55 protein-coding genes (1 of these 55 running past the window's edge) are annotated in these 55,703 nt (G+C 71.5%); 32 read left to right on the forward strand and 23 right to left on the reverse strand.

From position 1 onward, the window contains the following. Positions 1-113: 113 nt before the first annotated feature. Together ACFQE5_RS12555 and ACFQE5_RS12560 are read left to right on the forward strand one after the other, a co-directional pair. On the forward strand, positions 114-1,334 hold the full coding sequence (locus ACFQE5_RS12555; RefSeq protein WP_379585070.1) for an alpha-hydroxy acid oxidase: 1,221 nt from the start codon (positions 114-116) through the stop codon (positions 1,332-1,334). Between the two features lie 44 nt (positions 1,335-1,378). Further along, positions 1,379-1,675 carry an antitoxin gene (locus tag ACFQE5_RS12560; RefSeq protein WP_379585071.1) on the forward strand — a complete coding sequence of 99 codons (297 nt, stop codon included), beginning with the start codon at positions 1,379-1,381 and terminating at the stop codon, positions 1,673-1,675. A 55-nt stretch (positions 1,676-1,730) separates the two neighbouring features. Here the strand turns inward: ACFQE5_RS12560 and ACFQE5_RS12565 are convergent, their stop codons facing one another. Genes ACFQE5_RS12565 through ACFQE5_RS12580 form a run of 4 tightly spaced genes read right to left on the reverse strand, consistent with a single transcriptional unit; the run spans position 1,731 to position 4,427 of the window. Then, positions 1,731-2,099, reverse strand: coding sequence for an HAD-IA family hydrolase (locus ACFQE5_RS12565; RefSeq protein ID WP_379585072.1), 369 nt, complete (start codon positions 2,097-2,099; stop codon positions 1,731-1,733). Further along, entirely contained in the window at positions 2,099-2,905 is an 807-nt protein-coding gene (locus tag ACFQE5_RS12570; RefSeq protein WP_379585221.1) for an ABC transporter permease, read from the reverse strand. Before ACFQE5_RS12570 ends, ACFQE5_RS12565 begins: the two co-directional genes overlap by 1 nt. Positions 2,906-2,907: 2 nt before the next feature. Then, on the reverse strand, positions 2,908-3,966 hold the full coding sequence (locus ACFQE5_RS12575; RefSeq protein WP_379585073.1) for an ABC transporter ATP-binding protein: 1,059 nt from the start codon (positions 3,964-3,966) through the stop codon (positions 2,908-2,910). Next, positions 3,963-4,427 carry a MarR family winged helix-turn-helix transcriptional regulator gene (locus tag ACFQE5_RS12580; protein WP_379585074.1) on the reverse strand — a complete coding sequence of 155 codons (465 nt, stop codon included), beginning with the start codon at positions 4,425-4,427 and terminating at the stop codon, positions 3,963-3,965. Before ACFQE5_RS12580 ends, ACFQE5_RS12575 begins: the two co-directional genes overlap by 4 nt. Before the next feature lie 101 nt (positions 4,428-4,528). On the opposite strand from ACFQE5_RS12580, the gene ACFQE5_RS12585 reads away from it, so the two are divergent. Beyond that, positions 4,529-5,017: an Rv3235 family protein gene (locus tag ACFQE5_RS12585; protein ID WP_379585075.1), complete on the forward strand. Its 489-nt coding sequence runs from the start codon at positions 4,529-4,531 to the stop codon at positions 5,015-5,017. Between the two features lie 150 nt (positions 5,018-5,167). On the opposite strand, the gene sodN is transcribed toward ACFQE5_RS12585, so the two are convergent. Then, complete coding sequence (sodN, locus tag ACFQE5_RS12590) at positions 5,168-5,578, reverse strand: superoxide dismutase, Ni (protein ID WP_449301271.1); 411 nt, start codon at positions 5,576-5,578, stop codon at positions 5,168-5,170. A 95-nt stretch (positions 5,579-5,673) separates the two neighbouring features. On the opposite strand from sodN, the gene ACFQE5_RS12595 reads away from it, so the two are divergent. The 14 genes from ACFQE5_RS12595 (at position 5,674) to ACFQE5_RS12660 (ending at position 17,881) form a co-directional block, all read left to right on the forward strand. Continuing rightward, positions 5,674-5,991 carry a S26 family signal peptidase gene (locus tag ACFQE5_RS12595; protein ID WP_379585076.1) on the forward strand — a complete coding sequence of 106 codons (318 nt, stop codon included), beginning with the start codon at positions 5,674-5,676 and terminating at the stop codon, positions 5,989-5,991. Between the two features lie 296 nt (positions 5,992-6,287). Next, positions 6,288-7,496, forward strand: coding sequence for an NAD(P)-dependent malic enzyme (locus ACFQE5_RS12600; protein WP_379585077.1), 1,209 nt, complete (start codon positions 6,288-6,290; stop codon positions 7,494-7,496). A 216-nt stretch (positions 7,497-7,712) separates the two neighbouring features. Next, positions 7,713-10,295, forward strand: coding sequence for a putative bifunctional diguanylate cyclase/phosphodiesterase (locus tag ACFQE5_RS12605; RefSeq protein WP_379585078.1), 2,583 nt, complete (start codon positions 7,713-7,715; stop codon positions 10,293-10,295). Between the two features lie 111 nt (positions 10,296-10,406). Next, entirely contained in the window at positions 10,407-11,498 is a 1,092-nt protein-coding gene (locus ACFQE5_RS12610; protein WP_379585079.1) for an ABC transporter ATP-binding protein, read from the forward strand. Positions 11,499-11,511: 13 nt separating this feature from the next. Further along, positions 11,512-12,168, forward strand: a complete 657-nt coding sequence (locus ACFQE5_RS12615; RefSeq protein ID WP_379585080.1) for an ABC transporter permease — start codon at positions 11,512-11,514, stop codon at positions 12,166-12,168. Beyond that, a complete protein-coding gene (locus ACFQE5_RS12620; protein ID WP_379585081.1) occupies positions 12,165-12,884 on the forward strand; it encodes an ABC transporter permease in 720 nt (239 codons plus the stop codon). Before ACFQE5_RS12615 ends, ACFQE5_RS12620 begins: the two co-directional genes overlap by 4 nt. Positions 12,885-12,906: 22 nt before the next feature. After that, positions 12,907-13,830, forward strand: coding sequence for an ABC transporter substrate-binding protein (locus ACFQE5_RS12625; protein ID WP_379585082.1), 924 nt, complete (start codon positions 12,907-12,909; stop codon positions 13,828-13,830). A gap of 53 nt (positions 13,831-13,883) precedes the next feature. Next, positions 13,884-14,513, forward strand: coding sequence for a hypothetical protein (locus tag ACFQE5_RS12630; RefSeq protein WP_379585083.1), 630 nt, complete (start codon positions 13,884-13,886; stop codon positions 14,511-14,513). 21 nt (positions 14,514-14,534) lie between these two features. Beyond that, positions 14,535-14,975 (forward strand): hypothetical protein, encoded by a 441-nt coding sequence (locus ACFQE5_RS12635; RefSeq protein WP_379585084.1) that lies wholly within the window; start codon positions 14,535-14,537, stop codon positions 14,973-14,975. 145 nt (positions 14,976-15,120) lie between these two features. Continuing rightward, a complete protein-coding gene (locus ACFQE5_RS12640) occupies positions 15,121-15,921 on the forward strand; it encodes an MOSC domain-containing protein (protein WP_379585085.1) in 801 nt (266 codons plus the stop codon). Positions 15,922-16,043: 122 nt separating this feature from the next. Beyond that, positions 16,044-16,496 carry a helix-turn-helix transcriptional regulator gene (locus ACFQE5_RS12645; protein ID WP_379585086.1) on the forward strand — a complete coding sequence of 151 codons (453 nt, stop codon included), beginning with the start codon at positions 16,044-16,046 and terminating at the stop codon, positions 16,494-16,496. Further along, positions 16,408-16,986 (forward strand): SIS domain-containing protein, encoded by a 579-nt coding sequence (locus ACFQE5_RS12650; RefSeq protein WP_379585087.1) that lies wholly within the window; start codon positions 16,408-16,410, stop codon positions 16,984-16,986. The genes ACFQE5_RS12645 and ACFQE5_RS12650 overlap by 89 nt, the downstream gene beginning before the upstream one ends. Continuing rightward, a complete protein-coding gene (locus ACFQE5_RS12655; RefSeq protein ID WP_379585088.1) occupies positions 16,983-17,219 on the forward strand; it encodes a HypC/HybG/HupF family hydrogenase formation chaperone in 237 nt (78 codons plus the stop codon). Before ACFQE5_RS12650 ends, ACFQE5_RS12655 begins: the two co-directional genes overlap by 4 nt. Then, positions 17,216-17,881: a D-sedoheptulose-7-phosphate isomerase gene (locus ACFQE5_RS12660; RefSeq protein ID WP_379585089.1), complete on the forward strand. Its 666-nt coding sequence runs from the start codon at positions 17,216-17,218 to the stop codon at positions 17,879-17,881. Before ACFQE5_RS12655 ends, ACFQE5_RS12660 begins: the two co-directional genes overlap by 4 nt. A gap of 40 nt (positions 17,882-17,921) precedes the next feature. Here ACFQE5_RS12660 and ACFQE5_RS12665 read toward each other — a convergent pair whose 3' ends face one another. Then, positions 17,922-18,845 carry an SDR family oxidoreductase gene (locus ACFQE5_RS12665; RefSeq protein ID WP_379585090.1) on the reverse strand — a complete coding sequence of 308 codons (924 nt, stop codon included), beginning with the start codon at positions 18,843-18,845 and terminating at the stop codon, positions 17,922-17,924. A 150-nt stretch (positions 18,846-18,995) separates the two neighbouring features. On the opposite strand from ACFQE5_RS12665, the gene ACFQE5_RS12670 reads away from it, so the two are divergent. Both ACFQE5_RS12670 and ACFQE5_RS12675 read left to right on the forward strand, forming a co-directional pair. After that, a complete protein-coding gene (locus ACFQE5_RS12670; protein WP_379585091.1) occupies positions 18,996-19,421 on the forward strand; it encodes a hypothetical protein in 426 nt (141 codons plus the stop codon). After that, positions 19,418-20,971 carry a multicopper oxidase family protein gene (locus tag ACFQE5_RS12675; RefSeq protein ID WP_379585092.1) on the forward strand — a complete coding sequence of 518 codons (1,554 nt, stop codon included), beginning with the start codon at positions 19,418-19,420 and terminating at the stop codon, positions 20,969-20,971. The genes ACFQE5_RS12670 and ACFQE5_RS12675 overlap by 4 nt, the downstream gene beginning before the upstream one ends. Before the next feature lie 66 nt (positions 20,972-21,037). On the opposite strand, the gene hypE is transcribed toward ACFQE5_RS12675, so the two are convergent. The 10 genes from hypE to ACFQE5_RS12725 all read right to left on the reverse strand — a co-directional run bounded on the left by hypE (position 21,038) and on the right by ACFQE5_RS12725 (position 30,199). After that, positions 21,038-22,138 (reverse strand): hydrogenase expression/formation protein HypE, encoded by a 1,101-nt coding sequence (hypE, locus tag ACFQE5_RS12680; RefSeq protein ID WP_379585093.1) that lies wholly within the window; start codon positions 22,136-22,138, stop codon positions 21,038-21,040. Continuing rightward, positions 22,135-23,262 (reverse strand): hydrogenase formation protein HypD, encoded by a 1,128-nt coding sequence (hypD, locus tag ACFQE5_RS12685; RefSeq protein ID WP_379585094.1) that lies wholly within the window; start codon positions 23,260-23,262, stop codon positions 22,135-22,137. Before hypD ends, hypE begins: the two co-directional genes overlap by 4 nt. A 14-nt stretch (positions 23,263-23,276) precedes the next feature. Then, positions 23,277-23,558 (reverse strand): HypC/HybG/HupF family hydrogenase formation chaperone, encoded by a 282-nt coding sequence (locus tag ACFQE5_RS12690; RefSeq protein WP_379585095.1) that lies wholly within the window; start codon positions 23,556-23,558, stop codon positions 23,277-23,279. Positions 23,559-23,680: 122 nt separating this feature from the next. Next, on the reverse strand, positions 23,681-24,190 hold the full coding sequence (locus ACFQE5_RS12695) for a hydrogenase maturation protease (RefSeq protein WP_379585096.1): 510 nt from the start codon (positions 24,188-24,190) through the stop codon (positions 23,681-23,683). Further along, positions 24,187-25,545, reverse strand: coding sequence for a hypothetical protein (locus ACFQE5_RS12700; RefSeq protein ID WP_379585097.1), 1,359 nt, complete (start codon positions 25,543-25,545; stop codon positions 24,187-24,189). Before ACFQE5_RS12700 ends, ACFQE5_RS12695 begins: the two co-directional genes overlap by 4 nt. Next, complete coding sequence (locus ACFQE5_RS12705; RefSeq protein WP_379585098.1) at positions 25,542-26,168, reverse strand: DUF6084 family protein; 627 nt, start codon at positions 26,166-26,168, stop codon at positions 25,542-25,544. The genes ACFQE5_RS12700 and ACFQE5_RS12705 overlap by 4 nt, the downstream gene beginning before the upstream one ends. Position 26,169: 1 nt before the next feature. After that, entirely contained in the window at positions 26,170-26,784 is a 615-nt protein-coding gene (locus ACFQE5_RS12710; RefSeq protein WP_379585099.1) for a DUF5947 family protein, read from the reverse strand. Between the two features lie 18 nt (positions 26,785-26,802). Beyond that, positions 26,803-27,306, reverse strand: coding sequence for a hypothetical protein (locus ACFQE5_RS12715; protein ID WP_379585100.1), 504 nt, complete (start codon positions 27,304-27,306; stop codon positions 26,803-26,805). Beyond that, positions 27,306-29,114, reverse strand: coding sequence for a nickel-dependent hydrogenase large subunit (locus ACFQE5_RS12720; protein ID WP_379585101.1), 1,809 nt, complete (start codon positions 29,112-29,114; stop codon positions 27,306-27,308). Before ACFQE5_RS12720 ends, ACFQE5_RS12715 begins: the two co-directional genes overlap by 1 nt. A 14-nt stretch (positions 29,115-29,128) precedes the next feature. Further along, complete coding sequence (locus ACFQE5_RS12725) at positions 29,129-30,199, reverse strand: NADH-quinone oxidoreductase subunit B family protein (protein ID WP_379585102.1); 1,071 nt, start codon at positions 30,197-30,199, stop codon at positions 29,129-29,131. A 236-nt stretch (positions 30,200-30,435) separates the two neighbouring features. On the opposite strand from ACFQE5_RS12725, the gene ACFQE5_RS12730 reads away from it, so the two are divergent. From ACFQE5_RS12730 to ACFQE5_RS12740, 3 genes are all read left to right on the forward strand, one after another. Continuing rightward, a complete protein-coding gene (locus ACFQE5_RS12730; RefSeq protein ID WP_379585103.1) occupies positions 30,436-31,083 on the forward strand; it encodes a DUF5134 domain-containing protein in 648 nt (215 codons plus the stop codon). 94 nt (positions 31,084-31,177) lie between these two features. Next, the gene (locus tag ACFQE5_RS12735) at positions 31,178-31,438 is read left to right on the forward strand and encodes a hypothetical protein (RefSeq protein WP_379585104.1); all 261 of its coding nucleotides are present in this window, start codon (positions 31,178-31,180) and stop codon (positions 31,436-31,438) included. Continuing rightward, positions 31,435-31,704 (forward strand): hypothetical protein, encoded by a 270-nt coding sequence (locus tag ACFQE5_RS12740; protein ID WP_379585105.1) that lies wholly within the window; start codon positions 31,435-31,437, stop codon positions 31,702-31,704. Before ACFQE5_RS12735 ends, ACFQE5_RS12740 begins: the two co-directional genes overlap by 4 nt. Before the next feature lie 41 nt (positions 31,705-31,745). Here ACFQE5_RS12740 and ACFQE5_RS12745 read toward each other — a convergent pair whose 3' ends face one another. Beyond that, a complete protein-coding gene (locus ACFQE5_RS12745; protein ID WP_379585106.1) occupies positions 31,746-32,243 on the reverse strand; it encodes a VOC family protein in 498 nt (165 codons plus the stop codon). A 49-nt stretch (positions 32,244-32,292) separates the two neighbouring features. Between ACFQE5_RS12745 and ACFQE5_RS12750 the strand changes: the two genes are divergently transcribed. From ACFQE5_RS12750 to ACFQE5_RS12765, 4 genes are all read left to right on the forward strand, one after another. Beyond that, entirely contained in the window at positions 32,293-32,991 is a 699-nt protein-coding gene (locus ACFQE5_RS12750; RefSeq protein ID WP_379585107.1) for a TetR/AcrR family transcriptional regulator, read from the forward strand. 102 nt (positions 32,992-33,093) lie between these two features. After that, positions 33,094-35,826, forward strand: coding sequence for an FtsK/SpoIIIE domain-containing protein (locus ACFQE5_RS12755; RefSeq protein ID WP_379585108.1), 2,733 nt, complete (start codon positions 33,094-33,096; stop codon positions 35,824-35,826). Beyond that, positions 35,823-36,197 (forward strand): hypothetical protein, encoded by a 375-nt coding sequence (locus ACFQE5_RS12760; protein WP_379585109.1) that lies wholly within the window; start codon positions 35,823-35,825, stop codon positions 36,195-36,197. Before ACFQE5_RS12755 ends, ACFQE5_RS12760 begins: the two co-directional genes overlap by 4 nt. Before the next feature lie 152 nt (positions 36,198-36,349). Continuing rightward, entirely contained in the window at positions 36,350-37,177 is an 828-nt protein-coding gene (locus ACFQE5_RS12765; protein ID WP_379585110.1) for a hypothetical protein, read from the forward strand. A gap of 88 nt (positions 37,178-37,265) precedes the next feature. Here ACFQE5_RS12765 and ACFQE5_RS12770 read toward each other — a convergent pair whose 3' ends face one another. The 6 genes from ACFQE5_RS12770 to ACFQE5_RS12795 all read right to left on the reverse strand — a co-directional run bounded on the left by ACFQE5_RS12770 (position 37,266) and on the right by ACFQE5_RS12795 (position 47,058). Further along, the gene (locus tag ACFQE5_RS12770; protein WP_379585111.1) at positions 37,266-37,466 is read right to left on the reverse strand and encodes a DUF6104 family protein; all 201 of its coding nucleotides are present in this window, start codon (positions 37,464-37,466) and stop codon (positions 37,266-37,268) included. A gap of 11 nt (positions 37,467-37,477) precedes the next feature. Next, the gene (locus tag ACFQE5_RS12775; RefSeq protein WP_379585112.1) at positions 37,478-41,239 is read right to left on the reverse strand and encodes a multifunctional oxoglutarate decarboxylase/oxoglutarate dehydrogenase thiamine pyrophosphate-binding subunit/dihydrolipoyllysine-residue succinyltransferase subunit; all 3,762 of its coding nucleotides are present in this window, start codon (positions 41,237-41,239) and stop codon (positions 37,478-37,480) included. A gap of 102 nt (positions 41,240-41,341) precedes the next feature. Beyond that, a complete protein-coding gene (locus tag ACFQE5_RS12780) occupies positions 41,342-42,373 on the reverse strand; it encodes an LLM class F420-dependent oxidoreductase (protein ID WP_379585113.1) in 1,032 nt (343 codons plus the stop codon). 42 nt (positions 42,374-42,415) lie between these two features. Further along, the gene (locus ACFQE5_RS12785; protein ID WP_379585114.1) at positions 42,416-43,240 is read right to left on the reverse strand and encodes a DUF427 domain-containing protein; all 825 of its coding nucleotides are present in this window, start codon (positions 43,238-43,240) and stop codon (positions 42,416-42,418) included. Further along, the gene (locus ACFQE5_RS12790) at positions 43,240-45,369 is read right to left on the reverse strand and encodes a molybdopterin-containing oxidoreductase family protein (protein WP_379585115.1); all 2,130 of its coding nucleotides are present in this window, start codon (positions 45,367-45,369) and stop codon (positions 43,240-43,242) included. Before ACFQE5_RS12790 ends, ACFQE5_RS12785 begins: the two co-directional genes overlap by 1 nt. Positions 45,370-45,501: 132 nt before the next feature. Continuing rightward, positions 45,502-47,058, reverse strand: a complete 1,557-nt coding sequence (locus ACFQE5_RS12795; RefSeq protein WP_379585116.1) for a long-chain-fatty-acid--CoA ligase — start codon at positions 47,056-47,058, stop codon at positions 45,502-45,504. 193 nt (positions 47,059-47,251) lie between these two features. Here ACFQE5_RS12795 and ACFQE5_RS12800 point away from each other — a divergent pair, with 193 nt between their 5' ends. The 6 genes from ACFQE5_RS12800 to glmS form a co-directional block, all read left to right on the forward strand. Next, on the forward strand, positions 47,252-48,184 hold the full coding sequence (locus tag ACFQE5_RS12800) for an alpha/beta hydrolase (protein ID WP_379585117.1): 933 nt from the start codon (positions 47,252-47,254) through the stop codon (positions 48,182-48,184). A 75-nt stretch (positions 48,185-48,259) separates the two neighbouring features. Continuing rightward, positions 48,260-49,171, forward strand: coding sequence for an ATP-binding cassette domain-containing protein (locus tag ACFQE5_RS12805; protein WP_379585118.1), 912 nt, complete (start codon positions 48,260-48,262; stop codon positions 49,169-49,171). Next, positions 49,168-50,010: a hypothetical protein gene (locus ACFQE5_RS12810; protein WP_379585119.1), complete on the forward strand. Its 843-nt coding sequence runs from the start codon at positions 49,168-49,170 to the stop codon at positions 50,008-50,010. The genes ACFQE5_RS12805 and ACFQE5_RS12810 overlap by 4 nt, the downstream gene beginning before the upstream one ends. A gap of 40 nt (positions 50,011-50,050) precedes the next feature. Next, complete coding sequence (locus ACFQE5_RS12815) at positions 50,051-53,869, forward strand: ABC transporter ATP-binding protein (protein WP_379585120.1); 3,819 nt, start codon at positions 50,051-50,053, stop codon at positions 53,867-53,869. Between the two features lie 222 nt (positions 53,870-54,091). Continuing rightward, entirely contained in the window at positions 54,092-54,361 is a 270-nt protein-coding gene (locus ACFQE5_RS12820; RefSeq protein WP_449301272.1) for a hypothetical protein, read from the forward strand. An 11-nt stretch (positions 54,362-54,372) separates the two neighbouring features. After that, a protein-coding gene (glmS, locus tag ACFQE5_RS12825) for a glutamine--fructose-6-phosphate transaminase (isomerizing) (protein ID WP_379585122.1) crosses the window boundary here: on the forward strand, positions 54,373-55,703 show its 5' portion. 505 nt of this gene lie beyond the right edge of the window; the window shows 1,331 of its 1,836 coding nt (coding positions 1-1,331); the start codon lies at positions 54,373-54,375; its stop codon lies beyond the right edge, outside the window.

Below are 55,703 nucleotides of genomic sequence, written 5' to 3' on the forward strand. Positions count from 1 at the left end.
CAGCGAACGCCACCGCCGCTGGGGCCAGCCCCAGCACCGCGCCGCTGCATGATTACACCGATGTCATGCACCAACCCGGCGAACCTTCGTGGTCACGGCACTAGGGTGGGTTCATGGTGCAGCGCCGGATTCCCCGTCCCGCGGACCTGCGACCGCTGCTGCGGCCCGCCCCGATCCTGCGGAACGGGACCGAACGAAGGCTCGCCCGCGCCGCGTCCATCGGCGACCTGCGGGCGATCGCCCGCCGCCGCACCCCACGCGCCGTCTTCGACTACGCCGACGGGGCCGCCGACGGCGAGCTGAGCCTGGAACGGGCCCGGCGGGCGTTCGCCAGGGTCGAGTTCCAGCCGACGGTGTTGCGCGACGTGTCGCTGATCGACACGGGCCGCACCATCCTCGGCGCGCGGGCCGCGCTGCCGTTCGCCTTCGCGCCGACGGGGTTCACCCGGATGATGCATCACGAGGGCGAGCGGGCGGTGGCGGCCGTCGCCGAGCAGGCCGGAATCCCCTTCACGCTGTCCACGATGGGTACCACCACGATCGAGGCCGTCGCCGCGTCCGCGCCCGGTGCCCGCCGGTGGTTCCAGCTCTACCTCTGGCGGGATCGGGCGCCGGCCAAGGACCTCGTGCAGCGCGCCGCCGAGGCCGGCTACGACACGCTGCTGCTCACCGTCGACACCCCCGTCGCCGGGGCCCGGTTGCGCGATGTGCGCAACGGGTTGAGCGTGCCGCCCGCGCTGAGCCTGCGGACGTTCGTCGATGGTGCGCTCCACCCGCGCTGGTGGTTCGACCTGCTCACCACCGAACCGCTGACCTTCGCCAGCCTGAGCTCCACCGACGGCAGCGTCGCGGGTCTGGTCAACCGGGTCTTCGACCCCGCGTTGACCATGGACGACATCGCCTGGCTGCGCGGGATGTGGCACGGCAAGTTGGTGATCAAGGGCATCCAGAGCGTGGCCGACGCGCGCCGGGTGGTCGATGTGGGCGTCGACGGGGTGCTGCTGTCCAACCATGGCGGGCGCCAGCTCGATCGGGCGCCGGTGCCGCTGGAGCTGGTCGCACCGGTGGTCGCGGAGGTCGGCGACCGGGCCGAGGTGCTCGTCGACACCGGGGTCACGCACGGCGGCGACATCGTGGCGGCCATCGCGCTCGGCGCCAGGGCCGCCCTGGTCGGACGCGCCTACCTCTACGGGCTGATGGCGGGCGGGCAGCGCGGGGTGGCGAAGGCCGTCGAGATCCTGGCCGCGCAGATCGTGCGAACGCTGCAGCTCATCGGTGTCACCAGGGTCGACGAACTCCGGCCACATCATGTGCGTATTCGGCCGAACGGATGACGCTCGCGCTGCGCGCCCGCGGGCGGGGCCTCATTGTGGTCGGCATGGGTTTCTTGGACAAGGCCAAGCAGCTGCTGGGTATGCACGACGACAAGGTCGACGCGGGCCTGGACAAGGCGGCCGAGGTCGCAAAGGGCCGATACCCCGGCCACGAGGAAAAGATCGATTCGGCGGTCGACAAGATGAAGGGGGCGACGGGCCAGGGCGACACGACCGCGGCCCCGCCGCCGGCCGAGGCGGTCCCGGGAGCACCGCCGACGCCGCCGGCCGGCTCGCAGGAGCACCTGCCGCCCCAGCCTCCGCGGAGCGAGCAGCCTCCGCCGGGTGACCGGCCCGGCTGAGCGTCGGGTCACCTCGCCAGCGGGACCTGCGGCGCGCAGCTGCGGGTTCCGCTCGTCAGAGCCCGAGCAAGATCTCCAGTTCGGCGACGGTGGTGTGCGGGTCCTCGTGGCGGACGATCACCGCACCGGCGGCCCGCGCCCCGGCGAGGTTCGCGGGCAGGTCGTCGACCACCACGCAGTCCGGCACCGGCAGGCCCAGCAGGTCTGCGGTGGCCCGGAACGCTGCGGGATCCGGTTTGCGTGCGCCACCGGTAGGCCCGAGCACGACGACGTCGAACAGGGCGGCGCAGTCGGCCGGCACGCCGGTGGCCTCGGACAGCAGCGCGGTGCGCACCCCGGCGGCGCGGGCCCGCCGGACGATGGCGAGCACGGCCTCGCCGTCGGTGAGCACCCCGCCGTAGTCCATGATCAGTCCGCGGAGCATCAGTCGAGCGCGCGCCGTAGAAAGCCGCGGATGCCCAGCAGCGCCAGCACGAGGACCGATGTTGCGGCGACGACGACGCACAGCCACAGCGGCAGGTGCGGAACCTGTGGCACCAGGGCCGCGCGCACCCCCTCGCTCACGTACGTCAGCGGGTTGAGTGCCGAGATCACCTGGAACCAGCGCAGATCGGCGAGGGAGTTCCAGGGGTACTGCACGGACCCGGTGAACATGAGCGGGGTGAAGATCACCGCGAACAGGACGTTGATCCGCCGCGGGGGTACGGCGGTGCCGATGACCATGCCCATCGTCGCGCCCAGCAGCGCTCCCAGCACGACCATCACCAGCGCTGGGCCGATCCCGGACGCCGGCCAGTGCGCGTCGACCATCAACAGCCCGATCGGCACCATGAGCACGCTGGCCACGATCCCGCGCAGCGCCGCATAGACGATCTTCTCGACGGCCACGAGCGGGATCGGCATCGGGGCGAGCAGCCGGTCCTCGATCTCGCGGGACCAGGAGAACTCGAAGACCAGCGGGAACGCCACGGCCTGCAGCGCGGCGAACATCGCGTTCATGGCCAGCAGGCCGGGCAGCATGATCGAGCCGTAGTCGGGCGAGACGAACCCGCCGCGGCCGAGCACGACGACGAACACCAACAGGAAGAAGAACGGCTGGATGAGCACCTGCGCGAGGAACGCGGGCAGCTCCTTGCCGGTGACGTACACGTCCCGGCCCAGGACCGCGCGAAACGTGCGCCAGGGGCCGGTGGGGGCGATGCGCGCGGGCACCTGCCCGTTGCCGGTCATGGTCACCGCAGATCCCTCCCGGTCAACGAGATGAAGACGTCCTCGAGACTCGGCTCGCCCAGGGAAAGGTCGCTGACCTGGGCATCGAGCGAGCTCAGCTGCGCGACGACCGGGCCGACGAGGGCGGCGGGCTCGGTGTCGACATAGAGCCGCAGCCGGATGTCGGTGCCGGGAGCGGTGGGCGCGGGCGGCGCGGCGATCCGGCCGGGGCCGTCCACCCGCTGCGGCCCGCCCGGCAACGGCGCGGACACCGTGGCCGCGGCAAGCTGTTCGACGCGTTCGACCCCCGGCAGCTCGAACAGCCGGGCGACGAGGTCGTCCCCGGGCCTGCTTCCCGGTGCGACGGTGACCTCGACGGTGCCGCAGCCGGGCAGCGACCGGATCAGCCCGGCCGGTGTGTCGAGCGCGAGCAGCCTGCCGTGGTCGACGATGCCGACCCGGTCGGAGAGCTTCTGGGCCTCGTCCATGTCGTGGGTGGTGAGCACGATCGTGACGCCCTCGTCGCGCAGCTTCCGCACCTGGTCGTGCACGAACAGCCGGGCCTGCGGGTCCAGCCCGGTCGACGGCTCGTCGAGGAAGAGCACCTCGGGCCGGTGCATGAGCCCTCGGGCGATCATCACTCGCTGGCTCTGTCCGCCGGAAAGATCATCGGCCATTGCCTTGGCCTTGTCCCGCAGGCCCATCCGATCCAGCAGCGCGTCGGCTCGGCGGTTGCGCTCGGCCCGTCCGACGCCGTGGTAGGCGGCATGGAAGACCAGGTTGTCGCGTACCGAGAGCGAACGGTCGAGGTTCACCCGCTGCGGGACGACCGCGAGCCGCGACCGCACAGCGACGGCGTCGGCGACCACGTCCAGACCCGCGATCCGCGCGCTCCCGCCGGTCGGGAGTACTCGGGTGGTGAGCACCCCGACGGTCGTGGTCTTCCCGGCGCCGTTGGGGCCGAGCAGCCCGAACACCTCGCCGCGCTCGACGGCGAAACTCAGCCCGTCCACCGCGTTGGCCGGGCTCTTCGGATAGCGCTTCACCAACTCGCGAACCTCGACGGCCGGTTCTCTCGTCACGACTCCCCCTCGTCCTTGATCGCATCGAGCACCCCGAGCAGGTACTGCCGGATGATCTCGGCCTGATCGGGTGGCGGATGCGGCAGCTTCTCCCGGAAGGCGGTCACCACCTGGGCGAACGCGGCTACCAGCCGGTCCCGGCCGGCCTCGGTGAGCGACAGCCGGACGACCCGCCGGTCGTGGCGGTCGCGCTCGCGGCGCAGCTGCCCGGCCTCCTCCAGGGCATCGATCACCGGGGTCAGCGTGGCGGGGGTGACCCCGAGGCGGCCGGCGAGCTCCCGATGGGAGAGGCCCTCGCAATGGCCCAGCACGCCGAGCACGCCGATCGACGTCGAGGTGAGCCCCTGGGCGGCGACGGCGCGCTGGTAGTGGCAACCGACCGCGCGGCCGGTCCACACCAGCAGCTTGCCCAGCGGCATCCGGTCCGGTCGGCTCTCGAAGAAGGCCTCGGCGGTGGTCACAGCACTAACCGTATGGCGCTTAACCATATGGCAGCAAATAGTATGGGGTGTTTCGGAGGCAATTCGCCCCCGCGTCCGGTTCGCCCCCGCACGCTCGTCCCATGACGACCGCCGCGCTCGCCGCCCCCGGTCCGCGAGGTTCCGAGCAGCGCCGCCCCCGGCTGCGCCGGCTCCAGTACGAACCGGATCCCGCGCCGGACGGCGCGCAGCTGGCGCTGGCCACGGTGCGGCCCGCGCCGTCGGTCCCGCTGCCGCGGCCGCAACCCACCCTGGAGGACGGAGCCGCCCGGCGCCGGGCGAGGCAGGTCCTGCAGTTCGTGCTCGAGGTCCTCGATGGGCGCCGCCCTGCGCCGCATCTCGAGCCGTACGTCGCGCCGGCGGTGCTGCGCTACGTGACGGCCGCCGTTGACCGGCCCGATCTGCGCCACGACCGGGCGGGGCGGCTGTGCTCGCTGCGGCTCGACCTGCCCCGCACGGGGGTCGCCGAGACCGCCGCGGTGTGCCGGTTCGGCGGCCGGATCCGCGCCCTGGCCGCGCGCTTCGAGCTCGACGACGGGGGATGGCGCTGCACGGCGCTGCGGCTCGGCTGACCGCGGTGCGCCGCGGTGCCGGCCCTCGCCCGGAGGCCTGGCTCAGCGCGGCGAACTCGCCGCCCGTCCCAGATACCTGCGCCAACGACAAGCGGCGCCGACCGACGGGGTGTGCTCCCGTAGCCGGCGCCGCCTTCGAGGCTCGGGGGGTCAGGCCGCCTGCTTGGTCTCCCAGAAGATCTTGTCGATCTGGGCGATGTAGTCCAGCAGCTCCTGGCCGGTCTTCGGGTCGTTCGACGACTTGGTGCCGGCCGCTCCCGCGGCCTTGGTGGCCTTGTTGAACAGCTCGTGCAGTTGGGGGTACTTCTCGAAGTGCGGGGGCTTGAAGTAGTCGGTCCACAGCACCCACAGGTGGTGCTTGACCAGTTCGGAGCGCTGCTCCTTGATCTCGATCGCCCGCGCCCGGAACGTCGGGTCGTCGTTGGCCTGGTACTTCTCCTGGATCGCCTTCACCGACTCGGCCTCGATCCGGGCCTGCGCCGGGTCGTACACGCCGCAGGGGAGGTCGCAGTGCGCGGTGGCCTCCAGCCGCGGGCGGAGAATGCGGGACAGAATCCGCATGGGTCCTCCCTGGATAGTGATCGTTCTGGCTGGGCCAACACTACCCTCGGGCTCGGTGCGGAGCAGACCAGAGACGGCGGGAGGGTGGCCCCGGGATGGGTCGATGGCGGCGGGTCGCGGTGCGCGGCCCGTCGATGGCCCCGACGCTGAGCGACGGTGACGTGGTGCTCGTCCGGTTCGGTTCTGTCGTCACCCCCGGCGATGTGGTTCTCGTCCGCTGGGCGGGCCGGCCGGACCAGCTGTCGGTGAAGCGCGCCGAGCGTCGCGAGGTGGACGGATGGTGGGTGCTCGGCGACAACCCCGACGGCTCCACCGACTCCCGTCAGCTCGGCGCCGCCGAGGTGCTCGCCGTGGTCCGGCGACGGCTCTGGCCGCGACCCGGGCGGCTGCGGGCCAGGCCCATCTCGCGGTGATCGACGTTCGGGAGCGGCGAGCCGCGACAGCCGCGGTTCCCGCTGCCGAGATGATGATCATGGGTGGGAAAGCACCGCGTGACGGAGCCTACGGACGAAAACGGCCAACCGCGGCTATCATCTGGCGTTATCCGACCGCCGAACCCCCGAGGCACGCGCTGCGCCATCCCGCGGCGGGCCTGAGGGTCGTCCGGCACCGCGAAAGGGCCGATACCCGCGACCTCCGGTGCACGGCAAGTGGGCGCACGAGGCGCCTCGTTACATCGCACCGAAGGAACCGAGGGAAGAGGCCTTCCATGACGACCGCTCCCGAGCGGCTGAGCGCAACCCACGTCCCGGCCCGCCACGCTGATCCGCGCCTGGGTGACCCGACGCGTGCGGAGATCTTCGAAGCTCATCGCGGTGGCAAGCTCGCCACCGGCCTCACCGCACCGCTGCGCGATCCCCGCGATCTCGCCATCGCCTATACGCCGGGAGTCGCCGAGGTCAGCCGGGAGATCGCCGCCGATCCTGGCCAGGCCGCCCACTACACCTGGGCCAACCGGCTCGTCGCCGTGGTCAGCGACGGGACCGCGGTGCTCGGCCTCGGCAACATCGGCCCGCGCGCCGCGCTGCCGGTGATGGAGGGCAAGTCGGCCCTGTTCAAGACGTTCGCCCAGCTCGACTCGATCCCCATCGTGCTGGACACGACCGACGTCGACGAGATCGTCGAAACCCTGGTGCGGCTGCGCCCGAGTTTCGGCGCGGTCAACCTGGAGGACGTCGCGGCGCCCCGCTGCTTCGAGTTGGAGGCCAAGCTGATCGAGGCGCTCGACTGCCCGGTCATGCACGACGACCAGCACGGCACCGCGATCGTGCTGCTCGCGGCCCTGCGCGGCGCCTGCGCCGTCGGCGGCCGGGACCTGACGCGGCTCAAGGTCGTCATCTCCGGTGCGGGCGCGGCCGGGGTGGCGTGCGCCAGGATCCTGCTTGCCGCGGGGGTGACCGACGTCATCCTGCTCGACTCCCGCGGAGTGCTCACCGCGGACCGGGGCGGGGTCAAGGGCGAGCTCGCCGCGATCTCCAACCCGCGCGGGGTCACCGGCGGTATCACCGAGGCGCTGACCGGCGCGGACGTGTTCGTCGGCCTGTCCTGCGCCCGGGTGCCCGAGGAACTGGTGGCCGCGATGGCACCGGACGCCATGGTGTTCGCGCTGTCCAACCCGGACCCGGAGGTGCATCCGGATGTCGCGGCGCGTTACGCGGCCATCGTCGCGACCGGCCGCAGCGACTACCCGAACCAGATCAACAACGTGCTCGCCTTCCCGGGGGTCTTCCGCGGTGCGCTGGATGCCGGCGCGCGCCGGATCACCGAGCGGATGAAGCTCGCCGCGGCGGAGGCGATCTTCTCGGTCGCCGCCGACGATCTGGCCGCCGACCGGATCGTTCCGAGCCCGTTCGACCCGCGGGTGGCACCAGCGGTCGCCGCCGCGGTCGCCGCCGCGGCGGATACCCACTCCGGGTAGTGATCTTTACGCTGCGTACCCGCCCGTTCGCGGGTCATTAGCCCGACCAGGCGGATTGGGCGGATCGACCGGGCGAGTCCGTCGTTGTGCTGGATGGAACATCAGCACAGCGGTGGGGGAGCCATGGGTCAGCGCAGCGACCGAGCGGTTCGGCACGGCGAGTCCGACCTTTCCCCCGGGGACCGTGCGGGCGGCTCGCCGGTGACGTCCGGCCCCGTGACCCGCGCGGATCTGCGGCGGTCCGAACAGGCCCTCGGCGGAGGGCTGCGCCCCGAGACGCTCCGGTTCGCGAGCCAGCTCGCCAGGGCGATCTCCCGGCGCCCCCGGGTCGCCGAACCGCAGGGCGCCGCCGTGCCCCCGGCCGCCGTGGTCGCCGCCGAGGTCGCCGTCCCGGCGCCGGTCGAGCCCAGGACCGAGCCGTATCCGCCACGGCCGGTCCCTCCGGCCGAGGCCGGGAGCGGCGAGGTCGCGCTCCCGGCGACCCCCGCGGTGGTGTGCGACCGCTCCGGGCGGCTGCTGCAGGCCAACCCTGCCTTCTGGCGGCTCGCGGGCAGGCGGCTCGACGAGCCCAGGGACAGCCCGCTGGGCCTGCGTCTTCCGCAGCTCCTCGTCGGTTCGGACGCCGATGCCCGGCTCCTGCGGACCGACCGCGCGCTGGTGCGGGTCCGGGCGATCCGATGGGAGCTGTCCGGTGACCGGCAGATGGTGCTGCTGGTCGAGCTGGACGACCACGCCGCCCACTGCTGGACGGCCGAACTGGAACGGCTCGCGGGGGCCGGCACCTGGAGCTACGACCTCGGCACCGCGAGGCTCACCCGGAGCGAGACGCTGCTGGAGCTCTATCGTTCGGTGGGCATCGACCCCGACGCCGGGCCGGGACCGATCGAGGGCGAGCAGGTGGCGCTGCTGTGTCAGGCGCTGCGCGCCGGGGCCCGGGCGCCGGACCATCACGTCGATCTCCCGCTGCCCGGTGATCGGGTACTGACCTGCCGCGCGTACGTCGAACGAGCCCAGGACGGCACCCCGGTCCGGCTGATCGGCACGGTCCGCGGCCAGGGCGCCGAGTGGCTCGCCGACAGCCGGGTGGGCACCCACGGCGAGCGTTTCGCCGACCTGATGGCCCTCGTACCCAACGGAATCGGCCTGATCGATCCGAGCGGCCGGATCATCGACGCCAACCCCGCGCTGTGCGCGCTGCTCGACGTTCCGCTGGAGCGGCTGCGCGGCAGCATGGCCGGTTCGCTCGCAGCGGAGCCCGAGCAGCTCGGTCCCGACGGTCTCCCCGACTGGCTGCGCCGGGTGCCGCCGGGTGCCGCGCACGCCTACCGGCTCGCGGCGGTGCCGTTGCTGCGCGGCGACGGCACCCGAGTGTGGTGCGAGGTCGGGGTGTCGATGACCCCGGCCGACGACGGGAGCGTCCACTGGCTGCTCGCCTGCACCGATATCGACGAGCGCAGGCGGGCGGCCGAACTGCTGCGCACCGCCGGGACCGTCGACGAGCTGACCCGGTTGCCGAACCGGGCCGCCGCGCTGGAGCTGGTCGACGGGCTGCTGGCCGGCCCGGCGCGCGACCAGGTCGCGCTCGTCTGCGGCGACCTCGACGACTTCGCACGCGTCAACTCGTCCCTGGGGCATGAGGCGGGCGACGACCTGCTCGTGAGGCTGGCCGGGCGGCTGCAGCGGGAGCTGCCGTTCGGCTGCACCGCGGCGCGGCTGTCCGGTGACGAGTTCGTCGTCATCTGCGCCGACCATGGGGAGGCGGGCGGTCCGGACGCGCTGGCGCGCACGGTGGCCGACCTGCTGCGCACCACGGTGACGGTGCACGGCAGGCCGGTGCATCTCACCGCGTCGGTCGGGCTCGCGACACCCGCACCGCAGGACGACGGGACCCCGATCAGGGCCGCCGACCTGCTGCGCTTCGCCGAGGTCGCGATGCACGAGGCGAAGCGGCGCTCCCGCGGCGGCATCGGGATCGCCACCGACGGCGTCGTGCGCTCCGCGACCGGGCAGCTCGAGCGGGAGGCGGAACTGCGCGCGGCGATCGCGGACGACCGGTTGGTGCTGGAGTACCAGCCGGTCGTCGCCCCGGACGGGACGGTGCTGACCGCGGAGGCGCTGGTGCGGTGGCCGCATCCGGAGCACGGCCTGATCTCCCCGGCCGAGTTCCTGCCCGTCGCCCAGCGGGGCGGCCTGCTGCGCGAGCTCGACCTGTGGGTGCTGCGCACGGCGGCGCGGGAGGCCGCGAGCTGGCCGCTGCACCGGGACCGTCCGGTGGCGGTGGCCGTCAACCTGGCCGGGCTGCTGCCGGCCGACCCGGGCTTTCTCGATCTCGTCACGGCGGCCGTCGAACAGGCCGGTCTGGCGTGGGACCGGCTGGTGTGCGAGCTGGTGGAGACGAGCCTGGTCGCGCTGCCGCCGCACGCGCTGGCCGCGATGGCGGAGCTGGCGGGCCGGGGCGTGCGGTTCGCCGTCGACGACTTCGGCACCGGCTACTCGTCGCTGGCCCGGCTCAAACAGCTGCCCGCGCAGACGGTGAAGGTCGACCGGGCGTTCGTCGCCGGCGTCGGGAACGATCCGGCTGACTTCGCCGTGGCCCGGGCCGTCGTTGACATGGCGCGGGCGATGGGCCGCTTTACGGTCGCGGAGGGCGTCGAGACGACCGAGCAGTTTCATGTGCTGCGCGGGATCGGGGTGGACGCCTACCAGGGTTGGTTGTTCTCCAGGCCGCTGCGTGCCGACGCGATGCGCGCGCTGCTGTCCGGCGACCGGCTGCCCACGCCGGCGCTCGTCGACGGCTAGGTTCTTGATCGCAGTCCGGTCACGGTGCTCGCAGCTGTCGCTCGACCGGGCTAGCCTCGGGCGAACGGGACGGTCGGCAAGCGATCGTCCGCGATCACGGAGGTCACCCGGATGATCGAGTTCCGGGAGGTGACCAAGCGGTTCCCCGACGGCACGACAGCGGTCGACCGGCTCAGTCTCGTCGTCGACGCGGGCCGGATCACGGTGTTCGTCGGCCCGTCGGGCTGCGGTAAGACGACCTCGCTGCGGATGGTCAACCGGATGATCGAGCCGACCGCGGGCACGATTCTGGTCGACGGCACGGACATCGCCTCCCGCGATCCGGCGCGGCTGCGGCGCGGCATCGGCTACGTGATCCAGCAGGCGGGGCTGTTTCCGCACCGCACGATCCTGGACAACGTGGCGACCGTGCCGATGCTGCTCGGCTGGGGCAAGCGGCGTGCCCGCGCCCGGGCCGTCGAGCTGATGGACCTGGTCGGGCTGGCCCCGGAGCTGGCCAAGCGCTACCCCGCCCAGCTCTCCGGTGGCCAGCAGCAGCGGGTCGGGGTGGCCAGGGCGCTGGCCGCCGACCCGCCCGTGCTGCTCATGGACGAACCGTTCAGCGCGGTCGACCCGGTGGTGCGGGCGAGCCTGCAGGACGAGCTGCTGCGGCTGCAGTCGGAGCTGGGTAAGACGGTCGTGTTCGTCACCCACGACATCGACGAGGCCGTCAAGCTCGGGGACAAGGTCGCGGTGTTCCGCACCGGCGGGGTGCTCGCCCAGTACGACGAGCCGGGGGTGTTGCTGTCCCGGCCCGCCGACGGCTTCGTCGACTCCTTCGTCGGCCGCGACCGCGGCTACCGCGGGCTCAGCTTCGTGTCCTGCGACGGGCTGCCCATCGGCGAGCTGCCCACGGTCCGGGTGGGCGAGCCGGCGCCGCCGGAGGGCTGGACGTTGGTCGTGGACGGCGATCGCCGCCCGCTCGGCTGGTTCGACGGCGGCGCCGCGGGCGGCGCCCCGGTGGACCCGGACGATCTGGTCCCCGGCGGATCGCTGTACGACACCGGTGCGGGCTCGCTGCGCGCCGCGCTCGACGCCGCGCTCTCCTCGCCGTCGGGCCGCGGCGTGGCCGTCGACGACGAGGGCCGGGTGCTCGGCTCCGTCGGCGCCGACGACGTGCTGGCGGCGCTCGCCGACGCGCGCCGAGCCGGGGCGGCGGTGTGAACCAGGTGTCGACGTGACCTGGGTGTCGGGCAACCTGGAGCTCATCCGGGAGCTGACCATCCAGCATCTCGGGTTGTCGCTGCCCCCGCTGCTGTTCGGGCTGCTCATCGCGCTCCCGCTGGGCTGGCTGGCGAACCGGACGCGGGCCGGCCGGGCGGTGCTGGTCAACGCCGCCGGGCTGCTGTTCACGATCCCGTCGCTGGCGCTGTTCGTGCTGTTGCCCGTCGTGCTCGGCACCCAGATCCTCGATCCGGTCAACGTGATCGTCGCGCTGACCATCTACACCGTGGCGCTGCTCGTACGCACCGTCGCCGACGCCCTCGCCGCCGTCCCACAGGTGGTGGTGAACGCGGCCACCGCGATGGGCTTTTCGCCGGTGCGCCGGTTTCTCGCCGTTGAGCTGCCGATGGCGGTGCCGGTCATCGTCGCCGGGCTGCGGGTCGCCGCGGTCTCGGCGATCAGCCTGGTGACCGTCGGGTCGGTGATCGGGTTCGGCGGGTTGGGCCGGATGTTCACCGACGGCTTCCAGCGCGACATCCCCCAGGAGATCACCGCGGGCATCGTGCTGGTACTGGCGCTGGCGCTGGCGCTCGACGGATTGCTGCTGGCGCTCGGCCGGGTGCTGACCCCGTGGGCCCGCCTGCGGCAGACCGCGGGGAGCGGGGCATGAACTACGTCGGCTGGCTGTTCGACCCCGCGCACTGGCCGGGCCCGCAGGGCATCGCGGCGCGGCTGGTGGAACACCTCGGCTACACGGTGCTGACGCTGCTCATCGCGATGGCCGTGGCCATCCCGCTGGGCGCCTGGATCGGGCACAGCGGCCGGGGCGGGTTCCTCGTGGTGGGCTCGGCCAACGGGCTGCGCGCGCTGCCGACACTCGGGTTGCTGGTGCTGCTGGCCGGGTTCATCGGGATCGGCCTGCTCGGGCCGCTGGTCGCGCTGGTCATCCTGGCCATCCCGCCGGTGCTGGCCGGCACCTACGCCGGGGTGCGTAACGTCGACCCCGCCGTCGTCGACGCCGCGCTGGGAATGGGGATGCGGGGCCGGGCGGTGCTGCTGCGCGTCGAGCTGCCCAACGCGCTGCCCTTGATGATCGGCGGGGTCCGCAGCGCGGTCCTGCAGGTGATCTCGACGGCGACGATCGCCGCGTACGTCGCCCTCGGCGGGCTCGGCCGGTTCATCATCGACGGGCTGGCCGTCCGGGACTACCCGCAGATGATCGCCGGTTCGATCCTCGTCGCGCTGCTGGCGATCGTCGCCGACCTGGTGCTGGCCGGGCTGCAGAAGCTCCTGGTCTCCCCGGGACTGCGCGCCGTTCCCGGGCGCCGCGGGCCGCGCGCCGTCCCCGCCCCGAAGACCGCCGACCCCGCCGCGCGGGCGGCCTGATCCCGACCCGGGAGGAGACCCGATGAGACGCTCCATGATCTTCCGCGGCCTCGTGCTGCTGGCCGCCGGCGCGCTGGCGCTGACCGCGTGCGGCGGCGGCGGTAACCCCCTCGACGGCGGCGCGGGCACGACCGCGTCCGCCGAGAAGATCATCGTCGGCTCGGCGAACTTCACCGAGAGCCAGATCCTCGCCGAGATCTACGCCCAGGCGTTGCAGGCCAAGGGCGTCCAGACCGAGATGCGGGCGAGCATCGGCAGCCGGGAGACCTACTACCCCGGGCTGCAGGACGGGTCGATCGACCTGATCCCCGAGTACACCGGCGTGCTGCTGCAGTACCTGAACCCGAGCGCGCCGCAGACCCAGCCGGACGAGGTCTACACCGCGCTGCAGGCCGCGCTGCCGCAGAACCTCATCGTGCTGGACAAGTCGAGCGCCGAGGACAAGGACGCCGTCGTCGTCACCCGCGACACCGCCACCCGGCTGAACGTGACCTCGATCGCCGACCTCGCGCCGCGCTGCGGCGAGCTGGTCTTCGGCGGCCCGCCGGAGTTCCAGACCCGGCCCGACGGCATCCCCGGCCTGGCCACGACCTACGGCTGCACCTTCAAGGAGTACCGCTCGCTCGACGCCGGCGGCCCGCTGACCGTTGCCGCGCTGCGCAACGGTGATGTGCAGGCCGCGGACCTGTTCACCACCGATGCCTCGATCCCGGCCAACGACTTCGTCGTGCTCGACGATCCGAAGAACAACTTCGCCGCGCAGAACGTCGTCCCGTTGATCAACAAGGCCAAGGCGAGCGACACCGCGAAGCAGGTGCTCAACGCCATCTCGGCCAAGCTCACCACCGAGGAACTGAGCAAGCTCAACGCCGAGGCGGCCTCGGACACCAAGCCGAGCCCCGCGACCGTCGCGAAGAACTGGCTCGCCGCCAACGGGCTGGCATAGGTCCTGACCCGACGTCGTGTCGGGTTCGGATGTCGGCTGCGGGGTGGCACGGGTTGCCCGGCATCGACGGCGGCGGTCGCGCTGCGGCCGCCGCCGCGCCCTCGATCGCCGGGAGCGTTCGGAGCGAGTGTCACCGTTCGGGTCGGCGTCGTGATCTCGTCCGATCGCGATCCTGGCGATACGTCCGCGTCTCGGGTGCCGGATCAGATCGACGGGGACAGGGCACGATCGGTGAATATTGGTGGACGTGCGCGGCTCCTGGCCTGTGCCGCGGCGGTGCGCAGGCCTCGACGCCGTGGGGTGCATGCGGAAACAGCACCCCGGAGTCGAAGGAGGTTGCCCATTACTCCGCATCACCGCGGATCAACTACCACCTCCGCTGTGGAAATGTCAAATACGGGTATCGACATATCGTCGCGAACCACCGAGCTGATTTCGAGAACAGGGCGGCAGGGACTTATCAGAACTGGCGCGATGTCGCGGATCTGGCCATGGATGCCATTTCTCGTGACCCGGACAAGGCGGTTCCGAGGGGCGGAGGTAAAGCCTGTCTGTCGCGTGTCATCTTCCTGCGCAACGTGCGGACCAACCAGGTCGTTCGGCAACGGATTGTCAGGATGATCGTGGCGGTCGATCACAACAACATCATCACTGCATTTCCCCACGACAGGCAGTTTCGGTAGGTGGCTATGAGCGAGGTTCAAGTGATCGACGTCGACATGTCCGATCCCCAGGCCCTCAGGTCGGAGCTTCTTCGGTTTCTGGAGGGGGACGGGTTCACCTTCACCGCGATCGAATCGACCGAGAGTCTGGAGGTCGGCTCGGACATCGAGAACCACTTCAGGGATACACCCGTGTTCGACCTCCCCGCGGACCTGCTGCGGGAGTACCTGGAATTACAGGGACGCCGGTACTATGCGCACTATCCAGACCCCATGGCGGAAGCGCTCTCGATGACGCAGATCCACGCGATGGGGGCGCTCGGCAGCGTTTCCGGTGACTGCGGAAACCTGGTGCGCCGCCTGGGTTTCCGGCGGACCGAGGACGGGGACGTCGAGTTCTTCGTGGAGAAGGGTCCTACGCCGCCGCCACCGGACTACGGGGAGGGTGAGTTCGGATGGTTCGCCGACCCGCCCACCGGCTGATCCGCCGTCCGCGGCTCGGGCCGGTCCGGCCACGGGTCTCGCGCCACCGGCGTCCCGGTCGATAGGTTCCGCGGGGATCTGCTCGTTCGGGTGAACCCCGTCGGCGGTGCCCGGCCGCCGGTCCGCGAGGGTGTGAGGAGTACGGATGAAGGTCGCAGCGCTGCGCCGCTACCCGGTCAAGTCGATGCTCGGCGAAGACGTCGCGTCGCTCGCGGTCGACGAGCGCGGAGCCGACGGCGACCGCAGGCTGGCCCTGCTCGACGTCGAGACCGGGCGGGTGGCCACCGCCAAGCACCCGCGGCGGTGGCGGCGGCTGCTGTCGTACGCCGCGCGCCGCGGGCCCGACGGGGTCACCATCACGCTGCCGGACGGGCGCCAGGTGACCGCCGACGACCCCGGGATCGACGAGCTGCTCTCCGACCTGCTCGGCCGCAAGGTGCACCTGGCCGGGGAGCGGCCGGCCGGGGCGGAGGTCGAGCGGCCCGCCCCGGAGGACGTGCTGGAGCACGGCGTCGACGCCGAGGTCGACTACCAGCTCCTGGAGATCTCCCAGGGCGCCCCGGGCGCCACCTTCGTCGACTACGCGCCGCTGCACCTGGTCACCACCGGCACCGTGGACGCGATCGGCGTCGAGACCCTGCGGTACCGGCCCAATCTGGTGGTCAGCACGCCGCCCGACTTCGCCGCCTACGCCGAGACCGACTGGGTGGGCCGGGAGATCCGGATCGGCGAGGTCCGGGCCCGGGGCATCCTGCCGACCCCGCGGTGCTCGGTACCCACGCTGGAGCACGGCGAGCTGGGGCGGGCCCCGCAGGCGCTGCGGGCGCCGATCGCGCAGAACAAGGTGGACGTGCCCGGGTTCGGGGTGCTGCCCTGCGTCGGGGTGTATCTGGAGGTGCTGGAGCCCGGGACGGTCCGGACCGGGGACCCGGTCCGGGTGAGCTGAGAAGCGACCATCCGCGCTGCGCGTCGGCCTGACGGCAGCCGCCAGCTATCTTGTGATTCCCCTCACCTGGTGGAAGCATCGGGCGGACGATCCGTTCACCAGCGCTGACCCGGGGACCGTCGATGGCCGAACTGGAGCCGAGGAACTTCCTCCAGCCGTGTCTGCTGCTGCTCCTTCGGGAACGCCCCGATCACGGCTACGAGCTGGCGGCGCGGTTGCGACCGATGCACGACGGTGACGGCGACGCGGGCGGCGTCTACCGGGCGCTGCGTGGTCTGGAACGCCAGGGGCTGGTCCGCTCGGAATGGCAGACCTCCGACGTCGGCCCGGCCCGGCGGACCTACCACCTGACCGCCGACGGCGTGGCGCACCTCGACGCACAGGCGCAGGGACTCGAACGCATCCATCAGGTACTGCACGTCTTCCTGGACCGATACGCCCGGGTGGTGGCCGCCGACCGGCGGTTCGGACGCGAGGGGGTGGGTGATGAGCGCTGTCACGACCGCGGTGACAGCCGAGACCGTGAGGGCGGTGTTCGCCCGGCGTACCGCGCCGGTCGCCGCGCTGGGTACTGACGCCGACGCACTGGCGGCGGCCTGCCACGCGATGGCGCAGCGGTTTCACCGCGGTGGGCGGCTGCTCGCCATGGGAACGGGCCCGGCGGCGGCCGACGCGGCACACGTCGTCGTGGAGTTCGTGCACCCGGTGATCATGGGTAAGCGGGCGCTGCCCGCGTACGGGCTGCCGGACGGCGGATCCGCGACCACCGTGGCGATGTTCGGTGGGCCGGATGACATCGCGCTGGCGTTCTCCCCGGACGGGGCATCGGCGCGGCACGCGGAGGCGCTCGCGCAGGCAGCGCGGTCGGGGATGTTGACCGTGGCGCTGCTCGGCGCCGGAGCCGACGGCAGCGGCGGCGTGATGGCGCGAGTGCCGGGACTCGACCACGTGATCGTCGTGCCGTCGGCCGACGCTCGCGTGGTCCGCGAAGCCCACGTGACCGCCTACCACGTGTTGTGGGAGCTCGTGCACGTCTTCCTCGACGCCCCGGAGGTGCTGACATGAACCACTCCCGCCAGCCCTGTGCGGGGCCGACCTGCATCACCTGCGCGGATGTCGCCGTCGAGGCGACCGTGCTTCAGTTGCTCGACGACGGGCTCGCCCTGGTCGACCCGGGCGGCGGGGCAGCCGAGGAGATCAGCGTCGCGCTGGTGGACGCGCGGCTGGGCGACGTCCTGCTGGTGCACGCCGGCGAGGCGATCGCGGTGTCGCATCGGGCGTCGGAGGCGGACCGATGACGACCGAGTCGCTGTACCCCTTCCTGTACGCCGGTTCCGCCGACCGCGCCGAGCTGCTCGCGGACGTGGCGCGCTCGACCCGGGAGAAGGTCGCCGAGATCGAGCGGCTGCGTGCGGAGGTGCTCGCCGCCGCGGCCGGGTCGCTGGCGGCATGCGCGACCGCGGTGGCCGAGCGGTTCGCCCGCGGCGGCAGGCTGTACGTCTTCGGCAACGGCGGTTCGAGCACGGACGCGCTGGCCGTCGCCTCGCTCTACGTCGATCCGGGCCCCGGACGGCGTCCACTTCCGGCGGTGGCCCTACCCGGCGACGTCGCCACGCTGACCGCGCTCGCCAACGACGTCGGGTTCGAGGTCGTCTTCGCCCGTCCGCTGGCCGCCGCCGGCCGGCCGGAGGACATCGCGCTCGCGCTGTCGACCAGTGGCGGGTCGGCGAACGTGCTGCGGGGGCTGGCGGCGGCGCACGAGCGCGGGATGCTGACCATCGGGCTGGCCGGCTACTCCGGCGGTCAGATGGCCGAGGCCGCCGAACGGGGCGAGATCGACCACCTGTTCGTCATGCCCTCGGCGTCGGTGCACCGCATCCAGGAGGCGCAGACCACCGTCTACCAGGTGCTCTGGGAGCTCGTCCACTCCGCCCTGGCCCCGCCCCCTGTGAGTGCGTAACAGTGTTCTAACACTGTTACGCACTCACAGGGGGCGCTGATCAGCGGTAACCCGTCGCGTCGGCAGGCTTCCCGGCGTCCTGTACCTCGACGAGGTAGCGCCATGCGTCGGGGGCGGAGCCGTCAAGATCGGTGAAGCCGTAGACCTGCGCCAGCGCCCCACTCGACGTCGACTCCCCGTTCCACCGCGCCCGCTCCGGATCGGCCGCGAGCGCCACCACCGCGCGTCCGACGAAATGCGGGGTCTCGGAGATGACGAAATGCGGCTGCGCCGCGCACGCGTCCTGCCAGTTCTCCTCGGTGACGCCGAACAGATCGAGCATGAGCTCCGAGCGCAGCCAACCCGGGGTCAGCGCGATCGCCGTCGCACCGTGCCCGGCGAGTTCGTGCGCCCAGCTGCGGGCCAGCCGGATCGGCGCGATCTTGGCGAGGTCGTAGTAGACGTTGATCCGGTAGTTCTCGGCGTTGTAGGCGGCGGTGCCGTCGGTGACCTCGACGACGAGTCCGCCGGGGCGCCGGATGAGCAGCGGGAACGCGAACCGGCTCGTGATCAGGTGGGTGTCGATCGCCAGGCGCAGCAGACGCAGTCCGTCGTCGAGCGAATGCTCCCAGACGGGCTTGTTCCAGTCCGCCAGGACGTCGCCCCCGAAGATGTCGTTGACGAGAATGTCGAGCCCGCCCTGCTCCGCGTCGATCCGCGCGACGAGGGCCTCGACCTGCTCGGGCACCAGATGATCGACCGGTATGGCGATGCCGGTGCCGCCCGCCGCGGTGACCAGTTCTCCGGTCTCCTCGATGGTCTCGGGCCGGTCGTACTCGGAGCGCCGCTCGCGGGTGGAGCGGCCCGTCGCGTACACGATGGCCCCGGCTGCGCCGAGCTGCACCGCGATCCCGCGCCCTGCACCCCTGGTCGCGCCCGCGACCAGGGCGACCTTTCCGGCAAGCGGTTGCTCCTGGGTAGTCATGACCGCGATCGTGCCGAACTCGCCCGGTGAGTGCCTACCAGCGCGACAACACCGTGATGCACTCATGGGCGTGCGCTCAGCGCATTCTCCGGGTCCGGCCAGGGCCATCCCTGATATATCCGCCGGTCGCGGCCCATAGCGTCCGCGGACGTGGACACCGTTGCCCCAGCGCCGCCCGCTCCGGCGGTCCCCGCCCGGCAGCCCCGCGCCAGCCTCTGGGCGTTGCGCGTCCTGCTGACCGGGCAGCTGCTCGCCGTGCTCGCCCAGCCGGTCCTGGCCGGGCTGTTCCTCACCGGCGACGTTGACGCGATCACCGGGCACGGGCTGATCGGCAGCCTGCTTCCCCTGCTCGGCCTGCTCGTGGTCGGCGGGGCGTCGGCCTACGTGCTCGGCGGCCGGGGACGGCTGTGGGTGCTGCCGGCGGCGGTGGTGCTGTTCCTGGCCGAGGGGCTCCAGGTGGGGATGGGTTACGCGCGGACTCTGCAGATGCACATCCCGCTCGGGGTGGCCATCGTGACGGTGTCCGTGCTGTCGACGATCTGGGTCTGGTCGTCGTCGGCTCGGCGGCCACGATGACCCTCTCCCGCCGGCGTTTCCTCGGCCTGCTGGGCGGCACGGCCGCGGTCGCGGGCCTGTCCGGATGCGGCGCGCTCGGCCTCGATACCCCTGCCGGGCAGACCGGAGACTCCCTGACCAGCGCTGTTGCCCTGCCCGAGCCGTACCGGGTGCCATTGCCGGTGCCACCGGTCGCCCGACCGGTCGGGACCATCGACGGTGCCGACCTCTACGAGATCACCCAGCGCAGCGCCGCCGCCGAGATCCTGCCCGGGCTGCGCACGACGATCTGGGGCTACGACGGGATCTTCCCCGGTCCGACCCTGGAGACCCGTAGGGGACGACCCGTCGTCGTCCGGCACCGCAACGAGCTGCCGGTCCCGACGGTCGTGCACCTGCATGGGGGGCACACCCCCGCCGAGTCCGATGGCTGGCCGCTCGACCTGGTGCTGCCGGTCGGGGACACCTCGAACTGGGCCCACGCCCACAACGGGATGGTCGGGACCATGGCTGCCGGGACGCGCGAGTACCGCTACCCGATGACCCAGCGCGCCGCGACGCTCTGGTACCACGACCACCGGATGGACTTCACCGGTCCCGCGGTCTATCGCGGCCTGGCCGGGATGCACCTCGTCCGGGACGATGTCGAGGACGCGTTGCCACTGCCCCGCGGCGACCGCGAGCTGCCGCTGCTGCTCTGTGATCGCGCGTTCAACGCCGACGGCTCGTTCCGCTACCCCGCGCTGGACCGCTCGCTGCGCACGCTGCCGGGGGTCGAGGACAACTGGATGGAGGGCGTCCTGGGTGACGTCGTGCTGGTGAACGGCGCGCCATGGCCGGTGCACGAGGTCGACGCGGCGCGGTACCGACTGCGTATCCTCAACGGCGCCAACGCCCGCCGCTTTTCGCTGGTACTGCAGGTGCCGGGCGGGCCGAACCTGCCGATGACCCAGATCGGATCGGACGGCGGGCTGCTCGCCGCGCCGCTGGTCCAGCAGCAGATCGACATCGCCCCGGCCGAGCGTTTCGACGTCGTGGTCGACTTCGGCGCGGTGCCGGTGGGCACCGCGGTCACCATGATCAATTCCCTGGGCTCCGGGTCGACCCGCGACGTGCTGCGGTTCCGGGTGGTCCGCGCCGCCGCGGACGACAGCCGGGTGCCCGAGCGGCTCGCCGACGTCGAACCGCTCGGGCGCGGGCCGGTGCGCCGCGAGTTCGTGTTCACCCGCGGAGCGGTGGGCGACCACCGCGGCTGGACGATCAACGGCCGCAGCTTCGATCCGAACCATGCGCTCGCCGAGGTCCCGCTCGGGCGGACCGAGGTGTGGCGGTTCCGCACCGACGTCCACCATCCGGTGCACGTGCACCTCGATCAGTTCCAGGTGCTGCACCGCAACGGGCGCGGGCCGGGCCGGTTCGACGCCGGCTGGAAGGACACCGTCGACATCCGGCCCGGGGAGGTCGTCGACGTCGCCGTGCGGTTCACCGACTACCTGGGCATGTTCGTCATGCACTGCCACAACCTCGAGCACGAGGACATGGCGATGATGGCGACGATTCGAACCATCTGAGGTGCGCTACCGCCCCTGTGAGTGCGTAACAGTGTTCTAACACTGTTACGCACTCACAGGGGCGCATCAGCAGATACGGGGGAGCGGGTCGCCGACGAGCAGGTCGACGATCCGGGTGCCGCCGAACGCCGTCCGCAGCATCACCAGCCCCGGTGGGTCGTCCCGCACGGCCCCGATCACCGCGGCTTCCGCCCCGAGCGGATGCGCCCGCAACGCGGCCAGCGCCGCATCGACCCGCTCGGGCGCGACCACCGCCACGAGCCTGCCCTCGGACGCGACGTACAGCGGGTCGATCCCGAGCAGCTCCGCGGCCCCGGTGACGATCGGGCGCACCGGAACGGACCCCTCGTCGAGCACCACCGCCACCTGCGAGGCCACCGCGACCTCGTTGCAGATCGTCGCGACGCCGCCTCGGGTGGCATCGCGTAGCAGCCGCACCCCCTCACCCACGGCATCGAGCAGAGCGGCGGTGAGGCCGTGCAACGGGGCGGTGTCGGAGCGGATGTCGGCGGAGATGTCCAGTTCGCCGCGGGCGAGCATGACGGTGATCCCGTGGTCGCCGATCGGCCCGGAGACGAGCACGACGTCGCCGGGGCGAGCCGCGCTCGCCGCCAGGCGCAGCGGGCGGTCCAGCAGCCCCACTCCCGCGGTGTTGATGTAGCAGCCGTCGGCCTTGCCCCGGTCGACGACCTTGGTGTCACCGGTGACGACCTGCACCCCCGCGGCCCGCGCGGCGGCGGCCATCGAGTCGACGACACGGTGCAGGTCGGCGACCGGGAAGCCCTCCTCGAGGATGAAGCCCGCGGACAGGTACAGGGGGCGGGCCCCGCACATCGCCAGGTCGTTCACCGTGCCGTTGACGGCGAGGTCGCCGATGTTCCCGCCGGGGAAGAACAGCGGTGCGACGACGAACGAGTCCGTGGTGAACGCGAGCCTGCCCGCCCCGGTGTCGAGCGACGCGCCGTCCTCGAGCTGCTCGAGCACCGGGTTGCGGAACGCCTCGACGAACACCGCCTCGATGAGCGTGTGGGTGGCCTTGCCGCCCGCGCCGTGCGCGAGCGTGATCCGTTCCTCCCGGATCTTCGGCCGGCGGGCGCGGACCTTGGCGATCCGCTCCAGCACCTGCTCCTCGCGGGAGGCCGCACCGGCGCGCTGCGAGGTGTTCACGTCCGGGTCGCCTCCCGGACGCGATTCCGGCTGAACCGGCCGAAGTTGTAGTACGCCGCGCAGGCGCCCTCGCTGGACACCATGCAGGTCCCGATCGGGGTCTCCGGGGTGCACGCGGTGCCGAACACCTTGCACTCCCACGGCTTGAGCACGCCCTTGAGCACCTCGCCGCACTGGCACGCCTTCGGGTCGGCCACCCGCACCCCGGGCACCTCGAAGATCCGCTCAGCATCGAAGCGCGCGTATCGCTCGCGCACCCGTAGCGCGGAATGCGAGATGAACCCGAGCCCGCGCCACTCGAAGTGGGGCCGCAGCTCCATCACCTCACCGATCACCTGCATCGCCTTGGGGTTACCCGCCCACGGCACGACGCGGGCGTACTGGTTCTCCACCTCGCAGCGGCCCTGGCTGACCTGAACCATGAGCCGGTAGACCGACTCCAGGATGTCCAGCGGCTCGAAGCCGGAGCAGACCAGCGGCTTGCCGTAGTCGCGCGCGACGTACTCATACGGTCGGCAGCCGATCACCGTCGACACGTGGCCGGGGCCGATGAACCCGTCCAGGCGCAGGTCGGGGGAGTCGAGGATGGCCTTGATCGCCGGAATGATCATGACGTGGTTGCAGAAGATCGAGAAGTTCCCGAGTCCCTCGGCCGCCGCGCGCAGCACGGTCATCGCCGTCGAGGGCGCCGTGGTCTCCATGCCGATCGCCATGAAGACCACGCGTTTGTCCGGGTTGCGCCGGGCGATCTTCAACGCGTCCAGCGGGGAGTAGACCATGCGGATATCGGCACCGGCGGCCTTGGAGTCGAAGAACGAGCCGCGGCCCCCCGGCACCCGCATCATGTCGCCGAACGAGGTCATGATCACGTCTGGCTGTTCGGCGATGGCGATCGCGTCGTCGACCCGGCCCATCGGGATGACGCATACCGGGCAGCCGGGGCCGTGTACCAGCGAGATCGTCTCGGGCAGGTAGTCCTCCAGCCCGTGCTTGTAGATCGTGTGCGTGTGCCCGCCGCAGACTTCCATGAACGTGTAGCGCCGCCCCGGCTCGCACAGCGCGGCGATCCGGGTGGACAGCGCCCGCGCGGTGGCGGCGTCGCGGAACTCGTCGACATATCGCACAACAACGCCCTCCTCTACGTGATGTCGGACGCGGCGAGCGCGCGAAGCTCGTCGGTGTAGGCGTCGCCGACTCCGGTCAGCCACTCCAGCGACGCCTTGGCCTCGGCCTCGTCGATCTTGGAGAGGGCGAAACCGACGTGGATGAGGACCCAGTCGCCGGGGCGCAGGTCGGTCACGCCCTCCTCGCGCAGCAGGCCGATGTTCACCGCCCGCTGCACGCCCTCGACGCTGACCATCGCCAGGTCTTCGTGGTCGGCCATCAGCTCGACCACCTCACCGGGAATTCCCAGGCACATCGCGGCGACCTCCTACATCCGGCGGATCTCGCGGTAGCGGGCGATCTCGTCGCGGGACAGCATGACCAGCACGGCGGCGACCGCGACGACGGCGAGCAGGACGATCAGGACCAGCTTGCGGATCATGAGCGGGCTCCTTCCGGGACGTCGAGCAGCAGGTTGATCAACTCGTCGACGGCCCTCATCGCGGGCTCGACGGCGGCGGCCACCGGGGCGGACAGGCCCATCCCCTCGTGCAGGACCGCGGGTTCGCAGCCGACGACGAGGACGCGCCGCAGCGGCGGATCGATCTCGTTGGCGGCGGCGAGGTCGTGCAGCAGCCCGAGCACGACATCCGGGCTCATGGCGTGGCCGTCGAGGGCGGGACCCGCGGTCTCGGGTGACGCGTCGAAGGTGTGTTCGAGGCGGTAGACGGTGCCCGGCGGCCCGTCGCGGTGCACGGCGTCGATCAGGATCAGGCCCTGGTAGCCCTCGAGGAGCTGGTATGCCAGGTGCACGCCGCGGATGCCGACGTCGACGACCTCGACCCCGGCCGGGAACCCGCCGCGGACCCGGAGCCGGCGCGCCACCTCCACGCCGAAGCCATCGTCGGACAGGAACAGGTTGCCGACACCCGCCACCAGCACGTTCACGGCGTCACCTCCAGCTCCTCGGGCCGGAAGTAGCGGAAGCGGCCGTGGCTGATCTGCAGGTCGGCGGCCGGGTCGTCGTCGAGTGAGACGGCCACGTGCACGGTCCCGTCGATGTCGTGCACGACGGCCTGGACGGTCGCGCGCATCCCGGCCAGGAACGCGTCCTGCGCGTCGCACCCACGCCCCGGCCGCAGCACCACCGAGCTGCCCTTGGCCACCGGAACGCCGCTGACCAGCACGGAGTCGGTATCCGGGTCGACCGAGTCCTCGGCGTCGGGATCCCACCACGGCACGCTCTGCGGGGGCGGAGCCGCCGGGCCGTCGGCGCCGAACCCGGACGCGCCGGCGGGACCCATCGACCGGATGGCGCCGTGCAGCCGCTCCAGGATCTCCGCGGGCAGCGCGCCGACGGCGTCCACGATCGCGGCGGCGCGCGGGTCGGTCGCCCTCGCCTCGGCCTTCTCGGCGTCGGTGAGCACCATCGTGCGCAGCGTGAGCAGCTCGTCGTTCTCGGTGCCGTCGAACAGTTCGACGGTGCTCTCCGGGGCGAGCCGCGGATGGTCGGGAAGGATGATCGGCGAGGAGAGCAGCAGGTCGGACCGCTCCGGTGGGCCGGCCAGAACCGGCCAGGTGTGCAGGTTCTCGCATTCCGCGGCGTACGGCGCCGCCCACTGCGGTGGATCGGTGAGGGACAGGAACGCTCCGGGCTCGACGGCGAGCAGGGTGTGGGTACCGATCAACGAGGTGCGCAGGGCCTGCGTGCGCGACATCTCGGACGAGCAGCCGGCGTCGTTGTGCACCTCGACCCGAAGCCGCAGCACCCCGTAGGGACCCGGGAGCTCCTCCGCGCGCACCGCGACCGTGCCGGCCAGCGGCCAGCAGGTGCGGACCAGCCGCCCGGCGGGAGCGCCGCCGGGATGGGTGAGGTGCTCGTCGGTCCGCGAGCCCGGGACCCGGATCGGGACGCTCGCGCCGGTCAGCAACTCGGCCACCGGCAGCACCGCGTCGACCTGCCGGGGCACACCTTCCTCCCAGCTCAGGTGCCGGGTCCCGGCGACGTCCAGTTCGTCGACCTGCCGGCCGAGCGCGTCGAGCACCGTCCGTTGCTGCAGGTGCAGGAACCGGATCCGCAGATGCACCCGGGTGTCGTCGCCGCGCGGCTCGAGGAGGCACTCGGTCCGGTTCGACGAGACCTCGCCGGCCTGGGCGCCGTGGCCCCGTGGGACCAGGACGCCCCACTGCCAGCGGATCTGGTTCTTCTGCGCCGAGGCCCGGTACGGATACAGCAGGTAACCCTCGAACAACACGGCGTCCGCGACCGCCGCGATCTCGGTGAGTGCCTCGTCGATCGTCATCGGTGCGCCACCTTGAGCAGTCGCTCGATCGTCTCGTCCCAGGTCGGGACGGCCTGCGCCGAGCGGTAGGCCAGCAGCGCGTCGATCGTCTCGCGGCGCAGCCGGACCCAGCCGCAGCCGGGGAAATGCTCGTCCATCGCGGCCCGCCACACCGTCACGGGCAGCCGGTGCTCGGCCTCCTCGTGCCACGGCACGAGCCCGACCTGCACTCCGGTGTCCCCGGCGTAGAACAGGGTCCCGGAGAACAACAGCAGCAGGGGGACCTCGCCCTCCTCGAGGGCATGGAAGTACGTTCCCGCCGCGACGTCGAGGTCGTAGGTGAGCGGGACGTTCAGCGGCACCGTCGTCGACCCGGTGAACGACGGCAGCATCACCCCGACCGTCGCGAGCTGCAGCGGGTTGAGCGTGTCGCCCCAGCGGTGCGTCGCACCGAACAGATCGGCGAGCTTGTCGGTCTCGGTGCGGGTGTAACGGCGCCGGCGCGGATCGATCCGGATCTGCACCCGCAGCGACGCCGTATGCACCCGGCGGCCGCTGATCTCGGTGACCCGCAGGTCCAGTTGCAGGCTCGGTCCGGCGGCGTAGGGCTCGGGGCGCGACCCGGTGCAGGCGAACCGGAGCATGTCAGGCCTTTCGTTCCACGGTCTGGGCCCGCTCTCGGAGTTCGCCGACGTAGTCGTCGATGGCTTTCCAGGCCTCGGTCCCACCGTCGAAGCCGCGCCAGTGGGTCCGGACGAGCCCGACGAGCCGGTAGCACGCGTCGATCGGCAGGAGCAGGCACTCGGGTGGATCGCGGCGCACGAGCAGCGCCTCGACGTCGGGGCGAAGCTCACCGGCCAGGGCGCTCGCCCCGATCCCCGAGTCCCAGGCCGCCAACTCCAGTTCGCTCTCGGTGGCCCCCGCGGGGCTCGGATAGCAGGCGACGACGGTGCCTCGCGGCGAGTTGTGCAGGAAGAACGCCATGGCGACCGGGATCTGCAGCGCCTCCCACTCGGCGTCGGTGACGGCGAAGTCCGGGTCGACGAGGTGCCGGTCGGGGACCCGGCGGTACTTGCCCCCGCCCGCGCCCGGGTTGTCGAACAGGAACCCGCACGGCACGCAGGCACAGAGCATCCGGCGCTCGTCGATCTGGACCAGGTGCGGGTGCTCGGCCGGGATCGGGGTCGAGCACAGCTCACAGCGCTCGACCGGCGGGGACGGGTCGCCGCCGGTGACGAGGAAGCGGCGCAACCCGGTCACTGGGTGCGCTCCTTCGCCTCACCGGGGGCCACGGCGCACCCCGATCTGGAGCAGGGGTGGGCCACGGTCGGCCTCGACGAACGCGACGCCGGCCGCGTCGGGCGCCGCCGCCACGATCTCCTCCTCCACGATCTGCCGGACGGTCGTGGCCCCGCAGCCGCTCGCCGACAGCGTCACCCGCACCGTGCCGTCGGGATCGATGCCGAGCAGGTCGGCGTCGCCGGCGTGCGAGCCGAGCTTGCGTTTGGCGACCGTCATCGCGTGCTCGACGCGCGTCCGCATCGCGACGGGGTGCAGCTCATGCAGTGCGAGCAGCCCCCCGACCAGCGGGTCGGCGGCGAGCCGATGCACGATGGGCTCGCCGCCCGCCGCCCGCGCGATCGCGACGACCTGCTCGAGTCCCGCCCCGTAGAACCGCATCAGAAGCCGGACCAGCTCCTCGCCGGCCCGCGGCTCGGTCATCGCGGAGAGCACGGACTCGATCTGCCGCGCGACCTCCTGGGGATCCGACTGATCGGTCATCAGATGAGGTTGAGTGCGCCGGGGGAATGCATCTTGTGCAGCGGTTTGCCGTTGCCGAGGTACATGTGGACCCCGCAGGGCAGGCACGGGTCGAAGCTGCGGACCGCGCGCATGATGTCGATGCCCTTGAAGTTCTCGGGCTGGTTCTCCTCGAAGATCGGCGTGTTCTGAACGGCGTCCTCGTACGGGCCGGGAGTGCCGAACGTGTCGCGGACGCTGCCGTTCCACGGGGTTGGTGGGTACGGGTGGTAGTTGGCGATCTTGCCCCCGCGGATCACCATATGGTGGGACAGCACCCCGCGCACCGCCTCGGTGAACCCGCAGCTGATCGCCTCGTCGGGGACGGTGAACCGTTCCCAGGTCTTGGAGTTACCGTTGCGCACCTCGGCGAGCGCCTGCTCCACGAAGTGCACCGCGGCGGCCGCGGAGTAGGCCTGGAAGTAGGTCCGGGCCCGGTTGCGCTCGATCGCATTGGACAGCGGGCGGCCCTGTTTGTCGGTCGGCGGCGTCCATTCGTACGTGGTCTCGGGCCGCAGCGCGGTGCGCGGAAGGTTGATCTGCACGCTGCGGCCGGTGGACCGCACGTAGCCGCAGTCGACCAGGCCGGCCAGGGCCGTGGCCCACAACCGGGCGAGCGGTCCGCCGCCGGTGTCCAGCGGCAGGTGGTCCTTGCCGTCGTACCAGCGCGGGGACATCGTCCAGCTGTACTTGTCGTCGAAGTCGCGCTTCTGGGGCGCCGGGATCGTGTGCTGGTTCCAGGGGTGGCGCTTGTCCACCGGGTTGCCCAGCGGATCGTGAGTCACGAACGTCTCCTGGTCCGCCCAGTCGCGGTAGAAGGAGTGTCCGAGCAGGATCCGGATGCCCAGGTTGATCTCGACGAGGTCGGTGGTGACCAGCTTGCCGTCGACGACGATGCCCGGGGTCACGAACATCCGCCGGCCCCAGTCGGTCATGTTCCGGTAGGTGAAGTCGCAGGCCTCGGGGTCGTTGAGCGAGCCCCAGCAGCCCAGCAGCACCCGGCGGCGTCCGACCTCCTCGTAGCCGGGCAACGCCTCGTACATGAAGTCGAACAGGTCGTCGTGCATCGGCACGCACCGCTTGAGGAACTCCACGTACCGCATCAGCCGGGTGTAGTAGTCGGTGAACAGCTGGTGGGTCGCGTGGGTCCCGACGCCGCCCGGGTAGAGGGTCGACGGGTGCACGTGACGGCCCTCCATCAGGCAGAACATCTCGCGCGTGTACCGGCTGACCTGCAGCGCCTCCCGGTAGAACTCCCCACTGAACGGGTTGAGCGCGCGCATGATGTCGCCGACGGTCCGGTAGCCGTGGTCGGCGGCGTGCGCGGCCTCGGTGCGGTTGGCCAGCTCCAGCACTCCGGGGTTGGTCTCCGAAATCATCTTTTCGCAGTAGTCCACCCCGACCAGGTTCTCCTGGAAGATGTTGTGGTCGAACATGTACTCGGCGGCCTCACCGAGGTTGATGATCCACTCGCCGAGGTGGGGCGGGCGGACCCCGTAGGCCATGTTCTGGTTGTAGACCGAGCAGGTCGCGTGGTTGTCGCCGCAGATGCCGCAGATGCGGCTGGTGATGAAATGGGCGTCGCGGGGGTCCTTGCCCTTCATGAAGATCGAGTAGCCGCGGAAGATCGACGACGTGCTGTGGCATTCGGCGACCCGCTTGTTCGCAAAGTCGATCTTGGCGTAGATGCCGAGGCTCCCCACGATCCGGGTGATCGGGTCCCAGGCCATCTCGATGAGGCCGGTCTTGTCCGATGTGGGCGCGGCGTGGCGGGGCTGCGTGGTGGTCATGGCGTTCGGGCTCCTTACCAGGCCTTGCTGTAGCCGGTGGTCAGCTCGCGGCCCTTGTGGCGCCACTTGGGCTCGGCGTCGAGCTTGCGTTCGGTGATCTTGCGAAGCCTGCGGATGACTCCGCCGTAGGTCTTGCTCGCCGCCCCGGAGACCAGGCTGCCCGGCGGGGTGTCCATGAACGGCATGAACTTGTCCGGGAAGCCGGGCATCGTGCACCCGATGCAGATGCCCCCGACGTTCGGGCAGCCGCCGACGCCGTTGAGCCACCCGCGCTTCGGCACGTTGCACTTCACCACCGGGCCCCAGCAGCCCAGCTTGACCAGGCACTGCGGTTGGCCGTAGTCGGTGGCGAACTCGCCCTGCTCGTAGTAGCCGCCCCGGTCGCACCCCTCGTGGACCGTGGCACCGAACAGCCACTTCGGCCGCAGCGCGTCGTCGAGTGGAATCATCGGCGCGGCCCCGGCGGCCTGGTAGAGCAGGTAGAGGATCGTCTCGGACAGGTTGTCGGGATGGGTCGGGCACCCGGGCACACAGACGATCGGGATGCCGGCCTTCGACTTCCACCCCCAGCCCAGATAGTCCGGAACGCCCATCGCGCCGGTCGGGTTGCCGGCCATCGCGTGGATGCCGCCGTAGGTGGCGCACGTCCCGGCCGCCAGGACGGCCAGCGCCTTCGGCGCGAGCCGGTCGAGCCATTCGCTGGTGGTCATCGGTTGGCCGGTCTCGGGGTTGTTGCCGAAGCCACACCAATAGCCTTCGGGTTTGATCGCCTCATTGGGGATCGACCCCTCGACCACCAGAACGAATGGCTCCAGCTCGCCCCGGTCGGCTTTGAAGAACCACTCGATGAACGTGTCGGCCCCCTGGTCCGGGCCGCATTCGAAGTCGATCAACGGCCAGTGCACCGCGATCTTGGGTAATCCGGGCAGAGCGCCGAGTGCGATCTCCTCGATGCTCGGCTGGGTGGCGGCGGTGAGCGCGACGGAGTCACCGTCGCAGCTCAGACCCGCATTGATCCACAGAACGTGCACCACGCCCTCGTTGGACTCCTGCTGAGTGGCGGGCTGGGCTGTCGATGCTGACATCTCCTCGCTCCCCACGCGCTGACAACAGCGCCACCGGTGACTGGAGATCACTGTTCTAATCGGGTGGGGTGGATGGGGTAAGTGATTGGCTCCGCTAGGTGGTTCCGGGTGGGTCCGCCGTGCCCCCACTGTCCGGGGTGAGGGGGCCCTACCCCCGCACCGTATGGAGCTGAGCTGCTGCGTTCCCTTACCTTTGGGCGGATCGGTGGATCCACCGAACGGGCGAGGAGGACGAGGTGCAGCTCGTGTGGCTCGATGCGGTCCTCGCCCTCGGCTGCCTGCTTCTCGGGCTGTTCCACCTGGCCCGGATGCTCGGCGGCGGCTTCGGATCGACCACCACCGGAGGAGGCCCCCTGGGATCGAGTCCGGTCGCCGAGGCTTCGCACGCCGCGATGGGATTCGGGATGGCGGCCATGTTCTCCCCGCTGGGCGATCCGGTACCCGCACCGGTCTGGACCGGGATCTTCGCGCTGACCGCCGTCTGGTTCGCCGGGCTGGCGCTGCGGTGCGGGCTGGGCACCTGCGACGCCGGCCACCACGTCGTGAGTAGCGGGGCGATGCTGTTCATGCTGTTCGCCGGGGCGCATGAGCACGGGGGCGGGCCGGGCCCCGCGGTGGCCACGGGTGTGCTCGGGCTGGTGTCGGCCGTGGCGATCGTGCTGACCGGCTACTTCGGCTGGCACGGGCTGCGCTGCGGGGAGCGGGTCCTCGTCGCTCGCCGCGCGGCCGCCCGCCGTCGTCGCGCGATCCGGACCGGGGCAGGCTCGAACCGGGTCGCCGTCCGCCGGTCTCGGTCGGCGGGGCTACACGCGCCGCAGTCGGCGGCGTTCGGCCACCTGGCCATGACCGTCGCGATGATCCTCATGCTGTTGCCCATGGTCTGACCGGAGCCGGTCGTGACCCCGGCGGGGGAGAAAGCGCTGGGGCGCTAGATTCCCGCCGGCACGATCACGACGAGGAAGCGGAGGCAGACCCGCCATGGCGAGCATCGAAGAGGTCCGGTCCGGGATCGCGCTGGCCAACGACAAGGCCTCGGAGAGCCTGGGGGCCCTGCAACAGGCCCAGACCTGCATCGAGCAGGCCCAAGCCGCGCTGCAACAGGTCACCGAGGGCAGCGGGCAGGCCGATGTGGACCAGGCCAACGCCGCCTTCGCCGAAGCCGCCCGCAGCATCGCGGAGGTACAGCAGGCGGTCGCGGCGGCGATCCAGGAGTCCGAAGGCATCGCGAACCGCCTGTGAGCGCGTCCTACGAACCGACCTCGCTGGCCGGCGTCAAGGTCGTGCTCGCCGACGTCGCCGAGTTGACCCGAACAGCCCACCGGCACGTCGAGCTGGCCATGTCCCGGCTCGCGGAGGCGACCGCCCACCTGGCCGAGCTCGGGCGCCAGCATCACGAGCCGCTGGTCCCTGCGGGCCTGCTCCGCGCCGAGGCCGAGCTGGAGCACGGGCTGCAGCTGCTCGCCGTCGCGGCCACCGCGGTGGCGGACATCGACGCACGTCTCTGACCCCTGTGAGTGCGTAACAGTGTTAGAACACTGTTACGCACTCACAGGGGGAGGTGAGCTGGGGATCCTTGCTCCTGGCGCTCCGCGCTCTCCCGGGGGTCGTGGATGGTCGTGACGCCGTCGGTCCCGAGCTCGGTGTGGAGGTCCACCGTGTAGAAGCGGATCTCGTGCCCGTCCGGGTCGTGCAGCAGCGGCAGCACCCAGCCGGCCGACGCGCGATGCACCCCCGCATGCGTCTCGCCCAGCTCGGTCAGCCGCGCGGCGAGCGTGTCGAGGGCCGCCTTGTCGCGGACCCCGATGGCGAAGTAGTCGAAGCCGGCCGCCGCCTCGGCGCGGGCCGGGTCCAGCCGCAGCCCGAGATGGGGGCCCCCGCGGGGATGACGCAGCACGTAACCCATGAGCCGGCCGCCCTCGACGAACTCGACCGCGAGCTCGAAGCCCAGCCGGCTGGCGTACCAGTCGCGGGACCGGCCCAGCTCGCGGACCGGCAGCTTGACGTGATGGACCCCGGCCAGCTCGGGAACCGATGCGTTGCTCATCTCCGCCTCCAGTGCAGTCCAACTGCATCTTGCAGTTAGACTGCAACTTATGCCCGCGGACGTCAACACCCCGGACGGCAGCCGGCCACGCGGCCGGCAGGTGGCCCGGACCGAGGAGCGGATCATCGAGGCCGCGACCCGGATGTTCGTCGCCGACGGCTACGTGGCCACGACGCTGGCCGCGGTCGCCGAGGCCGCCGGGGTGGGGGAGCGCACCGTCTACTCCCGGTTCGGGTCCAAGGCCGCCCTGTTGAAACGGGTCGTCGACGTGGCCATCGTCGGCGACACCGAAAAGATCGACGTGCTGGGCCGGGACTGGATGCGGACGGCGCTGACCGCGCCGACCGCGATCGAACGCATCGACGCCCTCGCCGCGGCCAGCCGGCAGATCATGGGCCGCGCGGGCGCGCTGTTCGCGGTCGCCCAGCAGGCCGCCGCGATCGAACCGCTCATCGCCGAGCAGTGGCAGCAGGGCCGGGAACAGAGCCGGCACGCCCAGCGTGTGGTGTGGACCCGGATGGCGGCCGACGGCCTGCTCGCCGACGCCGCGGACCTCGATCGGCTGATCGACACCGCCAGCGTGCTCACCGCCGCCGAGACCTACCTGCTCATCACCCGAATGGTCGGCTGGCAGCTCGACGCCTACGAGACGTGGATCCGCGACACCCTCACCCGGCTGATCGACGGCCCCGGCATCCCCGGCCCCGGACCGGTGGGCCGCGCCGCGACGCGACCGACCGGAGGCTAGATTCCCGCTGGCGGCACCGCTACGACAGCCGGGAGGCAGACCCGTCATGGCCAGCATCGACGATGTCCGGGCGGCCGGGATCGCCGGTGGCACCCGCCGCTGATGGCGAAACGGGCCCGGCGCGACCGGATCACGGCCGCCTTCGACGAGTTCCACGCGGCGGTCGGCGCCGCGCTCAGCGCCGCGGCGCGGCTGCGGGACAGCGTCGCGCAGGCCCGTGCCGAGACGATCGCCGAGATGTGGCTGCGCGCCGACGGGATCGACGCCGCCCGAGCCGATCCGGGGCTGCAGGCCGTCTTCGCCAACCCGCGTCTGGCGGGGACCGTCGCCCGCGTTCAGGCCGACCGGGCGGCCGCGTTCGACGAGTGGCTCGCGACCGGCCCGGAGCGGTTGGCGGGCCTGCTCGACGAGGTCGCCCCCGGTTCGGCCGGCCGGGACCCGGTGGAGTGGCTCGGCCAGGTCGGGAAGGTCGACGGCGCCGGGCCGGTGCCTCAGCTGTGGCGGATCGGGACCGGCGGCGTCGGGTCCGCCGAATGCGGCTTCCCGGTCGGTGTCCCGCTGCTGGACGAGTCGCATCTGCAGATCACCTCGACGCACGACACCCGCGCCGCCGCCGAGACGCTGGTCGAGACGCTGCTCATCCGCGTCGCGAGCTACTTCCGGCCCGGACTCGTGCAGGTGCACGTGTGGGACGTCGGGCAGTTCACCGGGGCGCTGCCCGGGCTGTACCCGCTCACCCGCACCGGGCTGCTGACCGTGCACGATCCCGGCCGGCTGGAGCACCTGCTCGCGGAGCTCTCGGACCGGATCCGGCGGGTGCATACCCGGGTGCTCGTCGACGGACATCCGTCGCTGCGGGCGCTGGCCGGGACGACGGGTGTGCGCAGCGAGCCATGGGTCCTCGCCGTGCTGGCCGGCAACCGGGCGGCCCTGAAGGAGGACGATCATCGTCAGCTCCAGCGGGTCATGCGCGGCGGCCTCGCCTGCGGCATCCAGCTCGTGCTGCTCGATGTGCCGATGACCGTCGGGGCGCCCGTGGAGACCGTGCGCCTGCGTGACGACGGCACCGCGGTGACGTCGATGACCGGCCCGCACGTCACGGTCCGGCCCGATCCGCCGTTGTCCGGCGAGGCAGTGGCCAGGGCCTGCCACGCGATCGCCGACGAGCACGAACGCTGGCGAACTCGCGTCGGCACGTTCGCCGACCTGCTGCCACCGCCCGAGCAGCGGGGCCGGTTCAGCTCGGTGGCCGGCCTGCACGCTCCCGTCGGGTTCGCCGACGGCATCCCGGTCGAGCTGGCACTCGCCGACACGTCGCCGCATGCGCTGGTCGGCGGGCCGAGTGGTTCGGGCAAGACGAACCTGCTGCTCGCCATGATCAGCTCGATGGCCGCCCGGTACGACCCGGACGAGCTCGAGCTGTACCTGCTCGACTTCAAGGAGGGCGTGTCGTTCGCGCAGTTCGCTCCGGGGCGCCGCGATACGACATGGCTCCCGCACGCGCGGCTGATCGGCGTCAACATCAATACCGACCGAGAGTTCGGGCTCGCGCTGCTGCAGTTCCTCGCCGAGGAGATGCGCCGCCGCGCCGAGGCGGCCAAGGCCTGTGAGGTGACGAAGCTCGAGGAGCTGCGCGCGGCCGATCCGGACGGTCGCTGGCCGCGGATCGTCGCGGTGATCGACGAGTTCCAGTACCTGTTCGCCGAGCGTGACGCCGTCACTCGGCAGGCGACCCAACTGCTGGAGGATGTCGCGCGGCGCGGCCGATCCCAAGGCATTCATCTGGTGCTGGCCAGCCAGGACGTGTCGGGCATCGAGGCGTTCTGGGGGCGACCCGCGATCTTCGAACAGTTCGTCCTGCGGATCGCGTTGCCCCGCGCGCGCCGGGTGCTCGCCGACCTCAACGCCGCGGCGCTCGACCTGCCGCGCTGGCACGCCGTGCTCAACCACGAGTCCGGCATTGCGCATGGCAACGAGATCGTGCGCATCCCCGACGCCACCGGCAAGGGGTCGGTCGACGAGGTGCAGCGGACCCTGTACGAGAACCATGCGGCGGGCCGGGCGCAGCCCCGGCTCTTCGACGGCAGCCGGGCACCTCGCCTCGCCGAGCTGGCGGTGGGCCTTCGTCCGGGCGACGGCCCGCCGAGCGCACTGGTCGGCCAGCGCATCGACGTCGCAGGCAGCGCCGCCGCAGTGCGCCTGCCCGCGGCGCCGGGGCGCAACCTCGGGGTGATCGGTGCGGGCGAACCGGACGCCGTGCGGGTGCTGGGCGCCGCCGCGGAATCGCTGGGGCTGCAGTATCCGCCGGGGGCCGCCGGGTTCGTGCTGGCGCCGCTGGTGGCCGAGGCCGCCGGGCCTGCCGCCGCGCTGGCTGAGCGGCTCGTCGCGGCCGGGCACACGCCGGAGACGGTGCGGCTCGACACGCTGCGCGCCAGGGTGGAGGCGCTCGCGGCCGAGGTGACGGCCCGGCGGTCCAGCGGCGAACGGCGTCCGCTGCATCTGGTCCTGTATGCCGCGGATGCGGCGGACATCGTGCTCGAGCGCGCCGGGACCGACGCGCTGCGGCAGGTGTTGCGGTTCGGGCCGGAGACCGACGTCCATGTGCTCGGCTGGTGGCGGAGCGCGCAGCGGCTGAAGGCGTTGCTGACCATGGCTGCGTCGGCCGACGACCTCGGCGCCTGGGTCGGCCTGGACGTCCAGGGCAGCGAGCTGGGCGCCCTCGCACCCGGGATGCTGGTGAGCTGGTCGCCGCGGCCCGGTCGCGCGCTGCTGTTCGACCGTGCCCAGCACTCCCGCCCGGAGGTTGTGATCGTGCCGTCGCTGGAGGGGTCGTGAGTGCGGCTCGCGAGTACCGGGACGTCGTCGCCGGGATCACCGCGGCTGTCGACGCGTTGCGCGAGCGCGACCGGGAGCGTTTCACCGCCCTGGCCCGGCGCCTCGTCGAGCTGGACGCGGCGATGGTTCGCGCCGAGGAGCGCGCCGCGTTGTCCCGGCTCGGCGTGGACCTGCACTGGGAAGCGGCGTTGAAGGCGCTCTGGGCGGAGTCGTGGATGACGTTGCGTCCGATGCCGACTCCGGATAGGGACGGTCCGGCCCCGGCGGACCCGTCCGCCCTGGACGCTCTGGACACTGTAGTCGCCCAGCGTTACGAGGAACTGCAGGACGCCGTCCGCAGGCGGGGCTTTCGCCTCCCCCGCCGTCGCTGACCTCGACGCCGCGGCCGTCACTCGCGTTATGGAGCCACAACGCGCTTCCGGCGGGCCCTTACTCGCGTTATGGAGCCATAGCGTGCTTCTGGCTGAGATCTGGGAACGTCGTGGCTCCATGATGTGGATCGGGACGGCGCATTGAACGTGGTATGGAGCCAGGATGCAACCGGCGTTCAACGACTCTGTGGATAACTGCGCGAAACCGCGATTCAGAAGCAGGTGCGGCGCCAATCGTGCATCGCCGTTCGACGCGCTCGGGTTTTCTCGTGCATGGTGCGCCGGTGGATATGTCCTCGTTTCCCGCCTTCCGCGGCTCAGAAGCGGTCGCGGCCGGCCTGCTGACCGCCGGCCAGCTTCGCGGCCCGCGATTTCGTCCGCTGTTTCGCAACGTCTATACCACGGCCGACCGGAATGTGACCCACGAACTGCGCTGCCGGGCGGCCACGCTGGCGCTCCCCGACGGTGCGGTGATCACCGGGCGGTCGGCCGCCACCGTCCGGGGCGTCCGCCTCTGCTGGCCGGATGACGACGTCCAGGTGGTCGCACCGCTGGGGATGCGACTTGCCCGTCGGACGGGCCTGCGCATCCGACGCACCGAACTCACCGGCGGCGAGTGGGACGACTGGGCGAACGGCAGGCTGGCGAGCCCGCTGCGAACGGCGTTGGACCTGCTGCTCGCGCGGCCGCTACCGGACGCCGTCGCTGATCTCGACGCAGTACTGCGGGCGGATCTGGTCGGCCGACGTCGCAGCGTCAAGATCGCTCGTACCGATCTTGCGTTCCCCGCCGAAAAGGTGGCCGTCGAGTACGACGGGGATTGGCGAGATGGCGAACTCTGGGCCCTCAACCGAGACCGGGATCGACTCAATCGCGTTCACAACGCAGGTTGGGCCGTGGTGTTCATCACCGCGCCGCTGTTACGAAACAAGGAACAACTGCTCGCAGCGGTTCGCTCGGCCCTCGCCCGTCGCCGATGACCGCATCATGGCTCCAGCACGCGCCGAGGCAGCGCCCCCGGATCGCGTGGTGGCTCCATAATGCGGGTAATGGCGCGCGGTGGCCGCGTCATGGCTCCATAATGTCCAGGGTTTCGTCGAGACCGGTGTCGTCGCGCGCGAGAAAGCTGGCCACTCGCTCGACGGCGTCCTCGAACTCGGGATGAAGGTCCACGAACGCCCGCAGCCGGTCGGCCACCCACCCCCACGTGACCTGCTCGTCACCCCGCCGTTCGGCGAGCTCCTCGATTCCACGGTCGGTGAAGTACATAGCCCGTAGTTCTAGCTCAAGGCCTTGTCGATCACTTCGGCCTGCTCCACCTCATGGACCTTCGAGGAGCCCGGGGCGGGGGCGGCCATCCGGCGGCGGGAGACCCGGGTGAGGCGGGAGAGCCGCCCGGGCAGCCGCTCCGGCAACTCCAGGCCGAAGTAGGGCCAGACACCCTGGTTGGACGGCTCCTCCTGGACCCAGCGGATATCGGTGACGTCCGGGTAGCGCTCGAGCACCTCGGCGATCTGCCGCTCCGGCAGCGGGTAGAGCTGCTCGACGCGCACGAGCGCGGTGTCGGTGATGCCACGACTCTCCCGCGCCGCGGCCAGCTCCCAGTAGATCTTGCCGCTGCACAGCAGCAGCTTACGGACGCCGGTCGGGTGGTCGGTGTCGCGGTAGCGCGGGTCGTCGATGACGCTGCGGAACCGCCCGCCGGTGAAGTCGTCGAGCGACGAGACGACCTGCTTGGCCCGCAGCATCCACTTCGGGGTGAACACCACCAGCGGCCTGCGCACTCCGTCGAGGGCGTGCCGGCGCAGCAGATGGAAGTAGTTCGCGGGCTCCGAGGGCAGCGCGACCGTCATCGACCGCTCGGCGCACAGCTGCAGGAACCGCTCGATCCGGCCCGACGAGTGGTCCGGGCCCTGACCCTCGAGTCCGTGCGGGAGCAGCAGAACGACATCCGCCAGCTGACCCCACTTCGCCTCGCCGGAGGAGACGAACTCGTCGATGATCGACTGCGCGCCGTTGACGAAGTCGCCGAACTGCGCCTCCCACAGCACCAGGGCGTCCGGGTTGGCCACCGAGTATCCGTACTCGAAGCCGAGCGCGGCGAACTCCGACAGCGCAGAGTCGTAGGGCAGGAAGCGGCCGGGGCCCTCGGCCAGGTTGCGCAGCGGGTAGTACTCCTCGCCCGTCTTGCGGTCGATGATCACCGAGTGTCGCTGCACGAAGGTGCCGCGGCGGGAGTCCTGTCCGGAAAGGCGGACGAGCTTGCCCTGCATCACCAGCGAACCCATCGCGATGAGTTCGGCGAAGGCCCAGTCGATCTTGCCTTCCCGGGACATCGTGTGGCGGCGCTGCAGCACCGGCTTGACGCGCTGGTGGACGGTGAACCCGTCGGGCAGGTTGACGTGCGCGTCCCCGATGCGGTGGATGACCTCAAGGGGGATCGCGGTGTCCAGGTCGCTGGGCGCCAGCTGCTCCTGCTCGACCGACGGCGAGGCGGCCGGCGGCGTGCGTTCCAGCTCGCGGACCTCCTCGAAGACGTGCTCGAGCTGGCTGGAGAAGTCGCGGAGCGCGTGCTCGGCCTCCTCCACGTTGATGTCCCCGCGGCCGATCAGCGACTCGGTGTAGATCTTCCGGACGCTGCGCTTGGCGTCGATGATGTCGTACATCGCCGGCTGGGTCATCGACGGGTCGTCGCCCTCGTTGTGGCCGCGGCGCCGGTAGCAGATCATGTCGATGACGACGTCGTTGTTCCACCGCTGGCGGTAGTCGACCGCAAGCTTGGCCACCCAGACGCACGCCTCCGGGTCGTCACCGTTCACGTGGAAGACGGGGGCGCCGATCATCTTCGCCACATCGGTGGAGTACTGCGACGAGCGGGAGTGTTCGGGTGCCGTGGTGAAGCCGACCTGGTTGTTGATGACGACGTGCACGGTGCCGCCGGTGCGGTAGCCGCGCAGCAGCGCGAGGTTCAGGGTCTCGGCCACGACACCCTGCCCGGCGAAGGCCGCGTCACCGTGCAACAGCAGCGGCAGCACGGTGAAGCCACCCTCACCCTTGTCGAGCAGGTCTTGCTTGGCGCGGACGATCCCCTCCAGCACCGGGTCGACGGCCTCGAGATGCGAGGGGTTCGCGGTCAGCGACACGACGGTCTCGCCGTCGCCGAACATCCGGAAGTACTTGCCCTCGGCACCGAGGTGGTACTTCACGTCACCGGAGCCGTGCGCCTGGGCGGGGTCGAGGTTGCCCTCGAACTCCCGGAAGATCTGGCTGATCGGCTTGCCGACGATGTTGGCCAGCACGTTGAGCCGTCCACGGTGTGGCATGCCGATGACGACCTCGTCGAGCTCGTACTCGGCCGCCTTGTCGAGCACCGCGTCGAGCAGCGGGATGACGGTCTCGCCGCCCTCCAGCGAAAACCGCTTCTGCCCGACGTACTTGGTCTGCAGGAAGGTCTCGAACGCCTCCGCGGCGTTGAGCTTGGACAGGATGTACTTCTGCTCGGCCACCTGTGGCTTGGCGCGCTGAACCTCGATGCGGTCCTGCAGCCAGGCCCGCTGCGCCGGGTCCGAGATGTGCATGTACTCGGTGCCGATCGTGCGGCAGTAGGCGTCCCGCAGCACCCCGAGGACGTCGCGCAGCTTCATATGCGCCTCGCCGGCGAAACCGCCGACGGCGAACTCGCGATCGAGGTCCCACAGGGTGAGGCCGTGCGAGAGCACGTCGAGGTCGGGGTGGCGGCGCTGGCGGTAGTTCAGTGGGTCGGTGTCGGCCATCAGATGGCCGCGGGTCCGGTAGGACTCGATCAGCTCCAGTACCCGGGCGGTCTTGTCGACGGCGCCTTCCGGGATGTCCTGCACCCAGCGCACGGGTTCGTACGGGACCCGGAGCGAGGCGAAGATCTCGTCGTAGAAGCCGTCGGTCCCGAGTAGCAGCTGGTGCACCCGGCGCAGGAAGTCGCCCGACTCGGCACCTTGGATGATCCGGTGGTCGTAGGTCGAGGTCAGTGTGATGATCTTGCTGACGCCGATCTCGGCGAGCCGTTCCTCGCTGGCCCCCTGGAACTCGGCCGGGTACTCCATCGCGCCGACGCCGATGATCGCGCCCTGGCCCTGCATCAGCCTCGGCACGCTGTGGTTGGTGCCCAGCGTGCCGGGGTTGGTGAGGCTGATCGTGGTGCCCGCGAAGTCGTCGGCGGTCAGCTTGCCGCCCCGCGCCTTGCGCACGATGTCCTCGTAGGCCGACCAGAACCGGGCGAACGACATCGACTCGCAGCCCTTGATCGACGCGACGACGAGCGAGCGCTGCCCGTCGCGTCCCGGCAGGTCGATGGCCAGCCCGAGGTTGACGTGCTCGGGCTGCACGACCGAGGGCCTGCCGTCGGTCTCGGCGAAGTGCCGGTTCATGACCGGGAAGTCGGCCAGCGCCTTCACGACCGCGTAACCGATGAGGTGGGTGAAGGAGATCTTGCCGCCCCGGGTGCGCTCCAGCTGGTTGTTGATGACGACCCGGTTGTCGGCGAGCAGCTTCGCGGGCACGGCGCGCACGCTGGTCGCGGTCGGCACCGTCAGCGACGCGTTCATGTTCTTGACGACGGCGCTCGCCGCGCCCCGCAGCGGGGTGACCGCGCCGCTGTCCGGCCTGGGGGCGGGCTTGGCGGCGGCCTTGGAGGTGGTGCCCGCGGCCGGCTTACCGGCGTCGGGCACCAGGGCTGCGGCGGTCGAGGAGACCGCGGACGCGCCGTCGATCCGGGCGGCGGCGCGGGGCGCGGTCGCCGGGGCGTCCCGGCCGCCGCGGTCGGTGACCCGCCGCTGCTCGGTCGGCCCAGCGGGCTCGGGCGTGGGTGCGTCGGACACCCCCCGGGTTGGCTCGATGTCTTCGGCGACACCGTTGCCCGGGCTCTGTGGCCGGTAGTCGGCGAAGAAGTCGTGCCAGGCGGGGTCTACCGCCGCAGGGTCGTCGAGGAACCGCTGGTACATCTCCTCGACGAGCCACTCGTTGGGTCCGAACTGGCTCGCCTCACCGGATGTACTACTGCTGGACACGCTCTCAACCGCCTTGATCGCTTGCTCGTCGGGGCCGGGACCGCTGTCAGGTTAGTCCCGTGCCGCAGACCGGGCAGCAGCGCGCGGCAGGTCCGCCGACAGTCAGGAGATCCACTCCTTGACCTGGGCGAATACCTTCGGCTCTTCCCGGCTGACCGGATTGATGTGCAGATGCGTCACTCCTGCCATCTGCAGTGCGGCGATTCGCTCCCGGACATACGACGGCGGACCGATGAGTGTGACGTTGTCGATGAACTCGTCCGGCAGCGCTGCGGCGGCCTCCTCCTTCTTGCCGTCAAGATACAGGTCCTGCACGGTCCGCGCGGCGTCCTCGTAGCCCTGCCGGGCGAAGATCGTGTTGTAGAAGTTGCGTCCCCGCGCCCCCATCCCACCGACGTAGAGCGCGTACATTCCCCGGGCGAGCCGACGGGCGGGTTCGAACATCTCCTCCTCGATGGCCAGGATGCCGCCACCGGTGATCTGCAGTGGGCCGAGCTCGGGTGCCCGTTTGGCAAGCCCGGCGTCGAGGGCGGGCCCGAACACCTCGCGGACCTTCTCCGGCATGAGCACGTGCGGCAGCCAGCCGTGGGCGAGCTGCGCGGTCATCTCGACATTGCGGTCGCCCAGCGCGGCCACCCAGATCGGGATGTCGGGGCGGAGGGGATGGTTGATGAGCTTGAGCGGTTTGCCGAGGCCGGTGCCCTGGCCTTCGGGCAGCGGGATCGGGTAGAGGCCCTCGTTGGTGACCCGCTCGCGCCGCCACACCTTCCGGCAGACCTCGATGATCTCCCGGGTCCGGGCGATGGGCTTGTCGTAGGGCACGCCGTGGAACCCCTCGATGACCTGCGGGCCGGAGGCGCCCAGTCCGAGGATCATCCGTCCGCCGGAGAGAGCGTCGAGGCTGGCGGCGGTCATCGCCGTCAGCGTGGGGGTGCGCGTGTAGATCGGCAGAATGCCCGACCCGATCTCCACGCGCTCCGTCTTCGCCGCCAGATATCCCATCATGGAGACGGCGTCGTAGCTGTAGGCCTCGGCGATCCAGGCGACGTCCAGCCCGGCGTTCTCGAGGGCGATCACGCGCTCGACGCCGGCGAGGGGGTCGTCGCTGTACTGGACTTGGGTCGACAGCTTCATGCTTCGGGGTCTAACGCAGGGTTACTCGCCAGTCAAGTGACGTCACGACCACGGGGAGATGTCGCGTTGCTGCGGCACCCCGTCGAGGACGACGTCGACCCGCTCGGTGAAGAAGGAGACCAGGTCCTTGATCTGCACGGCGTCGGGCAGCGGATCGGGATAGGTCCACGCAACGTCGGGCAGGTCGTCCAGCGACCAGTAGGAGGCCACGCCCTTGTAGGCGCAGGACGTCACGCGGTCGCTGCGGCGCAACAGGTCCGTCGCGACATCCTCGGCGGGCAGGTAGTACCGCACCGGCAGGTGCGTCTCGAACAGCAGCGACGGCCGGGTGCTCTCCGCGAGCACCCGGCCGCGGTGCTCGATCCGGACCCGGCGGGAGCTGCGCCGCACGTCGATCCGGTGGAACGGGTCGCGGGGATGGCTGAGGACCTGCTCGTCCTCCTCGAACCAGGGGCCGAAGGCGGCGAAGTCCAGCACCACGTACCCGTCGAGGTCGGGATCGGCGGGCCGGAACGCCGAGCCGGGACGTTCCTGGTCGCCGAGGCGGACGGTGAGCACCTCGCCCGCGCTGGTGTGCACCCCGAACCCGGTGGCCGGGGTGAGCACCTGCTGCCCGCCGGAACCCAGCGGTACCGGGCCGGGGCCGTGCCGGTCTCCCGCGCCGGGGGCCGCGACCAGGTCCCCCCGGACGTCGGCGGCGGGCACCGCGTACTGCGGGACCACCCGCTGCGGCTCCCACACCAGCAACGCGCGGGTGCTGTCGAGCGCGGTCGCACCGTCCAGCTCCGCCCGGATCCGCTTCGCCGTGGGCTCGTAGCGCAGGCCGTCGAGCCCGGCGAGGAACCGGCGCGCCATCCGGGTGGCCATCAGCAGGCCTCGATCTCCACCCGGGTGTCGGAGAACGTCGGCGCGTTACCCAGGTCGGCGAAGACGAACGGGTTCACCGCGTTGACCGTGGAGTGGTCCTTGGTGTTCTTGGGCCAGGCGCCCATCGGCGACAGCACCGTGCCGGGCGCGATCTCGTCGGTGACCCTGGCCAGCGCGACGAACTGGCCGCGGTCGTTGAACACCCGCGCGTACTGCCCGTCGGCGATGCCGCGCTCGGCCGCGTCCCGCGGATGGATCGTCACCACGGGTTCGCCCTGCACCCGCCGCTGCGCCGGCTGGTCGGCGGCGCTGGAGTTGAGATAGGCGTGCGACTTGGGCGAGACGAGATTGAGCCGGTAGCCGGTGTCGGCGGTCTCCCGGGGCGGCACGTAGTGCGGGAGCGGGTCGACGACGCCGCCGGGCTGGAACTCGTTCGAACCCTGCCGGAACAGCGGGATGACGAAGTTGCCCGCCTCGGCCGCGACCGAGGACCGGAACTCCGTCTTGCCCGACGGGGTCGGGAAGTTGCCCTCGGCGTGCGGGGCGTACTCGTCGGCCGAGGGCAGGTTCAACCGGGCCCAGCCGGTCTCCCGCAGCGACTCGACCGTGATGCCCTGCATCACCGGGGACGACCAGTCGAAGGCCTCGGCGATCAGTTCCTCGTCGGTGCGCCGGAAGCAGGGTTCGGTGAAGCCCATCCTGGCGGCGAGCCTGCGGAACAGCTCGGTGTTGGAGACCGCCTCGCCCAGCGGGGCGATCGCCGGGGTGTTCAGCGAGACGTAGAAATGGCCCCAGCTGAACATGATGTCGGGCTGCTCGAGCTGGGTCGTGGCCGGCAGCACGAGGTCGGCGTAGCGCGCGGTGTCGGTGAGGAAGTGGTCGCTGACCACGGTGAACAGGTCCTCCCGGGCCAGTCCGGCGGCCACCTTGGCCTGCTCGGGGCACACCACCATCGGGTTGGAGTTGTAGACCATCAGCGCCGTGATCGGGGGGTCCAGCCCCAGCTCCCCGGTCAGCGCCCGGCCCAGCAGGAACTGGTTGACCACCCGGGTACCCGGGGTGGCCAGCTCCGGATGCATGAGGGCACCCCAGTTCACCGGGAACGCCCACAGCGGCAGCTGCAACAGCCCGCCGCCCACCCGACGCCAGGCCCCGACCAGGGCCGGCAGGCAGGCGATCGAGCGGACGGTCTGCCCGCCGCCCGCGTGCCGCTCGATCGCCACCCCGATCCGGATCATCGACGGTTGGGTGGTGGCGTACTCGCGGGCCAGCGTGCGGATGTCCGCGGCCGGGATCCCGGTCTCGGTCTCCGCCCACTCCGGGGTGTACCGCCGCACCCGCTCGACGAGCTCGTCGTAGCCGACCGTGTGGTCGCGGACGTAGCCGTCGTCGGTCAGGCCCTCCTCGATGATGACGTGCATCATGGCCAGCGCGAGCGCGCCGTCGGTGCCGGCCCGGATCGGGAGGTGCCAGTCGGCCCGCCGGGCCGTCTGGTGCCGCACCGGGTCGATCACCACGACCTTCGCGCCGCGGCGCTGGGCCTCGGCCACGAACGGCCACAGGTGCAGGTTGGTGGAGATCATGTTGCAGGCCCAGATGATGATGTAGCGAGAGTGCACGAGGCTCTCCGGGTCGACGCCCGCGGTGGCGCCGATCGTCATCGTGTAGGCGGTGCAGGCCCCGGAGTCGCAGTAGGTGCGCTCGGCGATCGTCGCCCCGAGCTTGTTGAAGAACGGGTCGCCCACGTTCAGCCCGTTGAGGATGCCCTCGGTGCCCAGGTAGCTGACCGGCATGATCGCCTCGGGCCCGTGCTCGGCGATCGTCGCCCGGAACCGGGAGGCGATCTCGTCCAGCGCGTCGTCCCAGGAGATCCGCGTGAACCGGCCGCTGCCCTTGGGACCGGTGCGCCGCAGCGGGTGGAGCACGCGGTCCGGGCTGTAGACCTTGTCGACGTAGTTGTTGACCTTGACGCAGAGTCCGCCGCGGGTGAACGGGTGCTCGGGGTCGCCGCGCACCTCGGTGGCCCGGCCGTCGGCGACCGTGACCAGCATCGCGCAGGTGTCCGGGCAGTCGTGCGGGCAGGCGGCGCGCACGGTCGTGGTGACGGGAAGGGCCTCGGTCGCGGTCATCAGATCTCCCGGCAGGTCTGCGGGGTGCCGCCATGGGCCGGTGCCGAGCGGGACCGGGGTTCGTATCGGCGGGCTTCTGCGCATTGTGCGCCGTCCAGGGACGGCTGCCTAGACCCGAGCGTGCGGGTTGGCTCAGACGATCGTGCGGTCCCGGCCCGCCCAGTACGGCTTGCGCAGCTCCTTCTTCAGGACCTTGCCGGTGGGGTTGCGCGGCAGCTCGTCGACGACCGCGACGGCTCTCGGGCATTTGAACGAGGCGAGGTGCTCGCGGCCGTAGGCGAGCAGTGCGTTCTCGTCGATACTCGCACCGGGGGCGGCCACGACGACCGCCATCGGCACCTCGCCCCAGTGGTCGTCGGGCACCCCGATCACCGCCACGTCGGCGACGCTCGGGTGCTCGGCGAACACCCGCTCGATCTCGGCGGGGTAGATGTTCTCCCCGCCACTGATGATCATGTCCTTGATCCGGTCGGTGACGTAGACGTAGCCGTCCGCGTCCAGGTATCCGCCGTCGCCGGAACGCAGCCAGCCGTCCGGGGTGATCGTCTCGGCCGTCGCCTCGGGCTTGCCCCAGTAGCCACTCATGAGTTGCTGGGTGCGGACCCAGATCTCCCCGGGCGCACCGGTGGACACCGGCTCGCCGGTCGCGGGGTCGCGGATCTCGATCTCGACGCCGTGGATCGGGGTGCCGGCCGAGACCAGCCGGTGTTCGGCCGCCGGGTTCTCGTGGTCCGCCGGGCCGAGCGAGCTCACCACACCCGCCGCCTCGGTCATGCCGTAGACCTGGTGCAGCCGTCCGGGGAACAGCGTCAGACAGGCGCGCATCACCGGCAGCGGCATCGGGGAGGCGCCGTAGGACAGCGCGCGCAGCGCCGAGAAGTCACGCTGGTCGACGCCGGGAACCTGGGTGATCGCCGCCAGCAGCGCGGGCACCAGGAAGGTGTGGGTGATGCGCTCGCGTTCCACCATGTCCAGCACCGCGACCGGGTCGGGCGTCCGCAGCATCACCATCCGGGCCCCGACGTGGATCGCGACCAGCGCGTAGCTCGTCCCACCGACGTGGAACAGGGGCATCGCGACCTGCACCGCGTCGTCGTCGCCCAGCACGAAGTCCGTGGCCACATTGGCCGAATGCGCGAGGATTCCCCGGTGGGTGAGCATCGCGCCCTTGGGGAACCCGGTGGTGCCCGAGGTGTAGAGCTGGACGAAGCAGTCATCCGGACGGGCGGGGTGGACGGCGATGTCGGGGTCGTGGGCGGTCAGTAGCGGCTCGTACTCGTCGGCGTCCCCGCCGATGCGCAGCACCCGCTCGACGCACGGCAGCTTGTCGCGGATCTGTGCGGCGGCGGCGGTGAACTCCGGGCCGACGAAGAGGATCTTCGCCTTCGCGTCGTTGATCACGTAGACGATCTCGGGCGGCGCCAGCCGGAAGTTCACGATCGCGTTCGCCGCCCCGATCCGGGCGCAGGCCAGTGTCAGCTCCAGGCACGACGGGTGGTTGAGATCGAGCACGGCGATCCGATCGCCGGGGCCGATGCCGTTGGCACGCAACGCGGCGGCGGCTCGACGCACGCGCTGTGCCAACTGTTGCCACGTCCAGCTCGATCCTTCGAAGCGAAGCGCCTCGACATCGGGCCGCTCGCGTTCCCACCGCGAGATCAGGTCGGAGACCGTGGACGGGACAGGCATGGTGGCTCCCGGTGATGTGGCGGAGAACACATGGTCGTCATTGCGGATGCTAGCCCGGCTCGAGGGGGTACGGATCCGGCGAACGCACCCAGAACGAGGCATCTGTGGCATTGCCGACAACCTTGACGCCGGCCCGCCGCGATGGTCGGCTTGCGGTTGTCGCACCTCACCCAACCGGCGGAGGAGTTGAGCAATGGCGCTCGATCCACAAGCACAGGCCTTGATCGATGAGCTGGCGGCGCAGGGGATGAAGGACTTCTCGGAGATGACCGTCGAGGAGGCTCGGGAGGCGGGGCTGGCCTTCATCGCCCTGCAGGGCGATCCCGAGGAGGTCGGGAACGTCCAGGAGCGGACCATTCCCGGCCCGGCGGGCCAGATCCCGGTGCGGATCTACACGCCCGCGGGCGAGGGCCCGCATCCGGTGGTCGTCTACTTCCATGGCGGCGGCTGGGTCATCGGCGATCTCGACGTCGTCGACCGCCCGTGCCGGACGTTGACGAACGCGGCCAACGCGGCGGTGGTCGCCGTCGGCTACCGCAAGGCCCCCGAGCACCGCTACCCGGCGGCGGTGCAGGACTGCTACGCCGCGACCGCGTGGGTGGCCGACAACGCCGCCGAGCTGGGGCTGGATGCGTCGCGGATCGCGGTGGCGGGCGACAGCGCGGGTGGCAACCTCGCCGCGATCACCGCGCAGCTGGCCACGCAGCGCGGCGGGCCGTCGCTGGTCTACCAACTGTTGATCTATCCGGCGGTGGATGCGGCGGGAGACTATCCCTCGTACGCCGAGAACGGCGAGGGCTATCTGCTGACCACGTCCGCGATGGACTGGTTCTACCACCACTACCTCGGCGAGGACCGGTCCCTGGCCGAGGAGCCGATGGTCTCGCCGATCCGCGGCGACCTCGCCGGGCTGCCCCCGGCCACCGTGATCACCGCGGGCTACGACCCGCTGCGTGACGAGGGTGACGCCTACGCCCGCAAGCTGGCCGAGGCCGGGGTGAAGACCGAGCATGTCACGAACCCGACGATGATCCACGGCTTCTTCTGGATGCTCGGCGTCATCGGCCACACCCGGGGCGTGTACGACCAGGTCGGCAGGCAGCTGAAGGCGGCGTTCGGCACCTGAGCCTCCGGTCCCGCGCGCCCGTCCGCGGCCCCTGCGGCAGGATGAGCGGGTCGAGGGACCGGGGGGCGGCGGGGAGTGGAACCGAGCGGGCGGATCGTCGCCGACGCGCTGACCAAGCAGTTCGGGCCGGTCACCGCGGTGGAGGGGCTCAGCTTCGCCGTCGAGCCCGGCACGGTGACGGGTTTTCTCGGCCCCAACGGCTCCGGGAAGACCACCACCCTGCGGATGCTGCTGGGCCTGGTGGCGCCGACCTCGGGCGAGGCGCGGATCGACGGGCTGCGCTTCGCCGAACTGCCTCGTCCGGCCAGTGTGGTGGGCGGCGTGCTGGAGGCGCAGGGGTTCCACCCCGCCCGCTCGGCCCGCGCCCACCTGCGGGTGCACGCCGCCGCCATCGGCGTGCCGGACGGGCGGGTCGAGGAGGTTCTCGCGCTCGTCGGGCTCGCCGGGGACGCTCGTCGGGCAGCCGGTGGCTTCTCGCTGGGCATGCGGCAGCGGCTCGCGCTGGCGACCGCGCTGCTCGGCGACCCGCGGGCGCTCGTGCTCGACGAGCCGGGCAACGGGCTCGACCCTGCGGGCGTCGCCTGGCTGCGGTCGTTCCTGCGCGGGTTCGCCCGCGAGGGGCGCAGCGTGCTCGTCTCCAGCCATCTGCTGGCCGACGTCGACCAGATGGCCGACCACCTCGTCGTCCTGCGTGCCGGACGGTGTGTCTACCAGGGCGGGCTCGACCGGTTGCGGGCCGCGCAGCGGCCGCGGGTGCTGGTGCGCTGTGCGTCGCCGGCGGACCTGGCCGAACAGCTCGCCAGGAGCGGACTGCTCGAGATCGACACGATGCCCGACGGCAGGCTCGCGGTCGCCGCAGACCCGATCCGGGTCGGCGATGCGGCGCTGGCCGCAGGCGTGGCCATCTACGGGATGGTCGAGGAGCGGCACGACCTCGAACAGCTGTACCTCCAGCTCACCACCGACCCGGGGCCCGCGCCGCGATGAGGGGGCTGCTGCGCGCGGAGCTGCGCAAGACCGCATCCACCAGCGCCTGGTGGGCACTGCTCGGACCGGTCGTCCTGCTCGCGCTGTCGATCAACGCGTTCGGCGGGCTGTTCGGTGCGAGGATCGCCGGGCTGGGCGCGGAGTCGGCGGTGGTGCTACTGGCCTCGCTGGCCTACTCCCTCGGCCTGACCAGCGTGCTTGCCATGGCACACGGGATCGTCGTCGTGACGAACGAGTTCCGGCACCGGACGATCACGGCGACCTACCTCACCGCGCCGGGGCGCGAGCGCGTGCTGCTGGCGAAGATCCTCACCGCGGGTGCCGTCGGCAGCGGTTACGCGGGGGCCGCGGTCGTGCTCGGGGCGGGGATCGGACTGGCCGTGCAGGGCGGCGTCGCCCTGCCTGCACCGGGCCCGCTGCTGAGTGTGATCGCCACCGGGATCGTCGTGTGCTGGTTGTGGTCGGTGATCGGGGTGGCGCTCGGAATGCTGATCACGAGTCAGCCGGGGGCGCTGGTTCTCGCCCTGGCCTACGTGCTGGCCGGGGAGAACCTGCTGTCCCTGATGGTCAACTCGGGCGAGTCCGCCGTCGGCCCCACCGGGCCGACGCCGCTGGCCCGGCTGACGGCCTATCTCCCGGTCAACGCGGGCGATATCGCGCTCTACGACGTCCCGGCCCGCGAGCTGGCCGGCTCGCGGCTGGCCGGCGCCGCCGTCGAGGCGCTGGCCGGGGTCACCGAGCCGCCGCCCGGATGGGTGGCGCTGGTGGTCCTTGCGGGGTGGACGACGGCGGCCGTCACGGCCGCGTGGATCGTCGGCGCCCGCCGCGACATCACCTGAGCCATGGGCGAGCATCGGTGGCCGGGCTTAACCTGGCCAGGTGGTGAACTCCAGCTCGGCGGGTGAGGTTGTCCACCGGCAGGGCTGGATTCGCCGGCTGGCCGGGGCCTGTTGGCGCCATCGCGGAGTCACCGTCGGCGCACTGCTGGCCTCGGTGCTCGGTGTCAGCCTCGACGCGATCGGGCCGCTGCTGCTCAGAGTGGCGGTCGACGACGCGGTCGGCGGGAGCACGGACCTGCTCGGCGTGATCGTCGCGGCGATCCTGGGGCTGGCGGTGCTCCGCTTCGCCTCGTCGTTCCTGCGCCGCTATCTCGCCGGGCGGATGGCCCTCGACGTCCAGCACGACCTGCGCCGCCAGGTCTTCGCGGCGGTACAGCGGCTCGACGGCCAACGGCAGGACGCCCTGCGCACCGGTCAGGTCGTCTCCCGCGCGATCACCGATCTGCAGCTCGTTCAATCGCTGCTGGCGATGGTGCCGTTCGCCGCCGGGACGATCGTGCTGATCCTCGCCTCGGTGGCGGCGATGCTGTACCTGTCGCCGCCGCTCACCGCGATTGCGCTGATCATGTTGCCGGCCGCGGCTCTCATCACCAACCGCACCCGGCGAAAACTGTTCCCGGCCACCTGGTCCGCGCAGCAGCGCGCCGCCGACGTCGCGCAGCAGGTCGAGGAGACCGTCACCGGGGTGCGGGTGGTCAAGGGTTTCGGGCAGGAGGCGCGCGAGGTCGCCAAGCTCGAACGGCTGGCCGGGCGGCTGTACGCGGAGCGGATGCGCGCGGCGCGGATGACCGCAAGGCTCAACCCCACGCTGCTCGCGCTGCCCACGCTCGGGCAGGTCGGCGTGATCGGCGTCGGCGGCGTGCTCGCGTTGCACGGCTCCCTCTCCCTCGGCACCTTCCTGGCCTTCCTGACCTACATCGCACAGCTCGTGGGGCCCGCGCGCCTGGTCGGATCGCTGGTGGTGTCCGCGCAGCTCGCGCGCGCGGGTGTCGAGCGGGTGTACGACCTGGTCGACTCCACCCCCGAGGTCACCGATCCGGCCGACCCGTCGCGGCTGCCTGCCGGGCCGTTGTCGATCGAGCTCGCTGATGTGCGCTTCGGCTACGGCAGCCGAGACCCCGTCCTCGACGGCCTCTCGCTGCGGGTCGAGGCGGGCGAGACGATGGCGTTGGTCGGGATGTCGGGATCGGGCAAGTCGACGGTCGCGCTGCTGCTTCCGCGCTTCTACGATCCGCAGTCCGGCGAGCTGCGCCTCGGTGGGGTGCCGCTGCCGCGGCTGCGGCTGGCCGAGCTGCGCTCGGAACTGGGTGTGGTGTTCGAAGAGGCATTCCTGTTCTCCGACACCATCCGCGCCAACATCGCCTATGGAAGGCCGGACGCGAGCGACGCGGAGGTCCGCGCCGCCGCCGAGGCCGCGCAGATCGCCGAATTCGTCGATTCGCTGCCCGAGGGCTACGACACCCAGGTCGGGGAGCGTGGGCTCACCCTCTCCGGCGGGCAGCGGCAACGGATCGCGCTGGCCAGGGCCATGATCACCGACCCGCGCGTGCTCGTCCTCGACGACGCCACCTCCGCCGTCGACACCGCCACCGAGGCCGCCATCCATGCCACGCTGAGCGAGCTGACCGCCGGCCGCACCACGTTGCTCATCGCCCACCGGCGCTCCACCCTCGCGCTGGCCGACCGGATCGCGGTACTCGACCGGGGCCGGGTCGCCGACGTCGGAACCCAGGTCGAGCTGACCGAGCGCAGCCCGCTGTTCCGCGAGCTGCTCGCCGCCGCCCCGGCCGACCCCCTCGGCGACGGAACCGCCGTGACACCCGTCGAGGAAACCCCGGAGCTGTGGCCGGAGCCGATGGACACCCCCGCCACGTCCGACCGGGCGCTGCGCAACGCCGGGACCTCGGCGGGCGGGCCGCACGGCGGGGGGTCGGCCATGGTCGGCGGCATCCCGGCGACGCCCGAGCTGCTCGCGGCGGTCGAGGCGCTGCCGGCGGCCACCGAACGACCGCGGCTGGGCTCGCTCGACCCCGCCGCCCCGGATCCGGGGTTCCGGCTGGTCAGGCTGTTGCGCCCGGTCCGGGCCTTGCTCGTGCTGACGATGGCGCTGGTCGCGGCGGACGCGCTGGTCACGCTGGCCTTCCCGAGCGTGGCGCGCTATGCCGTCGACCGTGGTATCACGCCCGGCTCGAGCTCGGCGATCCTCATCGCCACACTGCTCGGCGTCGGCCTGGTGGCGGCCGGATGGCTGGTGGTCGCCGTACAGACGGTGGTCACCTCCCGAGCCGGGGAGAGCCTGCTGTACCTGCTGCGCGTGCGCAGTTACGCACAGCTACAACGGCTGGGACTGGACTACTACGAGCGCGAGCTCGCCGGCCGGATCATGACCCGGATGACCACCGATGTCGACGCGCTCTCGACGTTCCTGCAGACCGGGCTCGCGCAGGCGGTGGTCAGCCTGTTGACCATCGTGGGGGTCGCCGTGGCCCTGCTCCTCACCGATGCCGGGCTGGCGCTCGTCGCGCTGGCCGTGCTCCCGATCCTGCTCGCGGCCACCGTGGTGTTCCGCAGGCTCTCGTCGGTGGCCTACGCCGAGGCGCGCGAGCGGGTCAGCGCGATGAACGCCGATCTGCAGGAGAACGTCACCGGTGTCCGGATTGCGCAGGCGTTCGTCAGGCAGGAGCGCAGCGCCGCGGCGTTCAGCGAGCGCAGCGCCGCGTACCGGCGGTCGCGCCTGCGTGCCCAGCGCTACATCGCGACGTACTTCCCGGGCGTGGCGTTCCTGTCGGACGTGGCGCAGGCCGCGGTGCTCGGCGTCGGCGCCGTCCGGGTGGCCCACGGCGACCTCACCGCCGGCGTGCTGACCGCGTTCCTGCTGTACCTGAACCTGTTCTTCGCCCCGGTGCAGCAGCTCTCCCAGGTTTTCGACGGCTACCAGCAGGCCCGGGTCGGACTTCGGCGCATCGCCGACCTGCTGCGCACACCGACCTCGGTCCCGGCCACCCCGGCCGGGGACGTCGTCGCGATCCCGCAGCGGCTGCGCGGCGAGGTCGAGCTGCGCGACGTGAGGTTCACCTATCCCGGCGCCGAGCGGCCCGCGCTGGCGGGCGTGTCGCTGCGGGTCAGGGCGGGGGAGACCGTCGCGCTGGTCGGTGCGACCGGGGCGGGTAAGTCGACGCTGGCCAAGCTACTGGGCCGGTTCTACGACGTGGACGACGGTGCGGTGCTCATCGACGGCGTCGACCTGCGCCGGTTCGTCCTGGCCGACTACCGCCACCGGCTCGGTGTCGTTCCCCAGGAACCACACCTGTTCACCGGCGACATCGCGGCCAACATCGCCTACGGACGTCCGGATGCCACGCCCGCCGAGATCGAGGCTGCGGCCCGTGCGGTCGGCGCGTTGGAGATGGTCCGGGCGTTGCCCGGCGGGTTCCGCCACCCGGTGGGCGAGCGCGGCCAGGGTTTGTCGGCGGGGCAGCGCCAACTCGTCGCGCTGGCCCGCGCCGAGCTCGTCGATCCCGATTTGCTGATCTTCGATGAGGCCACCGCAGCGCTCGACCCGGCCACCGAAGCCGCCGTGCTGGCCGCGGGTGAGCGGCTGACGAGCCGAAGCCGGACCGGTTGTGGGGCGAACGGGCACGGGCCTCGCCGGACCGCGTTCGTCGTCGCGCATCGGCTGGCCACGGCCGCCCGCGCGGACCGGGTCGTCGTGCTCCACCGCGGCCGCATCGTCGAGGAGGGGACGCACGCCGAACTGCTCGCCGCGGGTGGGCGGTATGCCGCATTGTGGCGGGCCGGGGAGGCCACGCCCGCTGGGGCGCCCGAGGACGACGACTACCCCACGGTCCGCTCGGCCTAACCGCTTCGGCCTCGGCCTGCTCCCCGGCCGCTCCGGCGTTCGAACATGATCAGCGTTTCGGTGGTCGGAGCCGCGAAAACCGCGGCTTCTCGCCCCGAAACGACGATCATGGGGGTCGCGGTCGAGCCCTCGACGTGGAACGGGTCCACCAAGCCACGGCCTTCTTGCCCGATATCGGGCAGAAAACTAGCGTTTCGGATGAGGCTCGGGCAGGATCGGCCGGTGCCGGCGGAATCTCACGACGATCTCATCGCGCATCTGGTCCGCAGCAGCCCGCTCAGCGCGGGCGAGGCCACGCGGGTGGTGGCCGAGGTGCTGGGCTACTTCGCCGAGTCGGCTGAGGCGTTCGTCCGGCGTCGGCATGCCGAGTTGCAGCGCCGCGGACTGACCAATGACCGCATCTTCGAACAGGTGAGCGCCGAGCTGGCGGTCCGCCGGGTGGCACCGCCTGCGCTGTCGATCCGTCAGCTGCGGCGCATCGTCTATGGGTAGGGGGGAACGCCATGTGTGGCATCGTCGGGTACGTCGGGGCGAGGGACGCCGCTCCGATCCTGCTGGAGGGTCTGGGCAGGCTGGAGTACCGCGGTTACGACTCCGCGGGCCTGGCCGTGATCGGCCGCGGCGGACTCAAGATCCACAAGATCAGTGGGCGGGTTGCCGACCTGGCGGCCGACCTTCCGGCCCGGTTCAAGGGCGGGGTGGGGATCGGGCACACCCGCTGGGCCACCCACGGTGAGCCGAGCGTCGCCAACGCGCATCCACATGTCGATTCGGCCGGCCGGATCGCCGTCGTGCACAACGGCATCATCGAGAACGCCGACGAGCTGAGGGCCAAGCTGACCGCGGACGGCGTCGAGCTGCGTTCGCAGACCGACACCGAAACCGTCGCCCACCTGGTCGCCGCGGCCTTCGCCGCCGGCGCACACGACCTCGAACAGGCGGTCCGCCAGGCGCTCCGCCACGTCGTGGGCGCCTACGGCCTCGCCGTCCTGGACGTCGAACACCCCGACCGCATCGTCATCGCCCGCAACGGCTCACCGGTGCTGCTCGGCGTCGGCGAGAAGGAGATGTTCGTGGCCTCCGATGCCGCCGCGCTGGTCGGCTACACGCGTCAGGTCGTGTACCTCGACGACGGTGAGCTGGCCACGATCACGGCGGCCGGTTACCGTACGTTCACCATCGACGACCGGTCGACCGCCAAGGCGCCCGCCACCATCGACTGGGAGATCATCGGCGCCGAGATCGGGGATCACGCGCATTACCTGATCAAGGAGATCGAGGAGCAGCCGCGCGCGATCGAGCGGGCGTTGCGCGGCCGGCTCAACGAGCGCTTCGCCACCGCGCACCTCGGCGGCCTCAATCTCTCGACCCGGGAGGCGCGCGAGTTCCGCGGGGTACGGATCCTCGGCTGCGGGTCGGCCTGCTACGCCGGTGACCTCGGAGCCCAGCTCATCGAGGATCTGGCGCGGATGCCGGCAACGGCGGAGTCGGCCTCGGAGTTCCGTTACCGCAACCCCGTTGTCGAACCCGACATGCTCTACATCGCGGTCAGTCAGTCCGGCGAGACCGCCGACACGCTAGCCGCGGTGCAGGAGCTGCAGCGCAAGGGTGGCCGGGTGATCGGCATCGTCAACGTGGTCGGGTCGACGATCGCGCGTCAGGTCGACGGCGGCATCTACCTACACGCCGGGCCGGAGATGTCGGTGGCCGCAACCAAGTCGTTCACCTCGACCGTTTCGGCGTTCGCGCTGCTGGCCCTGCACCTGGGGCGGATCCGAGACCTGTCCCCGACCGAGGGGCGCCGCCTCCTCGACGGCCTGTCGGCGCTGCCCGA

This window comes from Pseudonocardia hispaniensis (assembly GCF_042658695.1).
In the GTDB taxonomy this organism is placed as follows: Bacteria; Actinomycetota; Actinomycetes; order Mycobacteriales; family Pseudonocardiaceae; genus Pseudonocardia; species Pseudonocardia hispaniensis.

Bases quoted from the DNA above. Each gene is read 5' to 3' on its own strand.
- ACFQE5_RS12555 (WP_379585070.1), top strand. From the start codon at position 114: ATGGTGCAGCGCCGGATTCCCCGTCCCGCGGACCTGCGACCGCTGCTG.
- ACFQE5_RS12560 (WP_379585071.1), top strand. From the start codon at position 1,379: ATGGGTTTCTTGGACAAGGCCAAGCAGCTGCTGGGTATGCACGACGAC.
- ACFQE5_RS12565 (WP_379585072.1), bottom strand. From the start codon at position 2,099: ATGCTCCGCGGACTGATCATGGACTACGGCGGGGTGCTCACCGACGGC.
- ACFQE5_RS12570 (WP_379585221.1), bottom strand. From the start codon at position 2,905: ATGACCGGCAACGGGCAGGTGCCCGCGCGCATCGCCCCCACCGGCCCC.
- ACFQE5_RS12585 (WP_379585075.1), top strand. From the start codon at position 4,529: ATGACGACCGCCGCGCTCGCCGCCCCCGGTCCGCGAGGTTCCGAGCAG.
- sodN (WP_449301271.1), bottom strand. From the start codon at position 5,578: ATGCGGATTCTGTCCCGCATTCTCCGCCCGCGGCTGGAGGCCACCGCG.
- ACFQE5_RS12595 (WP_379585076.1), top strand. From the start codon at position 5,674: ATGGGTCGATGGCGGCGGGTCGCGGTGCGCGGCCCGTCGATGGCCCCG.
- ACFQE5_RS12600 (WP_379585077.1), top strand. From the start codon at position 6,288: ATGACGACCGCTCCCGAGCGGCTGAGCGCAACCCACGTCCCGGCCCGC.
- ACFQE5_RS12610 (WP_379585079.1), top strand. From the start codon at position 10,407: ATGATCGAGTTCCGGGAGGTGACCAAGCGGTTCCCCGACGGCACGACA.
- ACFQE5_RS12620 (WP_379585081.1), top strand. From the start codon at position 12,165: ATGAACTACGTCGGCTGGCTGTTCGACCCCGCGCACTGGCCGGGCCCG.
- ACFQE5_RS12625 (WP_379585082.1), top strand. From the start codon at position 12,907: ATGAGACGCTCCATGATCTTCCGCGGCCTCGTGCTGCTGGCCGCCGGC.
- ACFQE5_RS12640 (WP_379585085.1), top strand. From the start codon at position 15,121: ATGAAGGTCGCAGCGCTGCGCCGCTACCCGGTCAAGTCGATGCTCGGC.
- ACFQE5_RS12645 (WP_379585086.1), top strand. From the start codon at position 16,044: ATGGCCGAACTGGAGCCGAGGAACTTCCTCCAGCCGTGTCTGCTGCTG.
- ACFQE5_RS12650 (WP_379585087.1), top strand. From the start codon at position 16,408: ATGAGCGCTGTCACGACCGCGGTGACAGCCGAGACCGTGAGGGCGGTG.
- ACFQE5_RS12655 (WP_379585088.1), top strand. From the start codon at position 16,983: ATGAACCACTCCCGCCAGCCCTGTGCGGGGCCGACCTGCATCACCTGC.
- ACFQE5_RS12660 (WP_379585089.1), top strand. From the start codon at position 17,216: ATGACGACCGAGTCGCTGTACCCCTTCCTGTACGCCGGTTCCGCCGAC.
- ACFQE5_RS12665 (WP_379585090.1), bottom strand. From the start codon at position 18,845: ATGACTACCCAGGAGCAACCGCTTGCCGGAAAGGTCGCCCTGGTCGCG.
- ACFQE5_RS12675 (WP_379585092.1), top strand. From the start codon at position 19,418: ATGACCCTCTCCCGCCGGCGTTTCCTCGGCCTGCTGGGCGGCACGGCC.
- ACFQE5_RS12690 (WP_379585095.1), bottom strand. From the start codon at position 23,558: ATGTGCCTGGGAATTCCCGGTGAGGTGGTCGAGCTGATGGCCGACCAC.
- ACFQE5_RS12700 (WP_379585097.1), bottom strand. From the start codon at position 25,545: ATGACGATCGACGAGGCACTCACCGAGATCGCGGCGGTCGCGGACGCC.
- ACFQE5_RS12705 (WP_379585098.1), bottom strand. From the start codon at position 26,168: ATGCTCCGGTTCGCCTGCACCGGGTCGCGCCCCGAGCCCTACGCCGCC.
- ACFQE5_RS12715 (WP_379585100.1), bottom strand. From the start codon at position 27,306: ATGACCGATCAGTCGGATCCCCAGGAGGTCGCGCGGCAGATCGAGTCC.
- ACFQE5_RS12720 (WP_379585101.1), bottom strand. From the start codon at position 29,114: ATGACCACCACGCAGCCCCGCCACGCCGCGCCCACATCGGACAAGACC.
- ACFQE5_RS12725 (WP_379585102.1), bottom strand. From the start codon at position 30,199: ATGTCAGCATCGACAGCCCAGCCCGCCACTCAGCAGGAGTCCAACGAG.
- ACFQE5_RS12735 (WP_379585104.1), top strand. From the start codon at position 31,178: ATGGCGAGCATCGAAGAGGTCCGGTCCGGGATCGCGCTGGCCAACGAC.
- ACFQE5_RS12745 (WP_379585106.1), bottom strand. From the start codon at position 32,243: ATGAGCAACGCATCGGTTCCCGAGCTGGCCGGGGTCCATCACGTCAAG.
- ACFQE5_RS12750 (WP_379585107.1), top strand. From the start codon at position 32,293: ATGCCCGCGGACGTCAACACCCCGGACGGCAGCCGGCCACGCGGCCGG.
- ACFQE5_RS12755 (WP_379585108.1), top strand. From the start codon at position 33,094: ATGGCGAAACGGGCCCGGCGCGACCGGATCACGGCCGCCTTCGACGAG.
- ACFQE5_RS12765 (WP_379585110.1), top strand. From the start codon at position 36,350: ATGGAGCCAGGATGCAACCGGCGTTCAACGACTCTGTGGATAACTGCG.
- ACFQE5_RS12770 (WP_379585111.1), bottom strand. From the start codon at position 37,466: ATGTACTTCACCGACCGTGGAATCGAGGAGCTCGCCGAACGGCGGGGT.
- ACFQE5_RS12780 (WP_379585113.1), bottom strand. From the start codon at position 42,373: ATGAAGCTGTCGACCCAAGTCCAGTACAGCGACGACCCCCTCGCCGGC.
- ACFQE5_RS12785 (WP_379585114.1), bottom strand. From the start codon at position 43,240: ATGGCCACCCGGATGGCGCGCCGGTTCCTCGCCGGGCTCGACGGCCTG.
- ACFQE5_RS12790 (WP_379585115.1), bottom strand. From the start codon at position 45,369: ATGACCGCGACCGAGGCCCTTCCCGTCACCACGACCGTGCGCGCCGCC.
- ACFQE5_RS12795 (WP_379585116.1), bottom strand. From the start codon at position 47,058: ATGCCTGTCCCGTCCACGGTCTCCGACCTGATCTCGCGGTGGGAACGC.
- ACFQE5_RS12800 (WP_379585117.1), top strand. From the start codon at position 47,252: ATGGCGCTCGATCCACAAGCACAGGCCTTGATCGATGAGCTGGCGGCG.
- ACFQE5_RS12810 (WP_379585119.1), top strand. From the start codon at position 49,168: ATGAGGGGGCTGCTGCGCGCGGAGCTGCGCAAGACCGCATCCACCAGC.